This is a genomic window from Pseudarthrobacter sp. B4EP4b (genome assembly GCF_006680095.1).
Classification (GTDB): domain Bacteria; phylum Actinomycetota; class Actinomycetes; order Actinomycetales; family Micrococcaceae; genus Arthrobacter.
Genome location: NZ_VHIJ01000011.1, coordinates 1 through 44211, shown reverse-complemented (window position 1 = coordinate 44211; position 44211 = coordinate 1). Strand labels below are relative to the sequence as shown.

Sequence of the window (44211 nt, the reverse complement as noted above, 5' to 3'; positions counted from 1 at the left end):
GCCGGATACCGCGTGGGCAACGTGGCCGCCCATCGCAGCCCGCAGTTTGCCGTACACCAGCTTGTCGAAGAGGGCGTGGCGCAGCTTCAGGCCCAGGCCCACCCGCCCGTTCTGGCGTGCCTTGGAGAAGGCGATGGCAGTCTCGGCGGCCCGGTGGAAGATGGCTCCCTTGCCGCCGTCCTCCGCCTTGGTCAGCGCCGAGTTGTACACCTTTTCGAACACCCGCGGCACGGCCAGTATGAACGTGGGCTCGTAGCTCTGCAGGTCCGAAAGGAGGTTCTTGATGTCCGGGGTATGGGCCACCGTGGTTCCGGCTGCCATGGCCAGGACGGAGATGAAACGGGCGAACACGTGCGCCAGCGGCAGGAACATGATGGTTTTGGCGTTTTCGTGGACGATCTCGCCGATGATGGCCAGCGCGTTCTCCGAGAGTTCCACGAAGTTCCCGTGCGTGAGTTCGCAGCCTTTGGGGCGGCCGGTGGTGCCCGAGGTGTAAATGAGGGTGGCGACGTCGGCCAGGCCGGCGGAGGCGCGGCGCGCTTCCAGGTCCGCGTCGCTGACATCCCGGCCGGCCTCACGGAGCGGGTCGAGGCCGTGGCCTTCCAGTTGCCACACGTGCTGGAGGGACGTGAGTCCCTCGGCATTGACGGCCTGGCGGATCACATCCTCGTGGTGGGCGGCTTCGCCGAAGGCTGCCACCGCGCCGGAGTCACCGAGGTTCCAGGCGACCTGCGAGGGGGAGGAGGTCTCATAGATAGGTACCGAAACGGCGCCGGCAAACCAGATGGCGAAGTCCACCAACGCCCACTCGTACCGCGTCCGGGACATAATCCCCACCCGGTCCCCGGCGGCTACGCCGCTGGCCATCAGGCCCTTGGCGAGGGCGGTGACGTCGGTGAGGAAGTCCGTGGCGGAAATGTCCTGCCAGGATCCGGCGGAGTCCAGTCGCGAAAACAGTGAAGGGTTGCTGGGCTTGGCGGCCTGCCGCAGTACCAGGTCCGTGATGTTGGTTTCCGGTGGGACAACAACAAGAGGCGGAACACTGAATTCGCGCACTATAGCTCCTTTGATATCCGAAGACCCGGGCAGGGTATGCCTAAAGACTAATACGCCTCTGCCGGGCCATGCAGGATTCTAAGTTACTCGTCGGTAACTTTGTCGTCAATGCCGCCGGCTCCAACCTGCTGACCGGAACATGCTGGCCCGGCACCCGCCTGCCCGCGAGGCCACCGGCCTAGAATGGTTGACTATGTATGCACCGCCTCCCGGCGAACAGGCCGGCCCCCTGCGACGACCCGTTCCCTGGAGGCAGCGGCCGGCCCGCGGCGGGGCAAGGATGCGGCACGGCGAGAGCTTCCGCGAGCACCTGCGGCTGGGGCGGCGGGGCCTGGCCATCGGCATCGACATTGGCGGTACCAAGGTGGCTGCGGGCGTGGTGGACGCCGAGGGCAGGATCCTCAGCGAGGCACGCCGTTCAACGCCCGGGACGGATCCCCGGGCGGTGGAAAGCGTCATTGTCGAGCTCGTCGAAGAACTGGGCCGCGGGCACCGGATCTGGTCCGTGGGAATCGGTGCGGCCGGCTGGATGGATCTCGACGGCGGAACTGTGCTTTTCAGTCCGCACCTGGCCTGGCGGAACGAGCCGTTGCGTGACAATCTCCAAAAACTGTTACGCCGTCCGGTCCTGCTCGCGAACGACGCCGATGCCGCGGCCTGGGCGGAATGGCGCTTTGGTGCCGGGCAGGGTGAAGACCGGCTGGTGTGCATCACCCTGGGCACCGGAATCGGTGGCGCCATGGTGATGGACGGCCGCGTGGAGCGGGGCAGGTTTGGTGTGGCCGGCGAGTTCGGCCACCAGATCATCATGCCCGGCGGGCACCGGTGCGAGTGCGGCAACCGGGGGTGCTGGGAACAGTACGCCTCCGGAAACGCGCTGGGCAGGGAGGCCCGGATCCTGGCGCGGGCGAACGGTCCGGTGGCCCAGGAACTCCTGGCAGCCGTGGGCGGACATTCCGAAACGATTACCGGTGCCGTCGTCACCGAACTTGCCCTCGCCGGGGATGCCGCTTCGCGTGAACTTCTGGATGAGGTGGGCGAGTGGCTGGGGCTGGGGCTTGCCAACCTGGCGGCGGCACTGGATCCCGGCCTGTTCGTTATTGGCGGCGGCCTGTGTTCGGCCGGAGACCTCCTCGTGGAACCTGCCCGGAAGGCATTCGCGCGGAACCTGACCGGCAGGGGCTTCCGGCCTGCCGCCGGAATCGAGTTGGCCGCACTTGGACCAAACGCCGGCCTCATCGGCGCGGCGGACCTCTCCAGGGTCAGCAGCAGGCTGCGCGGCTGAAGTAACGCAACGACCGGGGCTAAACCCGGGCGCCGTCGTCGTTGTCGTCTTTTTCCTGCGGAAGCTTCATGATCAGGTACACGGTTCCGAGGACAAACACCGCAACGATGCCCACGATGGCCAGCAGCGGCGCCGAGCGCCAGAACATGGCCGACAACAACAGCGCTATGGGCCCGCCCAATGCTGCAAGCCATGCCAGCATGGTCAGCGGGTCGGTTCCGGCCAGGCTCGGTGGCTCCTCGGGGACGAACTCGCCCCCATCCTCAAGCGCGTCGTAGTCACGCGGCCCGCCCGCACTGCCGGAGGGGGCATCGGTGTCCCGGCTGCCGGTGGAGGCTTCCTGGCGTTCGGCGGCAGACAGTTCGGCGGGCGCGGCTCCGGCAAGGCCCAGGGGATCGAAGTCCCGGAAGGTCGGTGCCCCTCCCGCAACGGCCGGCGTGCCGGGGGACTGCCCTGTTGCAGTTTCGCCGGGTTGGGCTGGTTCGGCCGTGGACTTCCCTTCAAGCCGGGCCACCAGGTCAAGCCAGACGGCGTCATCCTGGTTGGCGCCCTGGTCCGGTGATCCGGGATCAGGCCTGTTCATGGGAGGCCTCCTGGGCGGACGGGGCGGGCACGGCGGATGCAGGATCGGCGGCGGGGACCATGCTGCGGATAAAGTCCACGGAACCCTGGAAAATCTGCTCCGCATCGTTGTCCATAGTGGCCACATGGTAGCTGTTTTCCAGCCGGATAAGCTCAAGGGGAGCGTGGGTGAGGCCGCGCCGGAGTGCCACGATGCTGGTGTCGGACACTACGTGGTCGGTGGTGGAGCGGTAGACGCGGACGGGCGCCGTAACCCTGGGCAGGATCCGGATGGTGTCCTTGAACATCTTGTTCAGCTCGTGGGCGGCGGCTACGGGGGTGCGGGGATATGCTCCCTCGTCCATGCCTCCCTTGAGGATGTCGTTCGCGATGGCCGGCGTGCTTTTCATGACCAGCTTGAGGATCCCGGCAAGCGGCGCCCGGGGATCGTCGATCACCAGCCCCGGGTTCACCAGGAGCACTCCGGCCACCGGGCGGGTAGCGGCGATGCGCAGGGCGAGTGCTCCGCCCATGCTCAGCCCGGCGGAGAAGACGTAGTCGCAGTCCGCGTCCAGCTCCAGGTAAGCGTCGTCGAGGACGCCGTGCCACTGCTGCCACCGGGTCCGCGCCAGTTCCTGCCAGCTGGTGCCGTGCCCGGGGAGCAGGGGCATCCGGACGGCAAAACCTGCGGCGGCGAAGGCGTGCGCCCAGGAGCGCAGGCCATGGGGACTTCCGGTGAACCCGTGCGAGAGGACCACGCCGATCCTGGGACCGTCGCCGCTGAACGGACTGCTGAAAGGGCTATGGTCCGGACTGGAGGTCATGGGGTCTCCATTGACGTGCTTTGACGGGCGTGGGTTTGGAAAAAGGCGCTGGATTTCGTGAAGATCTCCGGCGCGTCCACATCCAGCGTAGCTACGTGGCCGCTGCTGGCAAGGCCCACTACCTCAGTGAGGCGGGAGCCCAGGCGGTGCCGCAGCACGGCCAGCGAGGTGGGCGGCACCACCGTGTCCGTATCGGACTTGAACACCTGCACCGGCGCTGTGATGCGGGTCAGGCCGCGGATGGCCGCACCGAACAATTTCTTCAATTCGTGGACAGCGGAGAGGGGCGTGCGCGAATAGTCCCCATCCTCGGTAACAACGGCCGTTGCCTGCTCCTCCTGGATGGGCACAGTGGTTTTCTGGAAATATTTGAGGACGCCAATGACGCGGACCCGCCGGTCGTAGAAGCTCAGGCCGGGGTTGACCACCGAAATTCCGGCCACGGGGTGCCGGGAGGCGGTGAGCAGGGCGATGGCTCCGCCCATGGACAGACCGGCAACAAAACAGGTTTCGGTGCGTTCGGCAAGGTCGAGGTAGGCGGTTTCGAAGCTGCTGTACCAATCGTTCCACCGGGTCCCGGCAAGCTGCCGCCAGTCCGTGCCGTGGCCGGGCAGCAGGGGAACGGTCACCGCATAGCCCTCGGAGGCCAGATGCTGCGCCCACGGGAGGACGCTTAGCGGGCTGCCGGTGAAGCCATGGCAGATGGCGATGCCAATCCTTGCGTTGGCTCCATGGCCCGGATAGCTGAAAGCGGCAGGACCTGACGGGATGCTGCTTTCGCTCATGAGTCCATCGTGTCACTGTTCCGGGCAAATCTCACTAGAGTAGGGTTTCATTGAACTGCTGACCAGGCCCGATGCCGGGCGTGAAAGCTGCCTTCCGGAGGGGTTTCGCACGTGTTCTATTGGGTGATGAAAAGGATCTTCCTCGGTCCGGTGCTGAAGCTGCTTTTCCGTCCCTGGGTAAAGGGACTGGATAACATTCCGGCCGAGGGCGCAGCAATTATTGCGTCGAACCACCTCTCGTTTTCCGATTCGATTTTTATGCCGCTGATGGTCCGCCGGCCCGTGGTGTTCCTGGCCAAGTCCGAGTACTTCACCGGCACTGGGATCAAGGGCAGGCTGACCGCTATGTTCTTCCGGCTTACCAACCAGCTGCCCATGGACCGGTCCGGCGGTGCCGCATCTGAGGCATCGCTGACCGCCGGGATGGAGGTGCTTTCGCACGGCGGGCTGCTGGGCATCTACCCCGAAGGCACCCGCAGTCCCGATGCGCGCCTCTACCGGGGAAAGGTGGGCGTGGCCCGGCTGGCGCTCAAAGCCGGGGTGCCTGTGATTCCGGTGGCCATGATCGGCACGGACAAGGTGCAGCCGATCGGAAAGCGGCTCCCGAACATCCGCAGGATCGGGATGATCTTCGGCGAACCACTGGACTTCGCCAAGTACCGGGACCAGGCCGATGACCGCGTTGTCCAGAGGCAGGTGACGGACCAGATCATGTTCGAGCTGATGCGGCTCTCAGGGCAGGAATACGTGGACGAGTATGCCGCTGTGGTGAAGCTGCGTCTGGCAGGCAAGCCCGCCGATCCTGTTGTGGCCGCAGAGCCGCCCGCGCCCCCGGTGCCCGGCGGGCAAGGCCAGGGCGTGCCCGGCAAAGGCGCGGCCGGGGGCCAGGTGCCGGAGGAAGGCAAGCGGCAGGACGACGGCGGTGCTGCCGCCGCCATCTGAGCACGCCGCGCGTCTCCCTGGTTCGCCCCGCAGGGCACCGGCGGAGTCCAGGGCAGGGTCTGTGACGGCCTGTCCAGGACGCGTGACGGGTGCGGTGTCCGGCGGGCCTGCGCTGCCGTTAGTCTTAGATAGTGACTGAGCTATCTGCAAAACCTGCCTTCTCGCTGTCCAGTACCGCCCAGAGCGGTGCGGCCAACTATCCCGGACTCGATAACTGGCGGGACCTTCCCATCTCCCAGCAGCCCAGCTGGCAGGACCGGGAGGTGTTTGATGCCTCGGTGAAGGAACTCTCCGTCCTTCCTCCGCTGGTGTTCGCCGGCGAGGTTGACGTCCTGCGGGAACGGCTGGCAGCCGCTGCCCAGGGCAAGGCGTTCCTGCTCCAGGGCGGCGACTGCGCGGAGACCTTCGAAGCAGCCACTGCGGACAAGATCAGCGCCCGCGTCAAAACCATCCTCCAGATGGCCGTGGTCCTGACCTACGGCGCGGCCATGCCCGTCATCAAGATGGGCCGGATGGCCGGGCAGTTTGCCAAGCCGCGCTCGTCCAACGACGAAACCCGCGACGGCGTGACGCTCCCCGCCTACCGCGGCGACATCGTCAACGGCTACGACTTCACCCCCGAGTCCCGCGGCCACGACGCCGCGCGCATGCTGCGGGCGTACCATACCTCTGCTTCCACCCTGAACCTCATCCGGGCCTTCACCCAGGGCGGGTTCGCGGACCTGCGCTCGGTGCACCAGTGGAACAAGGGCTTTACGGAGAACCCGGCCCACGCCCGCTACGAATCCCTGGCACGGGACATCGACAGGGCCATCAAGTTCATGGCATCCTGCGGGGCTGACTTCGAAGCGCTGAAGCGCGTTGAATTTTTCGCCAGCCACGAGGCACTGCTGCTGGACTACGAGCGTGCCCTCACCCGGATCGACTCCCGGACGGGCTTCCCGTACGACACGTCCGCCCACTTCCTCTGGATCGGCGAGCGGACCCGCGAACTGGACCACGCCCACGTAGATTTCCTGTCCCGTGTGCGGAACCCCATCGGCGTGAAGCTGGGCCCGTCCACTACCGGGGATGATGCCCTTCGCCTGATCGACAAGCTGGACCCGGACCGCGAACCGGGCCGCCTGACCTTTATTACCCGCATGGGCGCCGGCAACATCCGCGAGAAGCTGCCCGCCGTCGTCGAGAAGGTCACTGCCTCGGGCGCGCAGGTGCTCTGGGTGACCGACCCCATGCACGGGAACACGGTCACGTCCCCGAACGGCTACAAGACCCGCAACTTCGACGACGTGATCGACGAAGTGCGCGGCTTCTTCGAGGTGCACCACGCCCTGGGCACCGTTCCCGGCGGCCTGCACGTGGAAATGACGGGCGATGACGTTGCAGAATGCCTTGGCGGGGCCGACCCCATCGATCAGGAAGCTTTCCTGGACCGCTACGAGTCAGTGTGCGATCCGCGGCTGAACCACATGCAGTCGCTGGAGATGGCTTTCCTGGTGGCCGGAGCCCTCGCCAAGCGCTGATGCCCGTGAAGGTGGTGCGGGCGGCAGGGCCGCCTACACCACCGTCAGGGTGATGACTGAACCTTCGGGCACCTTGGTGTTCACGGGATCCTGGTCGCGGACTGTGCCGAAGAAGCCGCCCAGGATGTTATTCACCTTGACCTGGAAACCCAGGCCTTCAAGGGCCTTCCTGGCCTCCGCCGCCTGCTTGCCGATGTAGCTTGGCACGTCCACCATGCGCGGACCCTTCGAGATGGTCAGTGTCACTGTGCCTCCGCGGGTAAGAGTGCCGTTGGCGGGTTGCTGGCTCACCACCGCGCCCTTCGGGATGGTCTTGTCGAAGACTTCCTCGCGGGCCACGTCAGCCTTCAGCCCGGCTGCTTCGATGGCGTCCACGGCTTTGTCCTCCTCCCGGCCCACAACGTTGGGTACCGGAATGGGCTCGGGGCCTTTGGATACAACGAGCCGGACAGGCGTGCCATGGCGGGCGGGCGTTCCGGGAGCAGGGTCCTGGGAGAGGACAACACCGGCCGCTGCCGTTTCGCTGAACTGCTCCGTGACCTCTCCCAAAGCCATTTCCGCCGTGCTCAGGCCGGTCTTGGCTTCCTCAAGGGTGCTGCCCGTCAGCTTGGGAAGCGGGAACAGCTGCGGTCCCTTGGAGACAAACAGCGAGACCGGCTGGAACTTCCGGATCTCCGAGCCGGCCGGCGGTTCCGTCCCCACCACCAGGCCATTGGGCACGTCATCGTCGAAGACGTCGCTGGTGGTGGACTGGAACCCGGCTTTGCTGAGGAGCCCCTGGGCTTCGGCCACCGTTTTGTTGGCTACAGCGGGGATGGCGGCTGCGGAACCCGGGCCCATGCCGAAGAACCAGCCCGCGCCGGTGGCCAGCAGCGCCGCTATGACCAGCACCACAACCCACAGGATCCCGCGGCGCCGCGGGCTGCCTTCACGCAGGCTCCGCGCCGGGACAGCAGCAGCCCGCGCGCGGGCCCTTTCGTCTTCCTTATCGGCCTTCCGCTGTGCCCGTTTACTCAAGGGGGCGCCAGGCGCGGGAGCCCATACCTGCTCGTCTGAGTCCGGGGGAGTGAGGTTGTGCCGCGCGCCGGAGACAGCCGCGCCTGCTTCCTGACCGGCGCGTGGGCCGGCCTGGGCGTGTGGAGGGCCGTGAGGGGACGCTGGGGGCCGACCAAAAGGCATAACGCTTGTTGGATTGTTGGTGCGGGCTATGACTTCTGTGTGGTTTTGGGATGCCGCGGCACCAGCCGCCGGCGGTTGCAGGTCCAGTTCCCGGTCGGTGAGGTTGGTCCTGATATGCCGCAGTTCCTGCAGCAGCGCGTTGCCGTCGATCGGCCGGTTCTCGGGATCGTTGGACGTGCACCACTGCACCAGTTCGTCCACTTCCGCTGCCAGGCCCGGGACAAGGGCCGACGGCGGACCGACAGTCCCGTTCACATGCTGGTATGCCACCTGGATGGGGACCTCGCCGGTGAACGGCTGCTGGCCGGTCAGCATTTCATAAAGCATGATGCCCACGGAGTAGACGTCGCTCCGGGCGTCTGCGGGTTTGCCAAGGACCAGTTCCGGCGAAAGGTAGGCGACCGTGCCGAGCAGGGCTCCCGTCGACGTGGACGTGGTGACAGCGCGCGCCAGCCCGAAGTCGCCGATCTTGATCCTGCCGTCGTCCGCTATCAGGACGTTTTCGGGCTTGACGTCGCGGTGGATGAATCCTGCGGCGTGGGCGGCGCCGAGGCCTTCCACTACGGGGTCGATCAGCGCCAGGGCCAGCCTGGGCGGAAGTGCCCCCTTGCTGTTGATCACATCCCGCAGCGTGTGGCCCTTGATGTACTCCATCACCAGGTAAGCGGTGTGGTGGTCCGTGCCCTGGTCCAGCACCCCTACTACGTGCGGGTGTGAGAGCCTGGCCGCGGCCTTCGCTTCACGGCCCAACCTGCCCAGGAAGCTTTCATCGGCGGACAGGTGCGGGTGCAGTACTTTCAGGGCCACATCCCGCTCAAGCCGCTGATCTGTGGCCACGTAAACGGTGGACATCCCGCCGCGCGCCAGCCTGGACTGGATGGCATACCGGTTGTCCACCAGGGTTCCTACCATCGGGTCTGACACGTGTTCCGTCACCCTACGATCGTAATCCAGCAATGAAACGGGTCCGAACCGATACTGGTCCGGACCCGTGCCTAAGTCCCTTCGCCGCCCCCTTTCGCGGGGTGGCGGCGTCAGCCGAAGTTCTTTTGGTGTGCCTTGATGGCTTCGACGTACGCTTTGGTGTCGTCGTACATGCCGTACTTGCTCACCGAGTACTGGCCCTGGTAGTAGCCGGCGATGGCCGTGTCCTGGTCCTTGCTGGTGGCCAGGAGCTGGCGGATGATCGCCACGCCGGCAGTTGCGTTGTCACGGGGATCCAGGAGGTTCAGCTTGCGGCCCACCAGGTCCGAGGCCCATTGGCCTGAGCTGGGAATGACCTGCATGGTCCCGATCGCGTTGGCAGGGGAGACTGCGCGCTGGTTGAAGCCTGATTCCTGGTGGGCGAAGGCAAGTGCAAGTGAGGGCTCGACGCCCATCGCCCGGGCAGTGTCCGCGACAATGCCCCGCATCTCCTCCCGGGTAGGGACAGGGGAAGCGTTCAGGAGCGCCTTGTTTTCGTTGGCTGAGCTCACCACCGCCGCCGGGTAGCTGAACCCGAGGAAGGAACTGGGCACCAACGGCGTCACGGCGGCCGCCGGCTGAGGTGCCGGCTGGGCTCCAGCGCCCGGGATTGCCAGCTTGTTGCCCGGGTGGATTACCGAGGACATGCCCAACTGGTTGGCGGAGAGGAGCTCAGAAAGCTTGACGCCATGGCGGGACGCGATGGCCCACAGGGTATCCCCGGCCTTAACGGTGTAGGAACCTGTTGCGGGAGCGGCCGGGCTGGCCGGTGCGGCAGAGGCGTTGGCCAGCGCCGCGGGCGGTGCCGCCGGTGCGGGAGCCGGGGCAGCATCACCTGCGCCGACTTTCACTTTCTGCCCGGGGTGGATGATGGACCGCATGTTGAGGTTGTTCCACGCGAAAACGTCCGCGAGGCTCACGTTGTGCCTCGCAGCGATGGCCCCCAGCGTGTCGCCGGGTTTCACCGTGTAGGTGGCCCCCGTCCCCGAGCCCGGGGCAGCGGCGGGGGAGGGTGCGGCAGCAGGGGCTGCCGGTGCATCACCGGAGCCCGTGAGCTTGATCTTCTGTCCCGGGTAAATGATCGTGTTGGGCTGGAGGTTGTTCAGCTTCAGGATTTCGCCCGTGTTCAGTCCGAACCTGCCAGCGATGGCACTGATGGTGTCACCCCGGGCAATGGAGTATTCAGCCGGCGGCGCCGGCTGTACCGGTTTGAAGGCGGCAGGGATGGTGGTGGAAACAGACGACGCCGGAATGACGGCTGCCGTTGCCTGGGCCGCCTGTGCCTTCATGGCTGCCGCGAGGGTGGCCGGGACAGGACGGGCGGGCTGCTGGGCGGCCGCGGGCTGCGCGAGGGCTAGAGACGACAATACGACCGCTGGAAGCGCCGCTGTTGTGGCGGCAATCAAGGGCAGGCTCGGCTTCGGGGGCTGCTTTGGCGAGCGGGACATCGTCATGGGAAGGAATCCTCTTCTCAACTGCGGGCGCGGGCGGGGGTGCCGCTGGTATTCCGATACTACTGTTACTGCTGTTAATGATGTTACGAATGTGATGTATGTGAATCTCTCACGGATTCCCGATTAGCACAAGAATTCCGGCATTCCCGGCATAGCGGAATTTCCGGAGTGTCCGCAGGTCAGGAGGGTCCGCATTATGTCCCGACTAGGCGGTACGGCGGCATCGTGGCAACCTTGATCCGTGAGTAATGTTGAAAACCTCGTGGGCGAATGGTTGCCCTTGCCCGACGTCGCACGCTTGTTGGACGTTTCCATCACCAAAGTCCATAGCCTGCTCGAAGACCGCGCATTGGCCGCTTTGCGGGTGGGTGAGCGTAAAATCCGTTCAGTCCCGGCCGAATTCATTCAGGACGGCCAAGTGGTGGACAGCCTTAAAGGCACCATTGTTGTACTGGCAGACGCGGGCTACTCCGACGAGGACCTCATCATTTGGCTTTTTACGCCTGATGAATCCTTGCGGGGACGGCCTATCGACGCATTGCGGGAAGGCCGCAAAACTGAAATCCGGCGCAGGGCGCAAACCCTGGCCTGGTAATTTCCCCTCCTGGAACCGGGAATCAGGAAGCCCGGCTGACCGTAGCTTCGGCAAGCCTTCGCAACGCGGTTTTTGGCAGGTCGTCCAAAGGAAGCGTCTCAAGGGCGTCGAATGCCGCCTCGCCAAATTCAGTGATCAGGACCTCGGTGGCCTGCAAGGCACCTGACTCTTCGATAATCCGCCGGATCTCATGGATGTCCTCATCCGTGAGATCCGGGCTGCCCAGCCGGGCATCGATAAAGGCGGATTCGGCTTCCGGGGCCTGGTCCAGGGCCAGCGCCACCAGTACCGTGCGCTTGCCTTCCCTCAGATCGTCCCCGGCCGGCTTGCCGGTGGTGAGCGGATCGCCAAAAACACCCAGCACGTCGTCGCGGAGCTGGAAGGCCTCGCCCAGGGGCAGGGCAAACGCCGAATAGCCGCGGAGAAGTTCGTTCGAGGCACCCGCGAGTGCGCCACCCAACGCCAGGGGGTGTTCTGTGGAGTATTTGGCCGACTTGAACCGGATGATGGACTGGGCGCGGCTGACGGCACCGGCCCGGTCACGGACTGGGCCGGCAACCTCTTCCAGGATGTCCAGGTATTGCCCTGCCATGACCTCGGCGCGCATGAGGTTGAAGATCAGCCGCGCCCGGCTGCCGGCCGCTGCACGTTCTCCTATGTCCGTGAAGGCTTCCTCACTGAAGGACAGGCAGAGGTCGCCGGTGAGGATTGCCGCCGCCTGCCCGAAACGTTCACTGTCCAGCGCCCAGCCATGGGTGCCGTGGAGCTGGCTGAAGCGGCGGTGGACGCTCGGGCCGCCCCGCCGGGTATCAGAGCGGTCAATGATGTCGTCGTGGATCAGCGCCGCCGCCTGGAACAGTTCCAGGGCCGCTCCTGCGGTCACTACCTGCTGCGCGCTGGATTCGCCGCCTGCGCCCCGCCAGCCCCAGTAGCACATCAGCGCCCGGAGGCGCTTGCCGCCCGTGACCAGATTGGAGATGGAGCCCATGATGGGTTCGATGTCCGGGGAGATTGCGGTCATCACGGACTGCCGGGAGGTGAGGAAGTCGGTCAGTTCGCCGGCTACTGCCGCGACAAAGGCGGCCTGTTCGTTCCTAAGCTGCTCCGCCGCCGTCACTTGGCTGACTCAGCTGCCACGTTGGCGCCGATGGTGAAGGTCACAACGCCTGCCGCTTCGACCGCCGACAGATTAACAGTCTCGTTGTCGCCCCGGACAAAGTCCTTCGAGGCAACAGCCCCCACTGCTTCACCCGGAACAGCTTTGAAGCCGCGCGCCTCAAGCTCCTTCGTGTAGAAATCCAGGACGGGGGCAGTCGGCGAGGTGATGGTGGCAACCAGGGCGGCGGTGGCAGGCGTCGAGGCCTTGTCGAAGCTGCTGGACACCACGGTGGCGCCGGGCATGAGGGGCAGGAGCTGCTGGGGGAAGCCCTCGACGACGGCGCCTACGGTGGCAGAGGTGTTGGGCGAGGCGGAGGGGCTGGCAGAGGCTGTGGCGGTTGGCGTGGCAGCTTCGGGCGAGGACGCGGAGGCGGTGGGACCAGGAGTTCCTGACGGTGTTGGGCTGCAGGCAGCCAGGGCCAATGCTGCCGCGGCAGCGAAAGCGGCCAGGGCTGCTGGCTTGAGGTTTCCAATGACCGTCACAGGGACTTTCCTCCTGGGGTTGATGCCGGATTCAGCCTCCAGTTTAGTCAGTACAAAACGATAGGATTGCAGCCGTGGGACCTGATGGGACGAATGAGCCGGCCACAGCAGGCCTCCGGGCCCGCAGGCCCAAGTGCATCATGCATGTGGATATGGACGCCTTTTTCGTCTCGGTGGAACTGCGTACGCGGCCGGAACTGCGCGGGAAGCCGGTTATCGTGGGCTTCCCCGCCGAACGCTCAGTGGTCCTGTCGGCCTCCTACGAGGCGAGGGCCTTTGGGGTGAAATCAGCCATGCCCATGGCTGTGGCCATGCGGATGTGCCCGCAAGCAGTGATCATCGAGCCGCGCCATAAGGTGTACTACGAAGTCTCGGCGCAGCTGATGGCGATTTTCGAATCCGTGACCGAACTGGTGGAGCCGCTCAGCGTGGACGAGGCGTTCCTTGATGTAACAGGTGCCATACGCCGGCTGGGTCCGCCACGGGCCATTGGCGAACTGATCCGCAGCAGGGTGGCAGCGGAGCTGGGCATCACCGCCTCGGTGGGGATTGCGGAGACAAAGTTCGTGGCCAAAATTGCGTCCACCCGCTGCAAGCCGGACGGGCTGCTCCTTATCGGCCCGGACCAAACGGTGCCCTACCTCCACAGCCTGCCAGTGGGCGCACTCTGGGGCATCGGCGCCAAGACGGCTGAGGTCCTGGCCAGGATGGGTATCCGGACCGTGGCGGACGTGGCCGCCACCCCGGTCGCCTCGCTCCGGAAGATGCTGGGTGCCACGGGAGAGCACGTGTACCGGCTGGCCTGGGGTCAGGACCCGCGTCCCGTCACGCCGGTCCGGCTGGAAAAGAGCATCGGCGCGGAGGAGACCTTTGCGGTGGACACAGCCGACGACGCCCTCCTCCACCGCGAACTGCTCCGCCTCGCCCACCGGACGGCAGGGCGCCTGCGGAGCGCGGGGATGGTGGCCCGCACCATCGCGCTGAAACTGCGCTTCGCCGATTTCTCCACCATCACCCGCAGCAGGACTGTCCAAACACCCGTGGACAGCGCGCAGCTCATCTATGCAGTTGCTCTGCAACTCCTCGAATCCGTGGACCGGCCAATGACCGTGAGGCTGGTGGGAGTGCGGGCCGAACAACTCGAAGATGCAGCCACCACCTCACTGCAGCTCAGCATCGACCGGCGGGATGACAACTGGCGGTCCGCCGAGCACGTTCTTGACCAGGTGACCCGCAAATTCGGGAGCAAATCCGTTCTCCCTGCCCGGCTGCTCGAGCCCGGAAGCGGCGCTGACTAAAGGCTCCAAAAAAGGGCTGGCTTATGGCCCCGTTTAAGGCCTCGAATCAGCCTGCCCAGTGCGCCTTCGGAAGTCATTGCCGTCTTTCAGAACAGCCCTCAACAAACTATCCTTATAAATACAAAGTTTTTGAGTGACTGGACTTACTGCCGGACTCTCTTGGACATGCTTCCGCTCCGGGTCTGCATGCCTGGCTTTCGTTTACCGCCACAGCCGGCGGGTACGGGAACCACCAGGGCATACCAGACGTTATTGGAGTTGAAGTAATGGCTGGGACCAGCCCGGACGTTGGCCTACAAAAGGAGGTCGTGATGCCGCTGTCGGAGCACGAACAGAAGCTGCTCGAGCAGCTGGAGAAGCAGCTTCACGAGGATGATCCAAAATTCGCGAATTCCATGGGTTCGGACCCAGGACGTTCGTGGTCGACAAGACACGTCGTGATCGGCGTCCTGTGTGCGCTGGCCGGCGTCTTCCTGTTGCTCGTCGGCGTCACCCTGCAGAACATCTTCGTAGGTGTCCTCGGCTTTATTGTGATGGGCGGTGGCGTGTATTTCGCCACAATGCGCAGCAGTTCGTCAGGCACCAAGGGCTCGAAGTCCGGCAGCGGCAAGGCAGGCAAGCAGCGCAGTTCCTTTATGAGCAGCCTCGAGGAACGTTGGGACGAGAGGCGCAGGGGAGAACCCTGATCCATCCAGCCCGCAGGGCCAGGACCCACCCGGCCCCACTTTGCTCCCCCAAAATAGGGGAGAGCCGCAAATAGACCCGCTCCGGCGGGTCTTTTGCGTTTAAGGCAGGTCTTTTGAGTGCCATATCGGCCGCGCCGCAAAAGCGGCCTGAATGGCGGCCTGGAAGCGCGTGAAAATTTGGCGACGGTTCAGCAAAAGTCCTCCACTTCCCACCACCGGCAGAATTCCGCGCCATTTCGGGCCTCCAGTCCCAAAGATTGCCCCTCGGGAACCGCAATTCGCGTTGACTGTGGGGGAAAGTGGAGTAATGTGGAGGACATAAGAGGGTGGTTGCAACACAGGGGATGTGCAGTTCCTGACATCGGACAGGCGGTGGGCCAGTGTTTCTGGGCACACATTCGCCGCGTCTTGATGAAAAGGGCCGGATCATTCTCCCCGCGAAGTTCCGCGAGGAACTTGCCAGCGGACTGGTCCTTACCAGGGGCCAGGAACGTTGCATCTACGTCTTCAGCGAGAAGGAATTTGCCCGGGTCCACGAGCAAATGCGGGAGGCGCCAATCTCCTCAAAACAAGCGCGGGACTACATCCGCGTCTTTCTCTCTGGAGCCTCGGACGAGGTACCTGACAAGCAGGGGCGCGTAACCATTCCACCGGCGCTCCGGGAATACGCAGGACTCGGGAGGGAACTGGCCGTGATCGGTGCCGGAACCCGCGCCGAGATCTGGGACGCCCAGGCTTGGAGCGAATACCTCGCAGAGAAGGAAACGGCCTTCTCTGAAACCGATGACCCCATCCCGGGCATTTTGTGACCGGGCAGGGGCAGCGGACAGCTTCTTGGTTGGGATCTCCAGCCGGCCCATCGGCCGGCCAACCTGGCTCAACTTCCCCGGAGCCAGGCGGGCAGGACGGTAGGCGCGGATGGGGATCCGGGTCAAGAAGCATCCAGGTGACAGCGACGGCGAGAAAGGACGAGGCATGAACGATCAACCGAAGCCCACGTCCGAACGCCATGTGCCGGTCCTTCGGGACCGGTGCATCAATTTGTTGGCCCCCGGATTCGAGGCAGCCAGGAGCCGCGGTGAAACTCCGGTGGCCATTGATGCCACCCTGGGCATGGGAGGCCACTCCGAGGCCATGCTGCAGCGCTTCCCCGACCTGCACCTGATCGGGATCGACCGCGATGAGGAAGCCCTTGCCCTGGCCGGTGAACGGCTGAGCCCCTTTGCAGCACGGACCGATCTTGTGCATGCCGTCTATGACGAGATCGAAGATGTCCTGGCAGACCTCGGCGTCACGGAAGTGCATGGGATCCTGATGGACCTCGGCGTTTCGTCGCTCCAGCTCGACGAGCGTGAGCGCGGCTTCGCCTACTCCTTCGACGCTCCGCTGGACATGCGGATGGACACCAGCCGCGGCCAGACGGCAGCGGACGTGGTGAATACCTACAGCGAAGAGGAACTGGTCCGGATTATCCGCAAGTGGGGCGAGGAAAAGTTCGCCGGCCGAATCGCCAACAGAATCGTAGCCGCCCGCGCCGCCAAACCGTTCACTACTACCGGAGAGCTCGTGGAGCAGATCCGCTCGGTTGTTCCGGCCGGTGCTGCCAAGTCCGGCGGACACCCGGCCAAGCGGACCTTCCAGGCATTGCGGATTGAGGTCAACGAGGAACTCGAAGTGCTGGAACGGGCGGTGCCCGCCGCTGTGGATGCCACGGCACTGGGGGGCCGCATCGTGGTGATGTCCTACCACTCCCTGGAGGACAAGATCGTCAAGGGAGTCTTCCAGGCCCGATCGAAATCCTCCGCTCCGCTTGGCTTCCCGGTGGAGCTGGAGGAACACAAACCCGAATTGAAAACCCTGACCAAAGGCACCGAGGTGCCAACCGCCGTCGAAATCGCCGAAAACCCCCGCGCTGCCTCAGCAAGGCTCCGCGCTGTGGAACGAATCCGAGCCAGGAGAGCTGAATGAGCACCGCCGCCGTGAAGAACTTTCCCGTCGTCTCCGGTACGGCGGCCAAGCACCTCCCTGCCGGTTCGCCTGAAGCGCCCCGCCGGAGCCGTACGCCGCTCTCCGTGGTCCGCACCGTTCCCCGCAAACGCCGTGCGCCTTTTGTGGTGCTGTGCTTCGGCATGCTCGCCCTGGCACTGGTCGCCGTCCTGGTGCTGAACATCTCGGTTTCCACGGCCCAGTACCAGTTGGTGGAATTGCGTGCCACGCAGAGCACTCTGACTAAACAGAACCAGGACCTCACCCAGCAGGTCCAGAACTTCGAAGCACCGCAAAACCTTGCCGCGCAGGCCACAAAGCTGGGAATGGTGCCATCCACTGTTAAGGGCCAGATCGACCTGTCCACGCTGTCGGTGACCGGCAAGGCAACGCCGGCCGTCAAGGACGGCCCCGCCGGCGCCGTGATCCCGGCGCCGGCAGTCGCCGGCCAGCTCACCGTGGTGCCCCCGCCCAGCAAGAGCGAGCCCCTCGAAGCCCGGAAGCCCGTGGAAGACACCCCGGCGGCCCCGGCTGCTGCTTCCCCTGGCAGCACAACGGGCAGCGCAGCGGGTGCCACGTCCGGCACCCCGGCCGGCGCTGCACCGGACGCAGCAGCCCAGGCGCCGGCAGCCGCGGCAGTGCCCCCCGTGGAACTGCACGGTGGGTCGGTTCCCGCCCCGGAGCAGAAGGTCCCCGGGCAGTAACACGGCAGGTCTGACAGGCAACAAGGTCGAGCAGCAAGGAATATCACGGTGGCGCAGAGGACCGGCAAGGCAAGAAGCAGCAAGGTTCCCAACGCCACCAAACGCCTCCGGCTTGGCCTGGGGATCATGCTCACGCTCCTGCTGGTGGTGGGCGGAAAACTCTTCCTCGTCCAAGGGCTTGACGTGGGGGGAATGGCCGAAGCTGCGCTCAACAGCCGGATGAAGCAGACCGTGCTGCCTGCAGAGCGGGGCAGCATCCTGGACTCCACGGGCACTGTGCTGGCCAACAGCGTGATCCGCTACAACGTGGTGGTGGACCAGCGGGTCAACACCAAAACGGAGAACTTCAAGCGCCTGGAAACCGTGGACGGCAAGGAAAAGCTGGTGGACGTCAGCCGCGACCAGGGCCTGACGGAGCTCGCAGCGGCCCTGGGCATGGAGAAGGACGACATCCGCGACGCCGTCACCGGACAGCAGCCCTATTACATCGTGGCCAAGGACGTGAAGCCCGACATCGAGGACCGCATCTCCAAGCTCCAGATTCCTGGGATCGTTACGGAAGGCGTCAGCAAACGGGTCTATCCCAACGGCTCCGTGGCCGGCGGCATCATCGGCTTCCTGCAGGACGGCACCACCGGCCTGGCCGGCATTGAACAGACCCAGGACGGGCTGCTCAAGGGAACGGACGGCAAACGCCTCTTCGAGATCGGTGCCGACGGACTCCGCATCCCGGTGGGAATGGACGAGCTGACGCCGCCGCAGGACGGCAAGGACGTCAAACTCACCATCAACTCGGACCTGCAGTACTTCGCCCAGCAGGCCATCCAAAGCCAGACTGACAAGCTCAGCGCCGAGTGGGGCGTCATCATCGTGATGGACGTCAAAACCGGAAACCTTGTGGCTATGGCCGATACCAACGCCCCGGATCCCAATGACCCGGGCCGGGTGGCTGCCAAGGACCGCGGCGTCCGTGCGGTCACCGCCGCCTACGAGCCAGGGTCCGTCGAAAAAATGCTCACGGCAGCGGCGCTGATCGAGGAAGGCAAAGCCAACCCCCTCAGCGAGTACACCCTGCCGCCGTCGTACACGGTCAACGGCCAGACCTTCAGCGACTCCTTTTCCCACGGCACCGAAAAGCGCACCCTCGCCGGCATCCTGGGCTACTCCATGAACACCGGCACCGTTATGGCCGGCCAGGAACTGAGCAAGGAACAGCGCTATAACTGGCTGAAGAAGTTCGGCATCGGCGAGGCGCCCGACATTGGACTCCCCGCACCCGCGTCCGGCATCCTCACACCCTGGGAGCAGTGGGACGGGCGCCAGGAATACACCGTCTTGTTCGGGCAGGGCGTTTCGCAGTCCACCCTCCAGACAGTGAGGGCGTTCCAGTCCGTGGCCAACAACGGCGTGATGCTCCAGCCCCGCCTGATCGATTCTTATGTTTCCCCGGACGGTACCGAGGAAAAGGTACCGGCCGCACCGTCCACACAGGTGGTCTCTGAGCACACGGCCCAGCAGGTCCAGGACATCCTGGAAAGTGCCGTCACCGAAGGCCAGATCAAGGACGCAGGGATCGACGGCTACCGGGTGGGTGCAAAGACGGGCACCTCGGAATCGCCGTGCGACGACGGCAAGTCCGGCTTCTGCGGCTACACCGCCTCCATGGTGGGGATGGCACCGATGGATGATCCGCGGTTTATTGTGGAGGTGGTACTCCAGCGGCCCAAGGGCAGCATCTACGGGATTACCAACGGGCCGGTCTTCCGGTCGGTCATGAGCCAGGCACTGCGGACCTACAACGTCCAGCCGTCCACGGGTGAACCGGCCAGGCTGCCCCAGTTTGCCAAGTAGCAGCCCCGCTTAGAGCACCACTACCGGCCCACCCATGCCGGGCACGACTAGCACCATCGGAGATTCCTTGTCTGAGATCAACCCGCCCGACAACCGCGCCGTCCCGGAGGGACCGGCCGGCCAAGGCCGCTTCCGCCCCTCACGGGTGGAGCCGGTACGGCTGGCAAGCATCGGCGAAGCCATCGATGTTGCAGTTCCTGGCCCGGCAGCTGAGGTGGAAGTCACCGGAATTTCCTTGAACTCACGGACCGTGGAGCCGGGCGACCTGTACGTCGCCCTGCCGGGCGCCACCCGCCATGGCGCAGACTTCGTGCCGCAGGCTGTTGAAGCAGGAGCTGCTGCAGTGCTGACTGACGACGCCGGCGCCAGGCTGCTGGCGCCCGCCGAGACGCCGGTACCCGTGATGATTGTGGAGTCACCACGGAACGTGGTGGGCCCGCTGTCCGCCCTGATCTACCGCAGCCAGTCCGCTGCCGGCCAGCCACAGTTATTTGGCGTCACGGGCACCAACGGGAAGACCACCACCACATACTTCATCAACTCCTTGCTGCGCGCCCTCGGCCGGAGCACCGGGCTGATCGGCACCATCGAGATCCATGCCGGCGGGGACCCAATTCCCAGCCTCCTCACCACGCCGGAATCCACCGACGTCCATGCACTCCTCGCCCTGATGCGCGAACGCGGGCTTGCAGCCGCTGCGATGGAGGTCTCCTCCCACGCCATCTCCTTCCAGCGCGTGGATGGGGTGCTGTTCGATGTTGCCGGCTTCACCAACCTCACCCAGGACCACCTGGACCTGCACCTGACCATGGAGGACTACTTCGCTACCAAAGCGGAGTTGTTCACCCCTGAGCGCGCCCGGGCGGCGGTAGTAACGGTCGACGACGAATGGGGCCGGCAGCTTGCCGGCAGCACCAGGGTGCCGGTCACCACCCTCAGCACCACCGGGGCGCCAGCGGACTGGACCGTCACGGGAACCGCCCCGCGTGGGCTCGGCACGGACTTCACGCTGGGCGGTCCCGACGGCGCTCAGCTCCGCATCCACACCGGCCTGCCCGGCAGCTTCAACGTGGCCAACGCGGCGCTGGCGGCAGTAATGGTCCTGGCAGCAGGAGTAGACGCGGCAACCTTGCAGGCGGCACTGGACGGGTCCGACCCGTTCACCGTTGCGGTGCCCGGACGGATGCAACTGGTATCAACGGAACCCGCCGCGATCGTTGACTTTGCCCACAACACCGATGCACTGGCCAGGGCCCTGGAAGCGGTACGCTCCCCATCGCCGGACTCCCGCCTCATCGTGGTGTTCGGCGCCACCGGGCAGCGCGACCAGGGCAAACGCCCGGCCATGGGCGCCATCGCCGCCCGGCTTGCCGACGTCGTTATCATCACCGATGACGATCCCCACGACGAAGACCCGGCCGCCATTCGCGCCGATGTCCTGGCCGGAGCCCGCGAAGCCCAGGAAAAAGACTCCCTGCCCTGCGACATCCTGGAAGTTTTCCCGCGTGCCGAAGCCATCCGCCGTGCCGTAGACCTGGCCCGCCCGCAGGACACCATCCTGGTGGCCGGCCGCGGCCACGAGGTGTGGCAGGAAGTCAAAGGCGTCAACCATGCCCTGGACGACAGGGTAGAGCTGCGCAGCGCCTTGACAGCCAGGGGATTCAACGTTCTCCAAGCCGACCGGATAGAGTCCTAGACCGAGATGATTGCTTTTACTGCGGCGGAGATCGCCGAAATCACTAACGGGCGCCTGGACGCCGATCCCGGAATCACGCCCCTTTCGGTGGTGACGGACTCACGCGATGCCACACCTGGATCGCTCTACGTCGCAAAGCCCGGCGAGCATGCTGACGGCCACGACTTTGTGGCCGCGGCGTTTTCGGCCGGTGCCAGTCTGGCTTTGCTGGAGCGTCCTGTCGCCGATGCCGACGGGAACGGCTACCCCTCGGTACTCGTTCCGGACGCCGTGCTGGCCATGGGCGCCCTGGCTGCTGAGGCCGTGCGCAGGATCCGAGCCGCCCGCGCCGAACAGGGCAGCGAACTGACAGTTGTGGGAATCACCGGTTCGGCCGGGAAAACCACCACCAAGGACCTCCTCGCCGGAATCCTGTCGACGCAGGGACAAACCGTTGCGCCGCAGGGCTCCTATAACGGCGAGGTGGGCGTGCCGCTCACCGTTTTTCGTGCCGGAACCGATACGCGCTACCTCGTCATTGAGATGGGCGCCACCGGGATCGGTCACATCCGCTACCTCGCGGACATGGTCAGGCCTGATATCGGCGTCGTGCTGGCCGTCGGAACCGCCCATGCCGGCGAGTTCGGGGGAGTGGCGAACATTGCCCTGGCCAAGGGTGAGCTGGTGGAAGCGCTTGCTGCTGACGGCACCGCCATTATCAACCTCGACGACGACCGCGTGGCGGCGATGCGCTCACGCACCGAGGCAAAGGTACTCGGGTTCTCCGCGGAAGGCCGCGCCGGCGCGGCCGTGCAGGCACTGAACCCTGACACCAACGCGGACGGCAACCCCGAATTCGATCTCCAGCTTCCGGACGGCGAGGGCGGCCTGCACGTCAGCAGCCGCCTCATCGGCGCGCACCATATGGGCAACCTGCTTGCCGCCGCCGGAGCAGCCTGGGCCGCCGGAGTTCCGGGGCAGGACATCGCATCCTCCCTCAGCAGCCAGACTGCCGCGAGCCGCTGGCGGATGGAACGCACCGAGCGGGCAGACGGCGTCACGATTATCAATGACGCCTACAACGCCAATCCTGAATCCATGCGCGCCGCGCTGCGGACCCTGGCAGATCTCGGCCGCGGCCGCCGCACCTGGGCGGTGCTGGGCGCCATGCTTGAACTTGGAGACGATTCCATCAGGGAACACACTGCCGTGGGTACCCAAGTGGTGCGGCTGAACATTTCACGCCTGCTGGTGGTGGGCCGGGAAGCCCGTGCCCTCTATGTCTCCGCAGTCCAGGAGGGCTCCTGGGGCGATGAATGCCTCTTCGCGGAAACCGTTGATGAAGCCTACGACGTGCTGAACGCGGAGCTCGAACCGGGCGACCTGGTGCTGTTCAAATCCTCGAACAGCGTGGGACTTCGCCATTTGGGCGATCGGATAGCATTACCCCCACTGACCCCCCAATCCGCCGATGAAAGGAGCACTCTGCTGTGATTGCACTTTTGATCGGCGCCGGCCTGGCCCTCTTGTTCGCCCTGGTGGGGACACCGCTCTTTATCCGGTTGCTGGTGCGACGCGGCTACGGCCAGTTCATCCGGGATGACGGACCCACCTCGCACCACACCAAGCGCGGCACGCCCACCATGGGCGGGACCGTGGTGGTGGCAGCCGTATTGCTGAGCTACGGACTCACCCACCTCATCATGATGATGGTGAACCCGGACTCCTCCGGCCCTTCCGCATCCGCCCTCATCCTGCTGTTCCTGATGGTGGGGATGGGTCTGGTGGGGTTCCTGGATGACTTCATCAAGATCTCCCGCCAGCGCAGCCTCGGCCTCAACGCCAAGGCAAAGCTGATACTGCAGGGTGCGGTCGGAATCATCTTCGCCGTGCTCGCGCTGAACTTTCCCAATGGCGCCGGTGCCACTCCGGCCTCCACCAAGATTTCGCTGGTCCGCGACCTGCCGTGGCTGGACCTTGCTTTCGGCGGGACCGTCCTCGGGGCCATCCTGTTTGTGGTGTGGTCAAACCTGATCGTCACGGCCGCAACCAACGGCGTCAACCTCACCGACGGCCTCGACGGGCTCGCCGCCGGTGCGTCAGTCATGGTCTTTGGCGCATATACGCTGATGGGAATCTGGCAAAGCAACCAGGCCTGCGGATCGCCGCGGCAGGCCGGCAGCGGCTGCTACTCGGTCCGCGACCCGCTGGACCTCGCCCTGCTGGCGGCCATCATGAGCGCAGCGCTGGTTGGCTTCCTGTGGTGGAACACCTCACCGGCAAAGATTTTTATGGGCGATACCGGATCGCTGGCCATCGGCGGGGCAATCGCCGGCTTCGCCATCCTGTCGCGGACCGAGCTGCTGCTGGGCATCATCGGCGGCCTGTTCGTCCTGATCACCCTGTCCGTCATCATCCAGGTGGGCTACTTCAAGGCCACCGGCGGCAAGCGTGTCTTCAAGATGGCACCGCTGCAGCACCACTTCGAACTGAAGGGGTGGGCCGAAGTCACGGTGGTGGTCCGGTTCTGGATCCTCGGCGGGCTTTTTGTGGCCGTGGGCCTGGGCATCTTCTACGCTGAATGGGTTGTGCTGCTGTGACCGTTTCCCCCCGCCTCAAGGACCTCACCAGCTGGGACTCCGACTGGTCCGGCCTCCGCGTTGTAGTGACCGGCATCGGCGTCTCCGGGTTTGCCGCCGCCGATACCCTCATCGAGCTCGGCGCCCGGGTGGTGGTGGTCGATGCTGCGACGTCCGACACCGCCAAAGCCCACGCTGAAACCCTGACGATCGTCGGCGCAGCCGATGTCCTGCTGGGCGAGGATGCGGTGAGCCGCATCCCGAAGATCGACGGCGAACTGCCAGAGCTGATTGTCACCTCACCCGGCTGGCGCCCCGACCAGGCGCTCCTTGCCGCCGCCGCGCGGGCGCACATCCCCGTATGGGGCGATGTGGAACTCGCCTGGCGGGTACGCGTCCGGGAAGGCCGCAAGACGGCCGACTGGCTCGCGATTACCGGAACGAACGGCAAAACCACCACGGTGGGGCTCACCGAATCCATGCTCCGGGCGGCCGGACTGAAAGCCATCGCCGTGGGCAATGTGGGCACACCCATCCTCGACGCCCTCCGCGACCCTGTGGAGTACGACGTCTTCGCCGTCGAACTCTCCAGCTTCCAGCTGCACTGGGCGCAATCCCTGTCGCCGGTAGCCAGTGTGTGCCTGAACGTGGCCGAGGACCACGTGGACTGGCACGGCTCGTACGATTCCTACCTGGCGGACAAGGCCAAGGTCTACGAGCAGACCCAGAAGGCCTGCATCTACAACGCCGAGCAGATTGAAACCGAGCGCATGGTGGAAAACGCCGACGTCGTGGAAGGCTGCCGTGCCGTCGGTTTCACCACCGTCACTCCGGCCATCAGCATGCTCGGCGTGGTGGAAGGCCTCCTGGTGGACCGCGCGTTCATCGCCGAGCGCAAGGACAGTGCGGCAGAACTTGCCTCTATGGGCGACCTCGGTGCCTTCGCACCCCGCCACATGGTGGCCAATGCCCTCGCTGCGGCAGGACTGGTCCGCGCCTACGGCATTGACGCCCAGGCGGTGCGCAAAGGAATCCAGGACTACATCCCGGGTGACCACCGCATCCAGCCCGTGGCCCGCCACAACGGCGTGCTGTGGGTCAACGACTCCAAAGCCACCAACCCGCACGCGGCCTCCGCCTCGCTGGCCACCTTCAGCAATGTCATCTGGATTGCCGGCGGCCTGTCCAAGGGGGTCACCTACGATGACCTGATCCGCGAGCATGCCCAACGGCTCAAAGCCGTGGTGCTCATCGGAAGCGATACCGCTGACCTCCGCGATGCCCTCCAGCGACACGCGCCGGATGTCCCGGTGATCATCCCGGGCACGGGTGAAACTGAAGAGGTGCAGACTGCCGCAACAGCCGGCCCCGGCCAGGCCGGACCCTCCGGTGAAACGGTGATGGCCAATGCCGTTGCGTCAGCAGCACAGGTCGCTGAATCCGGCGATACTGTGCTGATGGCTCCGGCAGCTGCTTCCATGGATCAGTTCTCTTCCTATGCTCACCGTGGTGACACTTTCATCGAAGCTGTCCGCGAGCTGGTGGAAGGGCAGGCCCAGACCGGCGAGGAGTAACAATGGTCAGCACGCCCACCCGGCCGCAGCCAGACAAACGGCAGGCGGGTAAGCCAGGCTCAGGCTCCTCGGCAGCACCGGCGCAACGCCCGGCTTCCGTCCCTGTCCGCATCAAGGCGGCCTACCGGAAATTCTGGTCGGCACTGGAAGGCACGGGAACCTCCAAGAACGGTTCCACGTACTACCTCATTCTCGGCTCAACCCTTGCACTGACAGCGATCGGGATCATGATGGTGCTCTCCGCCTCCAGCGTGGAGTCCATTGCGGCCGGCAAGTCGCCTTACGGTGATGCCCTGAAGCAGGGTGTGTTTGCCGCGATCGGCATCTTCACCATGTTTGTGCTGTCCCGCATCAACGTGGTGTGGCTCAAACGGCTCGCCTGGCTCGCGATCATCGCCGCAGTGGTCCTGCTGGGCCTGGTCCAGGTTGTGGGCGCGGAGGTCAACGGCAACAAAAACTGGATCGACCTCGGCGGCATCACCTTCCAGCCGTCCGAAGCGTCCAAGCTGGCACTCGCACTGTGGATGGCCACCGTCCTGGCCAGGAAAGGCCGCCTGATCAGCCGCTGGCAGCACGTGGCGATTCCTGCCGTCCCCATGGCGATCATCATTGTTGGCCTGGTCCTGGTGGGCAACGACCTCGGAACCGCCATGATCATCATGATGATTACGGCCGCCGCGCTGTTCTTTGCCGGGGCGCCCCTGTATCTCTTCGGCATCGCAGGCCTGGTGGCCGCCGCCGGTACGGCCGTTATGGCCGTCACCAGCTCAAACCGCATGTGCCGCATCACCTCCTGGTGGACCGGACAGTCCTGCGCGGACGGGATCGATGCCAACTACCAGTCAACAAACGGCCTGTATGGTCTCGCGTCCGGAGGCTGGTTCGGAGTGGGACTGGGGCAAAGCCGGCAAAAGTACAGCTGGATCCCCGAAGCCCACAACGACTTCATCTTCGCCATCATCGGCGAGGAACTCGGCCTGGTGGGCACCGTCGTCGTCCTGATCCTTTTCGCCATCCTGGGAGCCGCCATCTACCGCGTGGTGGTGGCACAGGAGGACATGTTCCACCGCGTGCTGGCCGGCACCATCATGGTGTGGCTGCTGGGCCAGGCCACGGTCAACATGTCGGTGGTAACCGGACTGATGCCCGTCATCGGCGTGCCGCTGCCCTTCATTTCCTACGGCGGGTCGGCGCTGCTGATGTCCCTCTGCGCCATCGGAGTGGTGCTCTCGCTGGCCCGGGAGCAGATGGCTCCCGCCATCCGGCCCAAACGGATGCTGAAGTTCAAGGCCAAACCGGGGCGGGCCACCGCCGCCGCCAAGAAGACTGCAAGAAAGCGTGCCTGACACCAGATGACCTCCACTAATCCATCCATCGTCCTCGCGGGCGGCGGAACCGCGGGCCACATCAGTCCGCTCCTGGCCATCGCGGCAGCCATCCGGGACGCGGCCCCCGGGGCCGCGATCCTCGCCGTCGGCACGCCCGCCGGAATGGAAACCAGGCTGGTTCCCGCCGCCGGGGTTGAGCTGGCCACGATTGACCGTGTTCCCTTCCCCCGAAAGCCTTCGGCCGACCTCCTACGCCTGCCCGGCCGCCTTGCCGGTGCCGTCCGGCAGGCCGGCATCATCCTGGACAACGCGGCTGCCGATGTCCTGGTGGGTGTGGGGGGATACGTGTGCACTCCCATGTACCTGGCCGCACGGAAGCGCGGCATTCCGATCGTGATCCACGAGGCCAACATCCGTCCCGGCCTTGCCAACCGGGTAGGGACGCTCTTCACCAAGCGCGTTGCCGTGGCCTTCGACACCACCCCGCTGCGGGGCGCCGTGCACGTCGGCATGCCCATGCGTAGCGAAATCTCTCATCTGGACCGGGGAGCGGCGCGCGCCTCAGCCCGGGAAACACTGGGACTGGACCCCGCCAAACCCACACTGATCGTCACCGGCGGATCCTCGGGGGCGCAGAGCATCAACAGGACCATCTCCGGCGCCCTCGGGCAGTTGGCCGAGGCCGGTATCCAGACCCTGCACGTCACCGGCCGCGGCAAGTCGGTCCTGGACGACGGCGGCAGGCCACTGGCTGCCGACGGTTACCGGCAGGTGGAATACATCGATGGCATGGAGCTCGCCTACGCGGCGGCCGACGTCCTGCTGGCCCGCTCCGGTGCCGCCACCGTCTGTGAAGTTGCCGCCGCCGGCGTGCCGGCCGTCCTGGTTCCGCTGCCCATCGGCAACGGCGAACAGGCGCTCAATGCCGCCGGACTCGTGGCCGCCGGGGGCGCCCTGCTGGTGGCTGACCGCGACTTCACGCCCGATTGGGTGGGCCGGGAACTCATCCCGCTGGTCACCGACGGGTCACGGCTTGCCACCATGGCAGCAAACTCCTACCGGCTTGGTATTCGAAACGCCGATCAGCGCATGGCTGGTCTTGTCCTGGAAGCGGTATCGACATGAGTCACGGCATCCCCACCCTGGCCTCACTGGGCCGGGTCCACTTTGTTGGGATCGGCGGAGTGGGCATGTCCGCCGTCGCCCGGATCATGGTGGCCCGCGGCGTTCCCGTCAGCGGCTCTGATGCCAAGGACCTGCCCGTGATGGCGGACCTCGCGGCCGCCGGAGCGCGCATCGCCGTCGGCTATGACGCCGCCAACCTGGCCGATGCCCAGACCGTGGTGGCCGGTTCCGCCATCCGCGCCGACAATCCGGAGCTGGTGGCAGCCAGGGCAGCAGGCCTGCCGGTGCTGCACCGCTCCCAGGCCCTCGCCGCGACCATGGGGGAGGACGCGGTGGTGACCGTAGCCGGAACGCACGGCAAGTCCACCACCACCTCCATGGTGGCCGTCCTGCTGCAGGGCGCCGGGCTTGATCCTTCATTCGCCATCGGTGCCAACGTCCCGGCGCTCGGTGTCAACGCCGCCCACGGAACGTCCGGGATCTTTGTGGCCGAGGCGGACGAATCGGACGGTTCATTCCTGAACTACCGGCCGAAAATCGCCGTGGTCACCAACGTGGAGCCGGACCACCTGGACTACTACGGCACGGCCGAGGCCGTCTACGAATCCTTTGACCGGTTCACGGCCCTGCTCCCGGCCGACGGCGTCCTGGTTGCCTGTGCGGACGACCCCGGTGCACTGGCCCTGGCGGTGCGCACGCGGGAGCGCGGCAACACCCGCGTGCTCCTTTACGGCATCGGCGCGGAAGCCGAGCTGAAACTGCACGACGGCGGCCCGGGCGACGTTGCCGTGTCCACGCTGTCCGGCCGGTTCCCGCTTGAGCTGCAGGTGCCGGGCCGGCACAACGCCCTGAACGCGGCCGCCGCTTTTGCCGTTGCACTGGAGCTGGGAGTGGAGCCGGCCGTGGCAGCCGCCGCCCTGGCGCAGTTCTCCGGGGCTGCACGGCGCTTCGAGCTGAAAGGCCAGGCGCGCGGCGTCCGCGTCTTCGACGACTACGCCCACCATCCCACCGAAGTCCGCGCGGCCCTGGCCGCGGCCCGGTCCGTGGCGGGGGACAACAAGGTCCATGTGCTCTTCCAGCCCCACCTTTTCTCACGGACCCGGGAATTCGCCAAGGAGTTCGCCGAAGCCCTGAACCTCGCCGATACTGCCTGGGTGCTGGACATCTACCCCGCACGCGAGGATCCGATTCCCGGCGTCACCAGCCAGCTCATCGCGGACTACCTGGACGACGGCGGGCGGCTGGTTCCAGCCTCCGACGCCGTGGCGGCCCTTACCGGCGCCGCTGCTGAGGGCGACATCATCCTCACGGCAGGTGCCGGTGACGTGACGGCTTACGGTCCGCAGATCGTAGAGGCCCTGCGTGCCTAGTTCCCGCCGTCCTACCTACACGTCCGCCGGCCGACGGCCTGGGAAGGCCGACGAACGGCCCGGCCAGGCAGGCCCCGACGCGACGGGCAGCCAGGACGTCATCTCGGCGTCGCGGCCTGTCCCGGAGCACGCGCCTCAGCCCGCGCCGCAGCCCTCCCAAAAGGCCGGAAAAGCAGGCAAACAAGGCTTCGGCGCACGGGTAAAGGACCGACTGACAAACGACGGGCCGGCAACGGGCGCGCCCGCCCGGGACGCTGCGGGCGGGAACGTACAGGCTTCCGACCGGGCAGGGAAGGTCCTGGCTTTTCCCGAGCCCAAGGGGAAGCGGCGGAAGAGGAACATCCTCGTAGTGGCAGCCATCCTGGTTGCCGTGGTGGCCGGGCTCATTGCCGCCGCAGTTTTTACCCCCGCCCTGGCTGTCCGGACCATCTCCGTGTCCGGGACGCACCTGTTGACCCCTGCCCAGGTGGAAGCCGCGCTGGAACCACTGCACGGCAAGCCGCTGCCGCAGGTCACCGACGAGGAAGTAGGGCGCCTCCTGGAACCCCTGGTCCAGGTGAAGTCCGTCTCCGCAGAAGCGCGTCCGCCGTCGGGCCTTGCCGTAGCCGTCCGCGAACGCGTGCCTGTGGCGCTGGTCAAGCAGGGGGAGCAGTACCAGCTGGTTGACGTGGAAGGCGTGCAGCTGGCATCAACGGACGACCCGGCGTCGGTCTCGCTGCCTGTCATTGACGGCGGTGCAGGTACCATCGGGAAGGACCTTTTCCGGGCTACCGCCCAGGTGCTGGGCGCCTTGCCGCCGGATGTGCTGGCCAAGCTCTCGAACGCCTCGGCCCAGTCCGTGGACGCGGTGGAACTCAAGCTGGTAGACGGCCAGACCATCGTTTGGGGCAACGCCGGCGAGAAGGAACTCAAAGCCAGGGTGCTGGCCGCCCTGCTCAAGGCTCCGGTGGATCCAAAGCACCCCGTCAAGGTGTACGACGTCAGTGTGCCCCGGCACCCGGTGACCCGCTGACACGCTTTCTTTCCGGTATTAATCCGACACGCGGAGCCGGTTATTGAATGTGTGAACCAGAGGAAATACCGTCACAGACATGAGTTACTTGACATAACTATAACCTTCAACTCGAAGGTTAAGGTTGCAGGCATTAAGCTCTTCATCAGATTTAGCAATAAGACACGAACAAGGGACACGTAACGTGGCAGCTCCGCAGAATTACTTGGCCGTCATCAAAGTCGTCGGCATCGGCGGCGGTGGCGTGAACGCAGTCAACCGCATGATCGAGGTCGGCCTCCGAGGTGTTGAATTCATCGCCATCAACACCGACGCCCAGGCCCTGCTGATGAGCGATGCCGACGTCAAGCTTGACGTGGGGCGCGAGCTGACCCGCGGCCTTGGCGCGGGTGCCAACCCCGAGGTGGGGAAGCAGGCTGCGGAGGACCACGCCGACGAGATCGAGGAAGTCCTGCGTGGCGCCGATATGGTGTTCGTCACCGCAGGCGAAGGTGGCGGAACCGGCACCGGCGGCGCTCCGGTCGTCGCCCGCATCGCCCGTTCCCTGGGTGCCCTGACCATCGGTGTGGTCACCCGCCCGTTCACCTTCGAAGGCCGCCGGCGTGCCGGTTCCGCCGAAGCCGGCATCGACGCCCTGCGCGACGAAGTGGACACCCTGATCGTGATCCCCAACGACCGCCTCCTGTCCATCAGCGACCGCAATGTCTCCGTCCTGGATGCTTTCCGTTCCGCTGACCAGGTGCTGCTCTCCGGTGTCCAGGGCATCACCGACCTCATCACCACCCCCGGCCTGATCAACCTTGACTTTGCCGACGTCAAGTCCGTCATGCAGGGCGCCGGTTCGGCGCTGATGGGCATCGGCTCCGCCCGTGGCGAAGACCGCGCCGTCAAGGCAGCCGAGCTCGCCATCGCCTCGCCGCTGCTGGAAGCCTCCATCGACGGCGCGCACGGCGTGCTGCTGTCCATCCAGGGTGGTTCGGACCTTGGCCTCTTCGAGATCAACGAAGCTGCACGCCTGGTCCAGGAGGTGGCACACCCGGAGGCCAACATCATCTTCGGCGCCGTCATCGACGACGCCCTGGGCGACGAAGCCCGCGTGACTGTCATCGCCGCCGGGTTCGACGACGTCAAGGCCACCTCGCCCTCGATGGACCAGTCCCAGCCCCAGGCCGCTCCCCAGCGCCCGGCCGTTCCCGCAACTGCTCCGGCGCCCGCCCAGGCACCTTCCGCAGGCAGCCACCAGGCAAGCGTCCAGCCCATCCACGCGGGAGTCGGTGCAGCAGGACTCAGCAACTGGGGCCAGCAGCGGCCGTCAGCTGTTCCGGCTGACTCAGGCTTCGACGTCGACCTCCCCTCCGTCGTGGAGCCGGACCTCACCGGCAGCCACTCGGATGACCTGGATGTCCCCGACTTCCTGAAGTAGGGGCCGGCTTGTTCCAGTGGCGCGCCCAAGTCCGGCCCGGTGTCTCCATCGCCTTTACCAACGCTGACGCCGGAAACCTGGCACTGCATGTCGGTGATGATCCTGACGAGGTCGGCCGGCGGCGCGGGGACCTGGAACGGGCCATCGGCGTAGCGCCCCAAGGGCTGCGGTTCATGAACCAGGTGCACGGCAACACGGTGACGGTCATGGACCAGGACACCGCCGCGCCGGAAGCTGACGCCATGGTTTCGCGCGGTGTCCCGCTGGCGGTGATGGTTGCGGACTGCATTCCTGTCCTGCTCGCCGGGGAGTCGCCGGACGGGCCAGTCCTCGCCGCGGTCCATGCCGGCCGTCCCGGCATTGCCAACGGGGTGATTCCGGCGGCCGTGGACAGGATGAAGTCCCTTGGTGCCGGCGGCATCCGCGCATGGCTGGGACCTTCGATCTGCGGCAACTGCTACGAGGTGCCCGCCGGGCTGCAGGACGAGGTTTCCGCCGTCGTCCCCGCTGCACGTACCACCACGTCCTGGGGCACGCCCGGCCTGGACCTGCAGGCCGGTGCCCGCAGCCAGCTGGACCAGGCAGGCGTCAGTGTTGAATACAGCGGCCCCTGCACCCTGGAGACGCCATCCCTGTTCTCCTACCGCCGGAACAGCAACACGGGCCGGTTCGCGGGCCTGATCTGGTGCCATGACTGAGGCCTCGGCTGGCGGCGACCCCCGTGCCCGGGAGCTCGGAACGCGGCTGGCCGCCGTCCGGCAGCGCATCGGGACGGCAGCAGCCGCCGCAGGCCGGGAAGGAAACCTTCCCACCCTGATTGTGGTGACGAAGTTCCATCCTGCCGACGACATCAGACGGCTCGCGGCGCTTGGTGTCACCGACGTCGGCGAGAACCGCGACCAGGAGGCGTCGGCTAAGGCGCTTGAGCTGGGGGACTGCGGCCTTACCTGGCACTTCGTTGGCCAGCTGCAAAGCAAGAAGGCCAAATCGGTGCTCCGGTACGCCGCCGCCGTACACTCCGTGGACCGGCCCCAGCTCGTGGACGCGCTGGCCAAGGCTGCACAGGCCGAGCGCGACGCCTCAGGGCGGGCCCCTCTGGACTGTTTCATCCAGGTCAGCCTTGAGGACGACGCCGGAGCACACCGCGGCGGCGCCGTTCCCGAAGAAGTGTTGCCGCTGGCTGAACGGATAGCAGTCTCCGGCGGCCTCGAATTGGCCGGGGTCATGGCCGTGGCGCCGCTGGGCGCCCCGCCGGAAGCCGCCTTCGAAAAACTCGCCCGGGTCTCGGCCCGGCTGGTCACGGAGCATCCCGCCGCCACAGCCATTTCCGCCGGCATGAGCCAGGACCTGGAAGCGGCCATCGCGTTCGGAGCGACACACCTGAGAATCGGCTCCGATATTCTCGGATCGCGTCCCGCCGTGGGGTAGCGTCGGTGCTATTGGAAGTGATGGGCGGGGGACTCCAGTGCTGTCAAGCCATTGGGCGGCCCGCTTACGGACACGATTAGGAGTCGACCATGGCCGGCGCTCTGCGCAAGACAATGATCTATCTTGGGCTCGCCGACGGCGATGAACACTACGAGTCCGAGCAACAGACCACACGTAAGGATGAGGACGAAACGATGGAAGTTGACCGCGAGGAGCGCCGTGCCCCTGCACCCGTCCGCGAGGTCAGCCGCGAATCGTCCTACACCCCCGAAGAGGAATACCGCGCCCCAGTGACCCCCATCAAGCGCGCGGCCTCGAGCCGCGAGGAGGCCACCGGTCTCCGCCAGATCACCACTATCCACCCGCGTTCCTACAACGATGCCAAACTCATCGGTGAAAGCTTCCGTGACGGCATCCCCGTCATCATGAACGTTACGGACATGGGCGAGGCTGACGCCAAGCGCCTGGTGGACTTCTCTGCCGGCCTTGTTTTTGGCCTCCGCGGAAGCATTGAGCGGGTGACCAATAAGGTCTTCCTGCTCTCGCCGTCCTACGTTGAGGTCATCGGCGACGACAAAAAGGCCAGTGAAACTACGGCCAGCTTCTTCAACCAAAGCTGAGCAACGGGCTGACACAGATGCCAGGCAGGGACACACCTGCCTGGCATCTGTGCTGAAATAGACGAGACACATCCGCAGTGCACCGCGGTATCCACAAGGGACATGGAGATATGAAGTAAGTCATGGGAATTATTTTCGGGCTTGTCTATCTCGCACTCCTGCTGTTCTTTGTCGCCCTGATCATTCGCCTGGTGTTTGACTGGGTCCAGATGTTTGCCCGGGAATGGCGTCCCCGGGGAGCCGCCCTGGTGGCGGCGCACGCAGTGTACTCCATCACCGATCCGCCGCTGAACGGACTGCGGCGGCTGATCCCGCCGCTGCGCCTGGGCGGCATCTCGCTGGACCTGGGCTTCCTGGTCCTGTTCATTGGAGTCAGTATTGCCATGGGGATCACCAGAAGCCTCGCTTGATTTACCGGATAGACCTGCAGGGCAGGGATGGAACCCGCCGGGAACCACGAATGCCATGTGAAGAAAAACTCGTGTTTGACACCGCAGTGTTGAATTAGAGGAACAAGACCAACTTTAGGTACCGTAGTTTTGACGGCCGGAAGGCCTACTGACTACTTAGACCAGTGAGGTGACCAGATGGCTTTGACGCCAGAAGACGTTGTCAACAAGCGCTTTCAGCCGACCAAGTTCCGCGAAGGCTACGACCAGGACGAGGTTGATGACTTCCTGGACGAAATCGTCGTCGAACTCCGCCGCCTGAACCAGGAAAACGACGAACTTCGCAAGAAGCTCGCCGAAGCCGGTTCCAGCGTTCCTGCCAGCACCGTTGCCGCACCCGTGGTGGAGAAGGTTCCCGCGCCCGTCAAGTCCGACAAGGACGAAGCCCGCGAGAAGGCCGAAGCAGAAGCCAAGGCCGCCGAAGAGCGCAAGAAGAAGGACGTCCAGCAGGCTGCCCCGGCAGCTGCCGCTCCTGTTGCCGCCGCACCGGCTGCCGCCACGGCTTCGGCCGAATCGGCTGCCGGCCTGCTCGCCATGGCCCAGCAGATGCACGACCGCCACGTTGCAGACGGCCAGGCGCAGAAGGACAAGATCATCGCCGAGGCGCAGATCGAAGCCAGCAGCCTGGTCAACGACGCACAGGAGAAGTCCCGCAAGATTCTCGGCGCCCTGGAGCAGCAGCGTTCAGTGCTCGAGCGCAAGGTGGAGCAGCTGCGCGGCTTCGAGCGTGACTACCGTTCACGCCTGAAGGCCTACATCGAAGGCCAGCTGCGCGACCTCGATGCCCGCGGTTCAGTGGCTACGCCGGAAGTCAGCGAAGCCAACTAGTCTGTCAAGCACGTATTCTGAAAGCCGGTGGCTGAGGATTCCTCGGCCACCGGCTTTTGGCATTGACACCGGTTTTACGAATGAAAGCACCATGACTGACGAACTTGCCGCCGACGCCGCACGCCCTCTACCGCCCTCGCCACGGCCCCGCCGCGCCGTGCTGCTGTCCCTCTTTGCGGGGTTCGCAGTTTTTGCCTATGTCCTGGACCAGCTGACCAAGCTCTGGGTCACCTCCTCAATGGTGGAAGGGGAGCGGATCCCGGTACTGCCGCCCGTGCTGCACTGGTACTTCATCCGGAACTCGGGGGCGGCGTTTTCCATCGGCGAAAACGTCACCTGGGTGTTCTCCATCATCATGGCCGCGGTGGCAATCGCCATCCTGCTCCAGGTCCGCAAGCTCGGCTCCATCTGGTGGTCCCTCGCGCTGGGCCTGCTGCTGGGCGGCGCGCTGGGCAACCTGACTGACCGGCTCTTCCGGGAACCGTCCTTCGGCATGGGCCACGTGGTCGACTTCATCGAACTGCCGAACTTCGCGATCTTCAATATCGCCGACTCAGCGGTGGTGTCCGCCGTCGCGGTTATCTGCATCCTCACGCTGCGCGGCATCTCCATCGATGGAACCCGGCTGACGGCCGGCAAGGAAAAGTCCGCCGATGCTTGAGCGCGTTGTCGTCGCCGAACAGTTTGGCGGCTCCCGCGCTGATGCGGGGGTCGCCGCGCTCCTGGGGATTTCGCGCTCCCTGGCGGCAACCCTGATCGCCGAGGGCCATATCCTCAGCAAAGGAAAAGCATTGGGCAAATCGGCCAAACTGGTGGCCGGAGACGTCCTCCAGGTGAGCCTGCCGGAACGGCGTGACCCCCTGGAAGTCGTGGAGGAAGTTGTGGAAGGCCTGAAGATCCTGCTGGACGACGACGATTTCGTCGTCGTTGATAAACCCGTGGGTGTTGCCGCCCATCCCTCCCCGGGCTGGGTGGGGCCCACTGTTGTGGGCGGTCTTGCCGGGGCCGGATACCGCATCTCCACGTCAGGAGCACCGGAGCGTGCCGGCATTGTCCACCGGCTCGACGTCGGCACGTCAGGGGCCATGGTGGTGGCCAAGTCCGAGCGCGCGTACACAGCCCTGAAGCGGGCGTTCAAGGAGCGCACCGTGGACAAGGTCTACCACGCCGTGGTGCAGGGCCTGCCCGATCCGCTGGTGGGCACCATCGACGCTCCCATCGGCAGGCACCCCGGCCATGACTGGCGGTTCGCCGTCATTGAGGACGGGCGTCCGTCCGTCACGCACTACGAAGTGGTGGAAGCCTTCGGCAAGGCAAGCCTGGTGGAAGTACACCTGGAGACCGGCCGCACCCACCAGATCCGGGTGCACTTCTCCGCACTGCGCCACCCCTGCGCCGGTGACCTCACGTACGGTGCCGACCCCCGGCTCGCGGCCACATTGGGGCTGACCCGCCAGTGGTTGCACGCCCGCGAACTCGGCTTTGAGCACCCCGTCACTGGGGAGTCGGTGCGTGTTGTCAGCGACTATCCGCAGGACCTGGCGTTTGCCCTGGAAGTGCTGGAGTCAGGGCGGGCCTGACAGACCCCTGCCCGGCCGGCGCTTAGAATAGTGCGGTGACTTCCAGCAATGATTCGTTCGTCCACCTGCACACCCACACCGAGTACTCCATGCTGGATGGAGCGGCCCGCCTGGGTGAGCTGTTCGATGAAACCGAACGTCTCGGCATGCCGGCACTGGCCACTACAGACCATGGATATCTTTTCGGCGCCTTCGATTTCTGGCGCAAGGCCACGGACAAGGGCATTAAGCCCATCATCGGCGTCGAAGCCTATGTAACACCGGGTACCGCCCGCACGGACAAGGGACGCGTGCGCTGGGGCGAGGAGTCCCAGCGCAAGGACGACGTCTCCGGCGGCGGCTCGTATACCCACATGACGCTGCTCAGCTACAACAACGTGGGGATGCGGAACCTCTTCCGCGCCTCATCCATCGCATCGCTGGACTCCGTCTTCGGCAAGTGGCCCCGCCTGGACCGGGAACTGCTCAACACCTATTCCGAGGGCCTGATAGCCACCACGGGATGCCCGTCCGGGGAAGTGCAGACCCGCCTGCGGCTTGGCCAGTACCGCGAAGCGCTGGAGGCCGCCGCGGAGTTCCGCGACATCTTCGGCGCCGACAACTACTTCTGTGAGCTGATGGACCACGGCCTGGACATCGAGCGGCGCGTCACCGGTGACCTGCTGCGGCTGGCTAAGGAACTGAACCTTCCCCTCGTGGCCACCAATGACCTCCACTACACGCACGAGCACGACGCCAAAGCCCACGAGGCCCTCCTGGCCATCCAGTCCGGCTCAACCCTCCTGGAGCCCACCTACGACAACGGCGGCTCCCGGTTCGCCTTCTCCGGCAGCGGCTACTACCTGAAGTCGCCGCAGGAGATGCGCGAGCTTTTCCGCGACCACCCGGACGCCTGCGACAACACCCTGCTCATCGCCGAGCGCTGTGAAGTGTCCTTTAATACGGACGCCAACTACATGCCGCGCTTTCCGTGCCCGCCGGGGGAGGACGAGACCTCCTGGCTGGTGAAGGAAGTGGATAAGGGACTGCAGTACCGGTATCCGGCCGGAATTCCGGACGAGGTCCGCAAGCAGGCCGACTATGAACTGGGAGTCATCACCTCGATGGGCTTCCCGGGCTACTTCCTGGTGGTGGCCGACTTCATCAACTGGGCCAAGAACAACGGCATCCGCGTGGGTCCCGGCCGTGGCTCGGGTGCCGGTTCCATGGTGGCGTACGCCATGCGCATCACTGACCTGGACCCGCTGCGCCACGGCCTGATCTTCGAGCGCTTCCTCAACCCCGACCGTGTCTCGATGCCCGACTTCGACGTCGACTTCGATGACCGCCGCCGCTCCGAGGTCATCGACTACGTCACCCGGAAATACGGCGACGAGCGCGTTGCGATGATCGTCACGTACGGCACCATCAAGACCAAGCAGGCACTCAAGGACTCCTCTCGCGTGCTGGGCTACCCCTTCAGCATGGGCGAGCAGCTGACCAAGGCGCTGCCGCCCGCGGTCATGGCCAAGGACATCCCGCTGGCCGACATCCAGAACCCGGAGGCGAAGCGCTACGGCGAGGCCGGGGACTTCCGGCAGCTGATCAGCACCGATCCGGAAGCGGCCAAGGTGTTCGAGACGGCACTCGGCATCGAGGGGCTGAAGCGCCAGTGGGGCGTCCACGCCGCAGGTGTGATCATGTCCTCGGACCCGATCATCGACGTCATCCCGATCATGCGCCGTTTCCAGGACGGCCAGGTGATCACCCAGTTCGACTACCCGACGTCCGAGGGCCTGGGCCTGATCAAGATGGACTTCCTGGGCCTGCGGAACCTGACGATCATTTCCGACGCCCTCGAGAACATCAAGATGAACCGCGGCATCGACCTCGACCTGGAAAACCTCGAGCTTGATGATGCGCCATCCTACGAGCTGCTGGCACGCGGCGACACCCTGGGTGTCTTCCAGCTCGACGGCGGCCCCATGCGGTCGCTGCTCAAGCTGATGAAGCCTGACAACTTCGAAGACATCTCCGCCGTCCTGGCGCTCTACCGGCCGGGCCCCATGGGCGCCAACGCCCACACGGACTACGCACTGCGCAAAAACGGGATCCAGGAAGTCATCCCCATCCACCCGGAACTGGAGGAACCCCTCAAGGAGATCCTCGGCGGAACCTACGGCCTGATCGTGTACCAGGAGCAGGTGATGGCCGTGGCGCAGAAGCTGGCCGGGTACTCGCTGGGCCAGGCAGACATCCTCCGCCGCGCCATGGGCAAAAAGAAGAAATCCGAGCTGGACAAGCAGTTCGCCGGCTTCTCCCAGGGCATGCAGGACAACGGCTACTCCATGGAGGCTGTGAAGACCCTGTGGGACATCCTCCTGCCCTTCTCCGACTACGCCTTCAACAAGGCCCACTCGGCCGCGTACGGCGTGATCTCCTACTGGACCGCGTACCTCAAGGCCCACTACGCCCCTGAGTACATGGCCGCGCTGCTGACCTCGGTGGGCGACGACAAGGACAAGTCCGCGATCTACCTGAACGAATGCCGGCGCATGGGCATCACCGTGCTCCCGCCGGACGTCAATGAGTCCGCCCTGAACTTCACCCCGGTAGGCAACGACATCCGCTTCGGCATGGGCGCCATCCGCAACGTCGGCGTCAACGCGGTGGAAGCCATGGTGGCGGCCCGGGAGAGCGAGGGCGCCTTTACCTCCTTCAAGGACTACCTGATGAAGGTCCCGGCCGTGGTGTGCAACAAGCGCACCATTGAGTCGCTGATCAAGTCCGGCGCCTTCGACTCGCTGGGCCACCACCGCCGCGCCCTGGCGATGATCCACGAAGAAGCCATCGACTCGGTCATCACGCTCAAGCGGAACGAAGCGATCGGCCAGTTCGACCTCTTCGCCGGCTTTGAGGAAGCCGAGTCGGAATCGTCGCTGAGCATCGAAATCCCGGACCTGCCTGAATGGGAGAAGAAGGACAAACTCTCCTTTGAGCGGGACATGCTGGGCCTGTACGTCTCGGACCACCCCCTGCAGGGCCTTGAGGGGGTGCTCAGCCAGCACGCCGAAATGAGCATCACGTCAGTCCTGGGTGAAGACGGGCCGCAGGATGGTGCCATCATCACCATCGCCGGCATGATCACATCCCTGAGCCGGCGCATCGCGAAGGCCAGCGGAAACGCCTACGCCCGGGCGGAGGTGGAGGACCTTGGCGGCTCGATGGAAGTGATGTTCTTCGGCCAGGTCTACGGACCCATTGCCTCAGTATTGGCCGAGGACCTGATCGTGGTGGTCAAGGGCCGCCTGCAAAAGCGCGACGACGGCGCGATCACCTTGAACTGCATGGAGCTTTCCGTTCCGGACCTGAGCGAAGGGCTGGGCGGACCGCTGGTGATCACCATGCCCACGCACAAGGCCACGGAGGCCGTGGTCACGGAGCTTGGCGACGTTCTCCGGACCCACCGCGGCAACTCGGAAGTGCGCCTGCACCTGCAGGGTGATACCCGCACGGAGATCATGGGCCTGCCGGTCCACCTCCGGGTGAACCCCAGTCCGTCCCTGTTTGGTGACTTGAAGGTCCTGCTGGGCCCGGCCTGCCTGGACGCCTGAGAGCCACGCGACGGCTCACAGCTGTGGACGCCTGAGAGCAGCGGACGACGGCGGGCGGTGCGTGCCGCCGTCGTCCTCCGCTGTGGAGGGAAGCTAGATCTCGTAGTCCAGCGGCACGGGCTGCCCGTACGCCCCGCCGTGGTACAGCAGGGGAGAACCCTCGCCGCCCACCTGGCCGTCAACCACCTGGACCACCACCACGGCGTTGTTCTCGAACGAGAGCCGCATCTGCACCTCGCCGATCAGCCAGCCGGCCACGTCCTTCAGCACGGGGACGCCGTGCGGCCCAACTTCCCAGTGGTCGCCCTCAAAGCGGTTGGTGCCGCGGGCAAAGCGGTCTGCCAGCGCCTGGTTCTCGAGGCCGAGCATGTGGACGCCGATGTAGGTGGTGTTGGCCACGGCAGGCCAGGACCCGGAGCTGCGGGCCATGTTGAACGTAAAGCGTGGCGGCTGGGCGGACAGGGAGGCCACGGACGTGGCAGTGAATCCGAACGGGCGGTCCTGGTAGTTGACCGTGATGATGGCGACGCCGGCCGCGTGGCGCCGGAACATCTCCTTGAACGTCCGCTCGAAGGGCGCCTCAGATTCGGTCACGTGGAACTCCTGGTGGTGGATGGCTTGGTGCTCTCCTTCAACTCTATGGGCCTGCCGGGCAGGCGGGGAATCTCTTGAAGCCCTACGTCCGGGAGTTGAGCGGCCGGAACAACTGTTAAGGTTTGTTGCATGACACAACGGACCGGACGGGCACGTCCGCGGCTGCCCTGGGCCATGCTGGTGCTGCCGGCGGTGGCCGGCATACCGGCGGGGATCCTTTGGTGGCTGCTGGCACCGGGAGGCCTCAACCTCATCACCCGGGACCCGGCCCTTGGCGACGGCGCCCACCCCCAGGTCTGGCTGCCGAGGGACCTGACCCTGGCCGGGCTGCTGGTCTTCGCAGGGTGCCTGCTGGCCGTCTTCCTGGCCGACAAGAAGCGCCAGGATCCGCAGGCAAGCCTCCTCATGGGGCTTGCCGGTGCCCTGTGCGGTGCAGTCCTGGCGTGGCAGGCGGGGGTGTTGTCCGCGCGCTTGTTCGGCCCGGCCGTCGATGCCACCGCCAACGCCAGTATCGCTTTCTCGTTGCGTGCGCTGCCGGTGCTGCTGCTGTGGCCGGCAGCCACGGCCGTCTCCGTGTTTGTGCTGGAGTTGATGCACCTCCTGGGCAAGAAGGACGACGACGGCCCCGAGGAGGCGCGGCACGCTGCGGTTGGGCCCGTAAAATAGTGCGGTGACCATTTCTTCGGAGTTCCCCGCTGTCCCTGCCGCTGCCACCGTGAGCTTCCGCACCGTTGACCTCCGGGGCCGGAACCTGACCCTTGCGGCACTCCGCGCCGCCGTGCCGCGTGCCCAGGGCCAGACAGTGGCCGACGCTGAAGAAAAGGTCCTCGACATCATTTCGGCCGTTCGGAAGCGGGGCTTCGAAGCCCTGGCCGAGCTGGCCCTCCGCTTCGACGGCGTGGAACAGGACCATCCGCTGGTTCCGCAGGCGGCCCTCACCGCCGCCCTGGAGCAGCTGGACCCGGTGGTGCGCCGGGCGCTGGAGGAATCCATCAGCCGGGCACGCCGTTTTGCCGAGGCTCAGAGGCCGCGCAACGTTGACGTCCAGCTGGGCGACGGCGCCCTGGTGAGCCAGAACTGGGTGCCCGTGGCGCGGGTGGGCCTCTATGTTCCCGGCGGCCTGGCGGTCTACCCGTCCTCGGTGATCATGAACGTGGTCCCGGCCCTCGCCGCGGGGGTGGAGTCCATTGCGCTGGCGTCGCCTCCGCAGAAGGAGTTCGGCGGGCTTCCGCACCCCACCATCCTTGCCGCCGCAGCGCTTTTGGGCATCACGGAGGTGTACGCCATCGGCGGGGCGCAGGCTGTTGCCGCGTTCGCCTACGGGGTGCCCGCTGCTGATTCCGGCCCTGCGCTGGAACCGGTGGACGTGGTAACCGGTCCGGGCAACATCTTTGTGGCAACGGCCAAGCGGCTGGTGAAGGGCGTGGTGGGCATCGATTCCGAGGCGGGGACCACGGAGATCGCCATTTTGGCAGATTCCACCGCGCAGCCGCCCCTGGTTGCCGCTGACCTCATCAGCCAGGCCGAGCACGATCCCAAGGCGGCATCGGTACTGATCACCGATTCGGAGGACCTCGCCGCAGCTGTCCGCGCAGAGCTGGACCTGCAGGCCGCCGCCACCAAGCACTCGGCCCGCGTCCGGAAAGCCCTCTCCGGCCCCCAGTCCGGCGTTGTCCTGGTGGACAACCTCGAGCAGGGCATTGCAGCATGTGACGCATACGCCGCCGAACACCTGGAGATCATGACCCGGGATGCGGCTGCCGTTGCCGGGAGGATCCGTAATGCCGGGGCCATCTTTGTTGGCGACTACAGCCCGGTGTCCCTGGGGGATTACTGCGCAGGGTCCAACCACGTGCTGCCTACCAGCGGTACTGCGGCCTTTTCGTCCGGCCTGAACGTCACCACTTTCCTGCGTGCAATCCAGGTGGTGAACTACAGCCGTGAAGCGCTGGCCGAGGTCAGCAGCCACATTGTGAGCCTGTCCGGCGCTGAAGACCTGCCCGCCCACGGGGAAGCTGTCACGGCCCGGTTCCCGGAGCACCATGGGGCCTCATCCGCCGACATGTAGTGGTGCTTACTACTACATGTAGTAGTTACAGGCTTGTTATTAGGGTACGGGCGGACGTAAACTGATACGGTTGCAGGGTGTTGTGATACCCCTGCAAATGCTCAGATCAAGCGAAGGAAGGGACGCCATGTACTGTCCGTTCTGCCGCAACCCCGATTCCCGTGTGGTGGACAGCCGCATGGCCGACGACGGCTCGGCCATCCGCCGCCGCCGCCAGTGCCCCGAATGCGGACGCAGATTCACCACCGTGGAAACCACCAGCCTGTCGGTGATCAAGCGGTCCGGCGTGGGGGAGCCCTTCAGCCGCAGCAAAGTCATCAATGGCGTCCGCAAGGCATGCCAGGGCCGGCCGGTCAGCGAGGATGACCTCGCGCTGCTGGCACAGGAAGTCGAAGAGCAGATCCGCTCCTCCGGGGCCGCCGAAATCGACGCCCACGAGGTAGGGCTCGTGATCCTCGGGCCGCTGCAGAAGCTGGACAAGGTAGCCTACCTGCGGTTCGCCAGTGTGTACCAGGCCTTTGAATCCCTCGAAGATTTTGAATCGGCCATTGCCCTGCTCCGCCAGGAAGCCGAGGAGGACGCCGGCGGCATCGCCGCGAAGGGCGCCAAAACCTCCGAAAAGAGCCCGCTCTAGCGGCTCGCCCCCATCTCCGGTGGTGGCAGTGGAGGGGAAGCCGCAGCCACCACCGGCATCACTTTGAATGCACGAATGCCCCTTCCGAACGGAAGGGGCATTCGTGCATGCAGGAGCGGGCGCATTCTACTTGGCGAGCTTGTGCTTCAACGCGATTTCGATGGCGGCGCCCACAATGCCGGCCTCGTTGCGCAGGACCGCCGGAACGATGGGCGTGCGGAGCTTGAGGTTGGGAAGGTACTCGTCGGCGCGCTTGGAGATGCCGCCGCCCACGATGAACAGTTCGGGGGAGAACAGGAACTCGACGTGGGAGAAGTAGCGCTGCAGCAGGACGCTGTATTCGTCCCAGGACAGCCCGTCGCGTTCCCGGGCAACGGCGGAGGCCTTGGTCTCGGCGTCATGGCCGTCGATCTCCAGGTGGCCGAGTTCGGCGTTCGGTACCAGCTTGCCGTTAAAGATGAAGGCAGAGCCGATGCCGGTGCCCAGGGTAATCACCAGCACGGTACCGGAAACCCCGGCACCGGCACCGTAGCGCGCTTCGGCGAGCCCGGCAGCGTCGGCGTCGTTAATGACCTCCACGGGGCGGCCCAGGCGCTCGGTCAGGAGGGCATCGATGTCCGTGTTGAGCCAGGCTTTGTCCACGTTGGCGGCGGAGTGGACCACTCCGTGCTGGATGATCCCGGGGAACGTTACGCCCACGGGGGAGCCGGCGGCGGGCGCCTCGGGACGGGCGGAAAGCTCGGAGACCACCAGCGCCACTGCCTCGGCTACTGACTCAGGCGTAGCCGGCTGCGGGGTGGGTACCCGGAACCGGTCACCGAGGAGCTTGCCCTTTTTCAGGTCGACGATGCCGCCCTTGATTCCCGTGCCTCCGATGTCGATGCCGATCAGCGGGGCGTTCTTGTGCGACTTCTCGTCCTTCTTGGCCAATGGGTTTTCCGTTCGTGGCAGGGGCGGGCAGGGGAGGGGCGGCGGGCAGCCGGCCCGGTTGTTGCTAA

General features: G+C 65.5%; 40 protein-coding genes. 30 read left to right on the top strand and 10 right to left on the bottom strand.

Annotated elements, in window-relative coordinates; all coding sequences use genetic code 11:
• Positions 1-1056: long-chain fatty acid--CoA ligase (locus tag FNL14_RS04680; protein WP_142058049.1), on the bottom strand; the 1056-nt coding region annotated here is incomplete at its 3' end.
• Between the two features lie 193 nt (positions 1057-1249).
• On the opposite strand from FNL14_RS04680, the gene FNL14_RS04675 reads away from it, so the two are divergent.
• On the top strand, positions 1250-2341 hold the full coding sequence (locus FNL14_RS04675; protein ID WP_091422011.1) for an ROK family glucokinase: 1092 nt from the start codon (positions 1250-1252) through the stop codon (positions 2339-2341).
• A 19-nt stretch (positions 2342-2360) separates the two neighbouring features.
• On the opposite strand, the gene FNL14_RS04670 is transcribed toward FNL14_RS04675, so the two are convergent.
• Genes FNL14_RS04670 through FNL14_RS04660 form a run of 3 tightly spaced genes read right to left on the bottom strand, consistent with a single transcriptional unit; the run spans position 2361 to position 4511 of the window.
• Positions 2361-2924, bottom strand: coding sequence for a hypothetical protein (locus FNL14_RS04670; RefSeq protein ID WP_142058047.1), 564 nt, complete (start codon positions 2922-2924; stop codon positions 2361-2363).
• Positions 2911-3726, bottom strand: a complete 816-nt coding sequence (locus FNL14_RS04665) for a carboxylesterase (RefSeq protein WP_142058045.1) — start codon at positions 3724-3726, stop codon at positions 2911-2913. Before FNL14_RS04665 ends, FNL14_RS04670 begins: the two co-directional genes overlap by 14 nt.
• The gene (locus FNL14_RS04660) at positions 3723-4511 is read right to left on the bottom strand and encodes a carboxylesterase (RefSeq protein ID WP_142058043.1); all 789 of its coding nucleotides are present in this window, start codon (positions 4509-4511) and stop codon (positions 3723-3725) included. Before FNL14_RS04660 ends, FNL14_RS04665 begins: the two co-directional genes overlap by 4 nt.
• Before the next feature lie 111 nt (positions 4512-4622).
• Here FNL14_RS04660 and FNL14_RS04655 point away from each other — a divergent pair, with 111 nt between their 5' ends.
• Entirely contained in the window at positions 4623-5453 is an 831-nt protein-coding gene (locus FNL14_RS04655; RefSeq protein ID WP_142058041.1) for a 1-acyl-sn-glycerol-3-phosphate acyltransferase, read from the top strand.
• A 131-nt stretch (positions 5454-5584) separates the two neighbouring features.
• Positions 5585-6976, top strand: a complete 1392-nt coding sequence (locus FNL14_RS04650; RefSeq protein WP_170850859.1) for a class II 3-deoxy-7-phosphoheptulonate synthase — start codon at positions 5585-5587, stop codon at positions 6974-6976.
• Positions 6977-7009: 33 nt separating this feature from the next.
• On the opposite strand, the gene pknB is transcribed toward FNL14_RS04650, so the two are convergent.
• Together pknB and FNL14_RS04640 are read right to left on the bottom strand one after the other, a co-directional pair.
• Positions 7010-9067 (bottom strand): Stk1 family PASTA domain-containing Ser/Thr kinase, encoded by a 2058-nt coding sequence (pknB, locus tag FNL14_RS04645; protein ID WP_142058051.1) that lies wholly within the window; start codon positions 9065-9067, stop codon positions 7010-7012.
• 122 nt (positions 9068-9189) lie between these two features.
• Positions 9190-10572 (bottom strand): lytic transglycosylase domain-containing protein, encoded by a 1383-nt coding sequence (locus tag FNL14_RS04640; RefSeq protein ID WP_091421991.1) that lies wholly within the window; start codon positions 10570-10572, stop codon positions 9190-9192.
• 241 nt (positions 10573-10813) lie between these two features.
• Between FNL14_RS04640 and FNL14_RS04635 the strand changes: the two genes are divergently transcribed.
• Positions 10814-11167 carry an Rv2175c family DNA-binding protein gene (locus FNL14_RS04635; protein WP_170850858.1) on the top strand — a complete coding sequence of 118 codons (354 nt, stop codon included), beginning with the start codon at positions 10814-10816 and terminating at the stop codon, positions 11165-11167.
• A gap of 22 nt (positions 11168-11189) precedes the next feature.
• On the opposite strand, the gene FNL14_RS04630 is transcribed toward FNL14_RS04635, so the two are convergent.
• Positions 11190-12284, bottom strand: a complete 1095-nt coding sequence (locus tag FNL14_RS04630; protein WP_142058039.1) for a polyprenyl synthetase family protein — start codon at positions 12282-12284, stop codon at positions 11190-11192.
• Complete coding sequence (locus FNL14_RS04625; protein WP_142058036.1) at positions 12281-12808, bottom strand: hypothetical protein; 528 nt, start codon at positions 12806-12808, stop codon at positions 12281-12283. The genes FNL14_RS04630 and FNL14_RS04625 overlap by 4 nt, the downstream gene beginning before the upstream one ends.
• 74 nt (positions 12809-12882) lie before the next feature.
• Between FNL14_RS04625 and dinB the strand changes: the two genes are divergently transcribed.
• From dinB to dnaE, 23 genes are all read left to right on the top strand, one after another.
• A complete protein-coding gene (gene dinB, locus FNL14_RS04620; RefSeq protein ID WP_255470698.1) occupies positions 12883-14106 on the top strand; it encodes a DNA polymerase IV in 1224 nt (407 codons plus the stop codon).
• A 311-nt stretch (positions 14107-14417) separates the two neighbouring features.
• The gene (locus tag FNL14_RS04615; protein WP_091422088.1) at positions 14418-14792 is read left to right on the top strand and encodes a DUF3040 domain-containing protein; all 375 of its coding nucleotides are present in this window, start codon (positions 14418-14420) and stop codon (positions 14790-14792) included.
• Positions 14793-15172: 380 nt separating this feature from the next.
• Entirely contained in the window at positions 15173-15601 is a 429-nt protein-coding gene (gene mraZ, locus FNL14_RS04610; protein ID WP_142058034.1) for a division/cell wall cluster transcriptional repressor MraZ, read from the top strand.
• Positions 15602-15767: 166 nt separating this feature from the next.
• Positions 15768-16760, top strand: coding sequence for a 16S rRNA (cytosine(1402)-N(4))-methyltransferase RsmH (rsmH, locus tag FNL14_RS04605; protein ID WP_142058032.1), 993 nt, complete (start codon positions 15768-15770; stop codon positions 16758-16760).
• A complete protein-coding gene (locus tag FNL14_RS04600) occupies positions 16757-17482 on the top strand; it encodes a hypothetical protein (RefSeq protein WP_142058030.1) in 726 nt (241 codons plus the stop codon). Before rsmH ends, FNL14_RS04600 begins: the two co-directional genes overlap by 4 nt.
• 48 nt (positions 17483-17530) lie before the next feature.
• The gene (locus FNL14_RS04595; RefSeq protein ID WP_091421979.1) at positions 17531-19333 is read left to right on the top strand and encodes a penicillin-binding protein 2; all 1803 of its coding nucleotides are present in this window, start codon (positions 17531-17533) and stop codon (positions 19331-19333) included.
• 67 nt (positions 19334-19400) lie between these two features.
• On the top strand, positions 19401-21029 hold the full coding sequence (locus FNL14_RS04590; RefSeq protein ID WP_255470697.1) for a UDP-N-acetylmuramoyl-L-alanyl-D-glutamate--2,6-diaminopimelate ligase: 1629 nt from the start codon (positions 19401-19403) through the stop codon (positions 21027-21029).
• Positions 21030-21035: 6 nt separating this feature from the next.
• Positions 21036-22502: a UDP-N-acetylmuramoyl-tripeptide--D-alanyl-D-alanine ligase gene (gene murF, locus FNL14_RS04585; protein ID WP_142058025.1), complete on the top strand. Its 1467-nt coding sequence runs from the start codon at positions 21036-21038 to the stop codon at positions 22500-22502.
• Positions 22499-23608, top strand: coding sequence for a phospho-N-acetylmuramoyl-pentapeptide-transferase (gene mraY / locus FNL14_RS04580; RefSeq protein ID WP_091421972.1), 1110 nt, complete (start codon positions 22499-22501; stop codon positions 23606-23608). The genes murF and mraY overlap by 4 nt, the downstream gene beginning before the upstream one ends.
• On the top strand, positions 23590-25161 hold the full coding sequence (murD, locus tag FNL14_RS04575; RefSeq protein ID WP_181762543.1) for a UDP-N-acetylmuramoyl-L-alanine--D-glutamate ligase: 1572 nt from the start codon (positions 23590-23592) through the stop codon (positions 25159-25161). Before mraY ends, murD begins: the two co-directional genes overlap by 19 nt.
• Positions 25162-25163: 2 nt before the next feature.
• Complete coding sequence (gene ftsW / locus FNL14_RS04570) at positions 25164-26507, top strand: putative lipid II flippase FtsW (RefSeq protein ID WP_091421968.1); 1344 nt, start codon at positions 25164-25166, stop codon at positions 26505-26507.
• 6 nt (positions 26508-26513) lie between these two features.
• Positions 26514-27614 (top strand): undecaprenyldiphospho-muramoylpentapeptide beta-N-acetylglucosaminyltransferase, encoded by a 1101-nt coding sequence (gene murG / locus FNL14_RS04565; protein ID WP_142058021.1) that lies wholly within the window; start codon positions 26514-26516, stop codon positions 27612-27614.
• The gene (gene murC, locus FNL14_RS04560) at positions 27611-28984 is read left to right on the top strand and encodes a UDP-N-acetylmuramate--L-alanine ligase (RefSeq protein WP_142058019.1); all 1374 of its coding nucleotides are present in this window, start codon (positions 27611-27613) and stop codon (positions 28982-28984) included. Before murG ends, murC begins: the two co-directional genes overlap by 4 nt.
• Positions 28977-29996 (top strand): cell division protein FtsQ/DivIB, encoded by a 1020-nt coding sequence (locus FNL14_RS04555; protein WP_142058017.1) that lies wholly within the window; start codon positions 28977-28979, stop codon positions 29994-29996. The genes murC and FNL14_RS04555 overlap by 8 nt, the downstream gene beginning before the upstream one ends.
• Before the next feature lie 184 nt (positions 29997-30180).
• A complete protein-coding gene (gene ftsZ / locus FNL14_RS04550; RefSeq protein ID WP_142058015.1) occupies positions 30181-31419 on the top strand; it encodes a cell division protein FtsZ in 1239 nt (412 codons plus the stop codon).
• Between the two features lie 8 nt (positions 31420-31427).
• Positions 31428-32117 (top strand): polyphenol oxidase family protein, encoded by a 690-nt coding sequence (locus tag FNL14_RS04545; RefSeq protein ID WP_142058013.1) that lies wholly within the window; start codon positions 31428-31430, stop codon positions 32115-32117.
• On the top strand, positions 32110-32847 hold the full coding sequence (locus tag FNL14_RS04540) for a YggS family pyridoxal phosphate-dependent enzyme (protein WP_142058011.1): 738 nt from the start codon (positions 32110-32112) through the stop codon (positions 32845-32847). The genes FNL14_RS04545 and FNL14_RS04540 overlap by 8 nt, the downstream gene beginning before the upstream one ends.
• Before the next feature lie 89 nt (positions 32848-32936).
• Positions 32937-33467 (top strand): cell division protein SepF, encoded by a 531-nt coding sequence (locus tag FNL14_RS04535; RefSeq protein ID WP_091421951.1) that lies wholly within the window; start codon positions 32937-32939, stop codon positions 33465-33467.
• Positions 33468-33589: 122 nt separating this feature from the next.
• Complete coding sequence (locus FNL14_RS04530; RefSeq protein ID WP_091421948.1) at positions 33590-33877, top strand: YggT family protein; 288 nt, start codon at positions 33590-33592, stop codon at positions 33875-33877.
• Between the two features lie 177 nt (positions 33878-34054).
• Positions 34055-34744, top strand: coding sequence for a DivIVA domain-containing protein (locus FNL14_RS04525; protein ID WP_091421945.1), 690 nt, complete (start codon positions 34055-34057; stop codon positions 34742-34744).
• Between the two features lie 91 nt (positions 34745-34835).
• Complete coding sequence (gene lspA / locus FNL14_RS04520; protein WP_142058008.1) at positions 34836-35405, top strand: signal peptidase II; 570 nt, start codon at positions 34836-34838, stop codon at positions 35403-35405.
• Positions 35398-36324 carry an RluA family pseudouridine synthase gene (locus FNL14_RS04515; RefSeq protein WP_142058006.1) on the top strand — a complete coding sequence of 309 codons (927 nt, stop codon included), beginning with the start codon at positions 35398-35400 and terminating at the stop codon, positions 36322-36324. The genes lspA and FNL14_RS04515 overlap by 8 nt, the downstream gene beginning before the upstream one ends.
• A gap of 35 nt (positions 36325-36359) precedes the next feature.
• Entirely contained in the window at positions 36360-39917 is a 3558-nt protein-coding gene (gene dnaE / locus FNL14_RS04510; RefSeq protein ID WP_091421939.1) for a DNA polymerase III subunit alpha, read from the top strand.
• A gap of 93 nt (positions 39918-40010) precedes the next feature.
• Here dnaE and FNL14_RS04505 read toward each other — a convergent pair whose 3' ends face one another.
• Positions 40011-40511, bottom strand: coding sequence for a flavin reductase family protein (locus FNL14_RS04505; RefSeq protein ID WP_142058004.1), 501 nt, complete (start codon positions 40509-40511; stop codon positions 40011-40013).
• Positions 40512-40640: 129 nt separating this feature from the next.
• On the opposite strand from FNL14_RS04505, the gene FNL14_RS04500 reads away from it, so the two are divergent.
• The 3 genes from FNL14_RS04500 to nrdR all read left to right on the top strand — a co-directional run bounded on the left by FNL14_RS04500 (position 40641) and on the right by nrdR (position 43213).
• Entirely contained in the window at positions 40641-41177 is a 537-nt protein-coding gene (locus FNL14_RS04500; RefSeq protein WP_142058002.1) for a hypothetical protein, read from the top strand.
• Between the two features lie 4 nt (positions 41178-41181).
• Positions 41182-42579: a histidinol dehydrogenase gene (gene hisD / locus FNL14_RS04495; protein WP_142058000.1), complete on the top strand. Its 1398-nt coding sequence runs from the start codon at positions 41182-41184 to the stop codon at positions 42577-42579.
• A gap of 127 nt (positions 42580-42706) precedes the next feature.
• Positions 42707-43213 (top strand): transcriptional regulator NrdR, encoded by a 507-nt coding sequence (nrdR, locus tag FNL14_RS04490; RefSeq protein ID WP_091421926.1) that lies wholly within the window; start codon positions 42707-42709, stop codon positions 43211-43213.
• Positions 43214-43339: 126 nt separating this feature from the next.
• Here nrdR and ppgK read toward each other — a convergent pair whose 3' ends face one another.
• On the bottom strand, positions 43340-44143 hold the full coding sequence (ppgK, locus tag FNL14_RS04485) for a polyphosphate--glucose phosphotransferase (protein WP_091421923.1): 804 nt from the start codon (positions 44141-44143) through the stop codon (positions 43340-43342).
• Positions 44144-44211: the final 68 nt, after the last annotated feature.

Excerpts from the sequence above, each read along its gene's own strand:
- FNL14_RS04515 (WP_142058006.1), top strand. The coding sequence starts at position 35,398 with ATGCTTGAGCGCGTTGTCGTCGCCGAACAGTTTGGCGGCTCCCGCGCT.
- FNL14_RS04640 (WP_091421991.1), bottom strand. The coding sequence starts at position 10,572 with ATGACGATGTCCCGCTCGCCAAAGCAGCCCCCGAAGCCGAGCCTGCCC.
- rsmH (WP_142058032.1), top strand. The coding sequence starts at position 15,768 with ATGAACGATCAACCGAAGCCCACGTCCGAACGCCATGTGCCGGTCCTT.
- FNL14_RS04600 (WP_142058030.1), top strand. The coding sequence starts at position 16,757 with ATGAGCACCGCCGCCGTGAAGAACTTTCCCGTCGTCTCCGGTACGGCG.
- lspA (WP_142058008.1), top strand. The coding sequence starts at position 34,836 with ATGACTGACGAACTTGCCGCCGACGCCGCACGCCCTCTACCGCCCTCG.
- nrdR (WP_091421926.1), top strand. The coding sequence starts at position 42,707 with ATGTACTGTCCGTTCTGCCGCAACCCCGATTCCCGTGTGGTGGACAGC.
- ftsW (WP_091421968.1), top strand. The coding sequence starts at position 25,164 with ATGGTCAGCACGCCCACCCGGCCGCAGCCAGACAAACGGCAGGCGGGT.
- murD (WP_181762543.1), top strand. The coding sequence starts at position 23,590 with ATGGGTTGTGCTGCTGTGACCGTTTCCCCCCGCCTCAAGGACCTCACC.
- FNL14_RS04675 (WP_091422011.1), top strand. The coding sequence starts at position 1,250 with ATGTATGCACCGCCTCCCGGCGAACAGGCCGGCCCCCTGCGACGACCC.
- FNL14_RS04500 (WP_142058002.1), top strand. The coding sequence starts at position 40,641 with ATGACACAACGGACCGGACGGGCACGTCCGCGGCTGCCCTGGGCCATG.
- FNL14_RS04615 (WP_091422088.1), top strand. The coding sequence starts at position 14,418 with ATGCCGCTGTCGGAGCACGAACAGAAGCTGCTCGAGCAGCTGGAGAAG.
- FNL14_RS04525 (WP_091421945.1), top strand. The coding sequence starts at position 34,055 with ATGGCTTTGACGCCAGAAGACGTTGTCAACAAGCGCTTTCAGCCGACC.
- murC (WP_142058019.1), top strand. The coding sequence starts at position 27,611 with ATGAGTCACGGCATCCCCACCCTGGCCTCACTGGGCCGGGTCCACTTT.
- FNL14_RS04660 (WP_142058043.1), bottom strand. The coding sequence starts at position 4,511 with ATGAGCGAAAGCAGCATCCCGTCAGGTCCTGCCGCTTTCAGCTATCCG.
- FNL14_RS04665 (WP_142058045.1), bottom strand. The coding sequence starts at position 3,726 with ATGACCTCCAGTCCGGACCATAGCCCTTTCAGCAGTCCGTTCAGCGGC.
- murG (WP_142058021.1), top strand. The coding sequence starts at position 26,514 with ATGACCTCCACTAATCCATCCATCGTCCTCGCGGGCGGCGGAACCGCG.
- FNL14_RS04535 (WP_091421951.1), top strand. The coding sequence starts at position 32,937 with ATGGCCGGCGCTCTGCGCAAGACAATGATCTATCTTGGGCTCGCCGAC.
- FNL14_RS04540 (WP_142058011.1), top strand. The coding sequence starts at position 32,110 with ATGACTGAGGCCTCGGCTGGCGGCGACCCCCGTGCCCGGGAGCTCGGA.
- pknB (WP_142058051.1), bottom strand. The coding sequence starts at position 9,067 with ATGGTAGGAACCCTGGTGGACAACCGGTATGCCATCCAGTCCAGGCTG.
- murF (WP_142058025.1), top strand. The coding sequence starts at position 21,036 with ATGATTGCTTTTACTGCGGCGGAGATCGCCGAAATCACTAACGGGCGC.
- FNL14_RS04530 (WP_091421948.1), top strand. The coding sequence starts at position 33,590 with ATGGGAATTATTTTCGGGCTTGTCTATCTCGCACTCCTGCTGTTCTTT.
- FNL14_RS04670 (WP_142058047.1), bottom strand. The coding sequence starts at position 2,924 with ATGAACAGGCCTGATCCCGGATCACCGGACCAGGGCGCCAACCAGGAT.